58 protein-coding genes and 1 tRNA gene (2 of these 59 cut by a window edge) are annotated in these 54,787 nt (G+C 70.3%); 31 read left to right on the top strand and 28 right to left on the bottom strand.

Going from position 1 to position 54,787, the window contains the following annotated elements:
• Positions 1-329 carry the 5' end (the start) of a WYL domain-containing protein gene (locus tag AB0J87_RS18070; RefSeq protein ID WP_363966450.1) on the bottom strand. The gene continues 616 nt to the left of window position 1, outside the view, so 329 of the gene's 945 nt are visible here — the first part of the coding sequence; the start codon lies at positions 327-329; its stop codon lies beyond the left edge, outside the window.
• 90 nt (positions 330-419) lie between these two features.
• On the opposite strand from AB0J87_RS18070, the gene AB0J87_RS18075 reads away from it, so the two are divergent.
• On the top strand, positions 420-809 hold the full coding sequence (locus AB0J87_RS18075) for a VOC family protein (RefSeq protein ID WP_363966452.1): 390 nt from the start codon (positions 420-422) through the stop codon (positions 807-809).
• 9 nt (positions 810-818) lie between these two features.
• Here AB0J87_RS18075 and AB0J87_RS18080 read toward each other — a convergent pair whose 3' ends face one another.
• Positions 819-1,250 (bottom strand): GNAT family N-acetyltransferase, encoded by a 432-nt coding sequence (locus tag AB0J87_RS18080; RefSeq protein ID WP_363966454.1) that lies wholly within the window; start codon positions 1,248-1,250, stop codon positions 819-821.
• Positions 1,251-1,448: 198 nt separating this feature from the next.
• Here AB0J87_RS18080 and AB0J87_RS18085 point away from each other — a divergent pair, with 198 nt between their 5' ends.
• Complete coding sequence (locus tag AB0J87_RS18085) at positions 1,449-2,549, top strand: SGNH/GDSL hydrolase family protein (protein ID WP_363966456.1); 1,101 nt, start codon at positions 1,449-1,451, stop codon at positions 2,547-2,549.
• A 12-nt stretch (positions 2,550-2,561) separates the two neighbouring features.
• On the opposite strand, the gene AB0J87_RS18090 is transcribed toward AB0J87_RS18085, so the two are convergent.
• Positions 2,562-3,308, bottom strand: coding sequence for a hypothetical protein (locus tag AB0J87_RS18090; protein ID WP_363966458.1), 747 nt, complete (start codon positions 3,306-3,308; stop codon positions 2,562-2,564).
• Complete coding sequence (locus tag AB0J87_RS18095; protein WP_350740591.1) at positions 3,295-3,807, bottom strand: SigE family RNA polymerase sigma factor; 513 nt, start codon at positions 3,805-3,807, stop codon at positions 3,295-3,297. The genes AB0J87_RS18090 and AB0J87_RS18095 overlap by 14 nt, the downstream gene beginning before the upstream one ends.
• A gap of 131 nt (positions 3,808-3,938) precedes the next feature.
• Here AB0J87_RS18095 and AB0J87_RS18100 point away from each other — a divergent pair, with 131 nt between their 5' ends.
• On the top strand, positions 3,939-4,871 hold the full coding sequence (locus AB0J87_RS18100) for a hypothetical protein (RefSeq protein WP_363966460.1): 933 nt from the start codon (positions 3,939-3,941) through the stop codon (positions 4,869-4,871).
• Between the two features lie 55 nt (positions 4,872-4,926).
• Here the strand turns inward: AB0J87_RS18100 and AB0J87_RS18105 are convergent, their stop codons facing one another.
• Positions 4,927-5,109 (bottom strand): hypothetical protein, encoded by a 183-nt coding sequence (locus AB0J87_RS18105; RefSeq protein ID WP_185078139.1) that lies wholly within the window; start codon positions 5,107-5,109, stop codon positions 4,927-4,929.
• Positions 5,110-5,257: 148 nt separating this feature from the next.
• Here AB0J87_RS18105 and AB0J87_RS18110 point away from each other — a divergent pair, with 148 nt between their 5' ends.
• From AB0J87_RS18110 to AB0J87_RS18120, 3 genes are read left to right on the top strand one after another with little or no spacing between them, the layout of a single operon-like run.
• Entirely contained in the window at positions 5,258-5,809 is a 552-nt protein-coding gene (locus AB0J87_RS18110; RefSeq protein WP_363966462.1) for a TlpA disulfide reductase family protein, read from the top strand.
• A 2-nt stretch (positions 5,810-5,811) separates the two neighbouring features.
• A complete protein-coding gene (locus AB0J87_RS18115; protein WP_363966464.1) occupies positions 5,812-7,641 on the top strand; it encodes an ABC transporter ATP-binding protein in 1,830 nt (609 codons plus the stop codon).
• Positions 7,638-8,060 carry a S26 family signal peptidase gene (locus AB0J87_RS18120; RefSeq protein ID WP_363966466.1) on the top strand — a complete coding sequence of 141 codons (423 nt, stop codon included), beginning with the start codon at positions 7,638-7,640 and terminating at the stop codon, positions 8,058-8,060. The genes AB0J87_RS18115 and AB0J87_RS18120 overlap by 4 nt, the downstream gene beginning before the upstream one ends.
• Here the strand turns inward: AB0J87_RS18120 and AB0J87_RS18125 are convergent.
• Positions 8,044-9,783, bottom strand: coding sequence for a BTAD domain-containing putative transcriptional regulator (locus tag AB0J87_RS18125; RefSeq protein WP_363966468.1), 1,740 nt, complete (start codon positions 9,781-9,783; stop codon positions 8,044-8,046). The genes AB0J87_RS18120 and AB0J87_RS18125 overlap by 17 nt on opposite strands.
• 163 nt (positions 9,784-9,946) lie before the next feature.
• Between AB0J87_RS18125 and AB0J87_RS18130 the strand changes: the two genes are divergently transcribed.
• A complete protein-coding gene (locus AB0J87_RS18130) occupies positions 9,947-10,120 on the top strand; it encodes a hypothetical protein (protein ID WP_363966470.1) in 174 nt (57 codons plus the stop codon).
• 139 nt (positions 10,121-10,259) lie between these two features.
• Positions 10,260-11,342 carry a pentapeptide repeat-containing protein gene (locus tag AB0J87_RS18135; RefSeq protein WP_363966472.1) on the top strand — a complete coding sequence of 361 codons (1,083 nt, stop codon included), beginning with the start codon at positions 10,260-10,262 and terminating at the stop codon, positions 11,340-11,342.
• Between the two features lie 196 nt (positions 11,343-11,538).
• On the opposite strand, the gene AB0J87_RS18140 is transcribed toward AB0J87_RS18135, so the two are convergent.
• Complete coding sequence (locus AB0J87_RS18140) at positions 11,539-11,853, bottom strand: hypothetical protein (protein WP_363966473.1); 315 nt, start codon at positions 11,851-11,853, stop codon at positions 11,539-11,541.
• 136 nt (positions 11,854-11,989) lie between these two features.
• On the opposite strand from AB0J87_RS18140, the gene AB0J87_RS18145 reads away from it, so the two are divergent.
• The 4 genes from AB0J87_RS18145 (at position 11,990) to AB0J87_RS18160 (ending at position 15,978) form a co-directional block, all read left to right on the top strand.
• Entirely contained in the window at positions 11,990-13,039 is a 1,050-nt protein-coding gene (locus tag AB0J87_RS18145; RefSeq protein ID WP_363966474.1) for an L-histidine N(alpha)-methyltransferase, read from the top strand.
• 117 nt (positions 13,040-13,156) lie between these two features.
• Entirely contained in the window at positions 13,157-13,297 is a 141-nt protein-coding gene (locus AB0J87_RS18150) for a hypothetical protein (RefSeq protein ID WP_355199200.1), read from the top strand.
• Positions 13,298-13,345: 48 nt separating this feature from the next.
• Positions 13,346-14,530 carry a YcaO-like family protein gene (locus AB0J87_RS18155; protein ID WP_363966476.1) on the top strand — a complete coding sequence of 395 codons (1,185 nt, stop codon included), beginning with the start codon at positions 13,346-13,348 and terminating at the stop codon, positions 14,528-14,530.
• Positions 14,530-15,978 (top strand): TfuA-like protein, encoded by a 1,449-nt coding sequence (locus AB0J87_RS18160; protein WP_363966477.1) that lies wholly within the window; start codon positions 14,530-14,532, stop codon positions 15,976-15,978. The genes AB0J87_RS18155 and AB0J87_RS18160 overlap by 1 nt, the downstream gene beginning before the upstream one ends.
• A 494-nt stretch (positions 15,979-16,472) precedes the next feature.
• Here AB0J87_RS18160 and AB0J87_RS18165 read toward each other — a convergent pair.
• Positions 16,473-16,545 (bottom strand) — tRNA-Ala (locus AB0J87_RS18165).
• Between the two features lie 75 nt (positions 16,546-16,620).
• Here AB0J87_RS18165 and AB0J87_RS18170 point away from each other — a divergent pair.
• A complete protein-coding gene (locus AB0J87_RS18170) occupies positions 16,621-17,511 on the top strand; it encodes an RNA polymerase sigma-70 factor (protein WP_363966479.1) in 891 nt (296 codons plus the stop codon).
• Between the two features lie 11 nt (positions 17,512-17,522).
• Here the strand turns inward: AB0J87_RS18170 and AB0J87_RS18175 are convergent, their stop codons facing one another.
• The 7 genes from AB0J87_RS18175 to AB0J87_RS18205 form a co-directional block, all read right to left on the bottom strand.
• Positions 17,523-18,053 (bottom strand): Clp protease N-terminal domain-containing protein, encoded by a 531-nt coding sequence (locus AB0J87_RS18175; protein WP_363966481.1) that lies wholly within the window; start codon positions 18,051-18,053, stop codon positions 17,523-17,525.
• A gap of 4 nt (positions 18,054-18,057) precedes the next feature.
• Entirely contained in the window at positions 18,058-18,273 is a 216-nt protein-coding gene (locus AB0J87_RS18180) for a helix-turn-helix domain-containing protein (RefSeq protein WP_350740620.1), read from the bottom strand.
• A 113-nt stretch (positions 18,274-18,386) separates the two neighbouring features.
• A complete protein-coding gene (locus AB0J87_RS18185) occupies positions 18,387-19,217 on the bottom strand; it encodes a metal-dependent hydrolase (RefSeq protein ID WP_363966484.1) in 831 nt (276 codons plus the stop codon).
• Positions 19,214-20,443, bottom strand: coding sequence for an MFS transporter (locus AB0J87_RS18190; RefSeq protein WP_363966486.1), 1,230 nt, complete (start codon positions 20,441-20,443; stop codon positions 19,214-19,216). The genes AB0J87_RS18185 and AB0J87_RS18190 overlap by 4 nt, the downstream gene beginning before the upstream one ends.
• Before the next feature lie 138 nt (positions 20,444-20,581).
• Positions 20,582-20,962 carry a hypothetical protein gene (locus AB0J87_RS18195; RefSeq protein WP_355204913.1) on the bottom strand — a complete coding sequence of 127 codons (381 nt, stop codon included), beginning with the start codon at positions 20,960-20,962 and terminating at the stop codon, positions 20,582-20,584.
• Positions 20,959-21,321 (bottom strand): hypothetical protein, encoded by a 363-nt coding sequence (locus AB0J87_RS18200; protein WP_185078151.1) that lies wholly within the window; start codon positions 21,319-21,321, stop codon positions 20,959-20,961. Before AB0J87_RS18200 ends, AB0J87_RS18195 begins: the two co-directional genes overlap by 4 nt.
• Positions 21,322-21,387: 66 nt before the next feature.
• Positions 21,388-22,077 carry a TetR/AcrR family transcriptional regulator C-terminal domain-containing protein gene (locus AB0J87_RS18205; RefSeq protein WP_363966488.1) on the bottom strand — a complete coding sequence of 230 codons (690 nt, stop codon included), beginning with the start codon at positions 22,075-22,077 and terminating at the stop codon, positions 21,388-21,390.
• 43 nt (positions 22,078-22,120) lie between these two features.
• Here AB0J87_RS18205 and AB0J87_RS18210 point away from each other — a divergent pair, with 43 nt between their 5' ends.
• Together AB0J87_RS18210 and AB0J87_RS18215 are read left to right on the top strand one after the other, a co-directional pair.
• Positions 22,121-23,476, top strand: coding sequence for a DHA2 family efflux MFS transporter permease subunit (locus AB0J87_RS18210; RefSeq protein ID WP_363966490.1), 1,356 nt, complete (start codon positions 22,121-22,123; stop codon positions 23,474-23,476).
• Positions 23,446-23,940 (top strand): DUF523 domain-containing protein, encoded by a 495-nt coding sequence (locus AB0J87_RS18215; RefSeq protein ID WP_363966492.1) that lies wholly within the window; start codon positions 23,446-23,448, stop codon positions 23,938-23,940. Before AB0J87_RS18210 ends, AB0J87_RS18215 begins: the two co-directional genes overlap by 31 nt.
• Here the strand turns inward: AB0J87_RS18215 and AB0J87_RS18220 are convergent.
• Together AB0J87_RS18220 and AB0J87_RS18225 are read right to left on the bottom strand one after the other, a co-directional pair.
• Positions 23,885-24,328, bottom strand: a complete 444-nt coding sequence (locus AB0J87_RS18220) for a hypothetical protein (RefSeq protein WP_363966494.1) — start codon at positions 24,326-24,328, stop codon at positions 23,885-23,887. The two genes, AB0J87_RS18215 and AB0J87_RS18220, sit on opposite strands and share 56 nt — an antisense overlap.
• A 94-nt stretch (positions 24,329-24,422) precedes the next feature.
• A complete protein-coding gene (locus tag AB0J87_RS18225; RefSeq protein ID WP_363966496.1) occupies positions 24,423-24,950 on the bottom strand; it encodes a hypothetical protein in 528 nt (175 codons plus the stop codon).
• A gap of 40 nt (positions 24,951-24,990) precedes the next feature.
• Here AB0J87_RS18225 and AB0J87_RS18230 point away from each other — a divergent pair, with 40 nt between their 5' ends.
• From AB0J87_RS18230 to AB0J87_RS18265, 8 genes are all read left to right on the top strand, one after another.
• The gene (locus AB0J87_RS18230) at positions 24,991-25,668 is read left to right on the top strand and encodes a response regulator transcription factor (RefSeq protein WP_363966498.1); all 678 of its coding nucleotides are present in this window, start codon (positions 24,991-24,993) and stop codon (positions 25,666-25,668) included.
• Positions 25,669-25,705: 37 nt separating this feature from the next.
• The gene (locus AB0J87_RS18235; protein WP_363966500.1) at positions 25,706-27,004 is read left to right on the top strand and encodes a HAMP domain-containing sensor histidine kinase; all 1,299 of its coding nucleotides are present in this window, start codon (positions 25,706-25,708) and stop codon (positions 27,002-27,004) included.
• Between the two features lie 41 nt (positions 27,005-27,045).
• Entirely contained in the window at positions 27,046-28,050 is a 1,005-nt protein-coding gene (locus tag AB0J87_RS18240; RefSeq protein WP_363966502.1) for a lytic polysaccharide monooxygenase, read from the top strand.
• 152 nt (positions 28,051-28,202) lie between these two features.
• A complete protein-coding gene (locus tag AB0J87_RS18245; RefSeq protein WP_363966504.1) occupies positions 28,203-29,573 on the top strand; it encodes a Dyp-type peroxidase in 1,371 nt (456 codons plus the stop codon).
• Positions 29,574-29,694: 121 nt separating this feature from the next.
• Positions 29,695-30,378 (top strand): GAP family protein, encoded by a 684-nt coding sequence (locus tag AB0J87_RS18250; RefSeq protein WP_363966506.1) that lies wholly within the window; start codon positions 29,695-29,697, stop codon positions 30,376-30,378.
• Between the two features lie 40 nt (positions 30,379-30,418).
• Positions 30,419-32,215 (top strand): Na+/H+ antiporter NhaA, encoded by a 1,797-nt coding sequence (gene nhaA, locus AB0J87_RS18255; protein WP_363966508.1) that lies wholly within the window; start codon positions 30,419-30,421, stop codon positions 32,213-32,215.
• Positions 32,216-32,292: 77 nt separating this feature from the next.
• On the top strand, positions 32,293-32,694 hold the full coding sequence (locus AB0J87_RS18260; protein WP_363966510.1) for a hypothetical protein: 402 nt from the start codon (positions 32,293-32,295) through the stop codon (positions 32,692-32,694).
• A 338-nt stretch (positions 32,695-33,032) separates the two neighbouring features.
• Entirely contained in the window at positions 33,033-33,170 is a 138-nt protein-coding gene (locus tag AB0J87_RS18265) for a hypothetical protein (protein ID WP_363966512.1), read from the top strand.
• Here AB0J87_RS18265 and AB0J87_RS18270 read toward each other — a convergent pair.
• Entirely contained in the window at positions 33,167-33,619 is a 453-nt protein-coding gene (locus AB0J87_RS18270; protein WP_363966514.1) for a hypothetical protein, read from the bottom strand. The genes AB0J87_RS18265 and AB0J87_RS18270 overlap by 4 nt on opposite strands.
• Positions 33,620-33,665: 46 nt before the next feature.
• On the opposite strand from AB0J87_RS18270, the gene AB0J87_RS18275 reads away from it, so the two are divergent.
• Entirely contained in the window at positions 33,666-34,643 is a 978-nt protein-coding gene (locus AB0J87_RS18275; protein WP_363966516.1) for a YafY family protein, read from the top strand.
• 19 nt (positions 34,644-34,662) lie between these two features.
• Here the strand turns inward: AB0J87_RS18275 and AB0J87_RS18280 are convergent, their stop codons facing one another.
• From AB0J87_RS18280 to AB0J87_RS18310, 7 genes are read right to left on the bottom strand one after another with little or no spacing between them, the layout of a single operon-like run.
• Positions 34,663-35,658: an ABC transporter ATP-binding protein gene (locus AB0J87_RS18280; RefSeq protein ID WP_363966518.1), complete on the bottom strand. Its 996-nt coding sequence runs from the start codon at positions 35,656-35,658 to the stop codon at positions 34,663-34,665.
• Positions 35,655-36,635 carry an ABC transporter ATP-binding protein gene (locus AB0J87_RS18285; RefSeq protein WP_363966520.1) on the bottom strand — a complete coding sequence of 327 codons (981 nt, stop codon included), beginning with the start codon at positions 36,633-36,635 and terminating at the stop codon, positions 35,655-35,657. Before AB0J87_RS18285 ends, AB0J87_RS18280 begins: the two co-directional genes overlap by 4 nt.
• Positions 36,632-37,456 (bottom strand): ABC transporter permease, encoded by an 825-nt coding sequence (locus AB0J87_RS18290; protein ID WP_355204961.1) that lies wholly within the window; start codon positions 37,454-37,456, stop codon positions 36,632-36,634. Before AB0J87_RS18290 ends, AB0J87_RS18285 begins: the two co-directional genes overlap by 4 nt.
• Entirely contained in the window at positions 37,453-38,433 is a 981-nt protein-coding gene (locus AB0J87_RS18295; protein WP_363966522.1) for an ABC transporter permease, read from the bottom strand. The genes AB0J87_RS18290 and AB0J87_RS18295 overlap by 4 nt, the downstream gene beginning before the upstream one ends.
• A complete protein-coding gene (locus tag AB0J87_RS18300) occupies positions 38,430-40,037 on the bottom strand; it encodes an ABC transporter substrate-binding protein (RefSeq protein ID WP_363966524.1) in 1,608 nt (535 codons plus the stop codon). The genes AB0J87_RS18295 and AB0J87_RS18300 overlap by 4 nt, the downstream gene beginning before the upstream one ends.
• Positions 40,034-40,744 carry a PIG-L family deacetylase gene (locus tag AB0J87_RS18305; RefSeq protein ID WP_363966526.1) on the bottom strand — a complete coding sequence of 237 codons (711 nt, stop codon included), beginning with the start codon at positions 40,742-40,744 and terminating at the stop codon, positions 40,034-40,036. Before AB0J87_RS18305 ends, AB0J87_RS18300 begins: the two co-directional genes overlap by 4 nt.
• Positions 40,741-41,673, bottom strand: a complete 933-nt coding sequence (locus tag AB0J87_RS18310) for a GNAT family N-acetyltransferase (protein WP_363966528.1) — start codon at positions 41,671-41,673, stop codon at positions 40,741-40,743. The genes AB0J87_RS18305 and AB0J87_RS18310 overlap by 4 nt, the downstream gene beginning before the upstream one ends.
• A gap of 272 nt (positions 41,674-41,945) precedes the next feature.
• Here AB0J87_RS18310 and AB0J87_RS18315 point away from each other — a divergent pair, with 272 nt between their 5' ends.
• Entirely contained in the window at positions 41,946-43,253 is a 1,308-nt protein-coding gene (locus tag AB0J87_RS18315; protein ID WP_363966530.1) for a PHB depolymerase family esterase, read from the top strand.
• Positions 43,254-43,377: 124 nt separating this feature from the next.
• Positions 43,378-47,148, top strand: coding sequence for a S8 family serine peptidase (locus AB0J87_RS18320; protein ID WP_363966532.1), 3,771 nt, complete (start codon positions 43,378-43,380; stop codon positions 47,146-47,148).
• 64 nt (positions 47,149-47,212) lie between these two features.
• Here the strand turns inward: AB0J87_RS18320 and AB0J87_RS18325 are convergent, their stop codons facing one another.
• On the bottom strand, positions 47,213-48,118 hold the full coding sequence (locus AB0J87_RS18325) for a WYL domain-containing protein (RefSeq protein WP_363966534.1): 906 nt from the start codon (positions 48,116-48,118) through the stop codon (positions 47,213-47,215).
• On the opposite strand from AB0J87_RS18325, the gene AB0J87_RS18330 reads away from it, so the two are divergent.
• Complete coding sequence (locus AB0J87_RS18330) at positions 48,027-48,899, top strand: NAD(P)H-binding protein (RefSeq protein ID WP_363966536.1); 873 nt, start codon at positions 48,027-48,029, stop codon at positions 48,897-48,899. The two genes, AB0J87_RS18325 and AB0J87_RS18330, sit on opposite strands and share 92 nt — an antisense overlap.
• Before the next feature lie 24 nt (positions 48,900-48,923).
• Here AB0J87_RS18330 and AB0J87_RS18335 read toward each other — a convergent pair whose 3' ends face one another.
• Positions 48,924-50,078 carry an epoxide hydrolase family protein gene (locus AB0J87_RS18335; RefSeq protein WP_363966538.1) on the bottom strand — a complete coding sequence of 385 codons (1,155 nt, stop codon included), beginning with the start codon at positions 50,076-50,078 and terminating at the stop codon, positions 48,924-48,926.
• 63 nt (positions 50,079-50,141) lie between these two features.
• On the opposite strand from AB0J87_RS18335, the gene AB0J87_RS18340 reads away from it, so the two are divergent.
• Entirely contained in the window at positions 50,142-51,104 is a 963-nt protein-coding gene (locus tag AB0J87_RS18340) for a YafY family protein (protein WP_363966540.1), read from the top strand.
• 17 nt (positions 51,105-51,121) lie between these two features.
• Positions 51,122-51,787, top strand: a complete 666-nt coding sequence (locus AB0J87_RS18345; RefSeq protein WP_363966542.1) for a 4'-phosphopantetheinyl transferase superfamily protein — start codon at positions 51,122-51,124, stop codon at positions 51,785-51,787.
• A gap of 12 nt (positions 51,788-51,799) precedes the next feature.
• Here the strand turns inward: AB0J87_RS18345 and fxsT are convergent, their stop codons facing one another.
• Positions 51,800-54,355 carry an FxSxx-COOH system tetratricopeptide repeat protein gene (gene fxsT, locus AB0J87_RS18350; RefSeq protein WP_363966544.1) on the bottom strand — a complete coding sequence of 852 codons (2,556 nt, stop codon included), beginning with the start codon at positions 54,353-54,355 and terminating at the stop codon, positions 51,800-51,802.
• 110 nt (positions 54,356-54,465) lie between these two features.
• On the opposite strand from fxsT, the gene AB0J87_RS18355 reads away from it, so the two are divergent.
• Both AB0J87_RS18355 and AB0J87_RS18360 read left to right on the top strand, forming a co-directional pair.
• Positions 54,466-54,633: a hypothetical protein gene (locus AB0J87_RS18355; RefSeq protein WP_185078173.1), complete on the top strand. Its 168-nt coding sequence runs from the start codon at positions 54,466-54,468 to the stop codon at positions 54,631-54,633.
• Positions 54,634-54,755: 122 nt separating this feature from the next.
• A protein-coding gene (locus AB0J87_RS18360) for an SIR2 family protein (protein ID WP_363966546.1) crosses the window boundary here: on the top strand, positions 54,756-54,787 show its 5' portion. The gene runs 880 nt beyond the window's last position; only the first 32 of its 912 coding nucleotides appear in the window; it begins with the start codon at positions 54,756-54,758; its stop codon lies beyond the right edge, outside the window.

A 54,787-nucleotide genomic window follows, 5' to 3' on the forward strand; every position in this document is an offset into this window, starting at 1 on the left:
CTGAACGTCTGGGGCAGGGCCCGCACCAGCTTGCGCAGCGCGGACTTGACCTCGGGTGTGGCGGACGCGGCCGGGCCGGCCAGCAGGAACAGCGCCTCGGCCTCGTTGGCGGTGAGGCCGCTGAGGTCGGTCCTGGCGCCGCCCAGCAGGGACCAGCCGCCCCCGCGCCCGGCCTGCGGATATACCGGCACGCCTGCCGCGGACAGCGCCTCGAGGTCCCGGCGCGCGGTGGCCACGGACACCTCCAGCTCCGCGGCCAGCCCGGCCGCGGTCACCCGGCCGCGCGACTGCATGAGCAGCAGGACGGCCACAAGTCGATCGGCTCGCATGGCTGGAAATTCTCCTCATTAAAGTGCTCATTGGATGAGCACTTTGACCGGAAGAATCATAGACATCACCCGGAAGGAAGGACCACACAGATGCTCCGCGGATTCGCCACGATCAGCTTCTACGCAGCCGACCTCGAAGCGGCCAAGGCCTGGTACACCGAGCTGCTCGGTATCGAGCCCTACTACCAGGTGCCGGGCTACATCGAGTTCCGCGTCGGCGACCACCAGCACGAGCTGGGCATCATCGACGCCCGCTACGCCCCGGCGGGCGCGACCGACGGGCCCGCCGGCTCGATCACGTACTGGCACGTGGACGACCTGGAGGCCGCCCTCGACCGGCTCGCCGCCCTGGGGGCCAAGGAGCACCAGGGGATCAGGAAGCACGGCGAGGGATTCGTCACCGCGTCCGTGATCGACCCGTTCGGCAACATCCTCGGCGTCATGTACAACCAGCACTACCTGGACGTGCTCGCCAAGTGACGGGACCGCTCAGGAGTTGTCGACCTTCAGCCCGAAGGCCGACAGCCCCTGCTCGTGGTGCTCGATCAGGCCCATCCGCCGGTAGAAGGCATGGTTGGCGACCCCTTCGGGGGTGGACTCGTGGTCGGTGGTCAGCACGAAGTAGCGGCAGTGCGCGTACCGCTCCTTCAGCCGCTCCAGCAGCAGCCGGCCGATCCCCTGACCGTGGAATCTCCTGTTGACGAGCAGTTCCTGCACGTAGCAGACCATCTCGTCATCGGACACCGTCCGGGCCAGGCCGAGCAGCCGCCCGTCCGCGTCCCTGGCGACGAGGACGAGATGCGAGTTCACCAGGCTCCTGCACACCTTGGCGATGTCGCGGGTCCAGGGCTGCCAGCCGACCGAGTCGTACAGCTCGAAGATCTCGGCCTCGTCGAACGACGTCTCCTGAGCGATGCTCACCACTTATGGGACTCCCCTGTATAAAGTCGACGCTTCCCAGCCTATTCGGGCCGCCGGATTCGGGAGAGTGTGGTTAGTTTCAGGATCCGTTCATCGGGCTGACGGTGAAAGGCCAGGTCGGCGCACAGGGGGCGGAATCAGATCTTGCGGCGTCCGGGCAAGCGCTCGTTACAATCGCCCAGCCGCGAAGGAGAAGCCGTGCGAACTGTGCGTGTGACCGTAGTCCTGGCCGCGTTGACGGGCGCCCTGGTGCTGCCCGGCGTCGCGAGCGCGACCCCCTTGTCCGGCGCCATCGCCAAGGTGCACACCGCCGGACGCGTCAAGGCCGGCGGGAACTCCCTTCAGTACAGCTGGCCCGGCGTCTACTTCGAGGGCCGCTTCCGCGGCACCGGCGTCGGGATCGTCCTCGACGACGCCGACAACGACTACGAGGTCGAGGTCGACGGCTCGACCGTCGCGACCCTGGTGACCCCGGGCCGGACCACGTACTGGGTCAACGGCCTGGCCCGGGGCGTGCACCGCGTACGGCTGGTCAAGCGCACCGAGAGCCCGTGGGCCACGAGCGCCTTCGGCGGCTTCGTCGCCGCCCCGGGCGGCGCGATCCTCGGCAGGCCCGCCGCGCGCCACCGGCAGATCGAGTTCATCGGCGACTCCTACACCGTCGGCTACGGCAACCGCTCCGACAGCCGCGACTGCACCGCCGACAAGGTCGCCCGCACCACCGACGCGAACCTCAGCTTCGGCGCCCTCACCGCGCGCCGCCTGAACGCCGACTACCAGCTCAACGCCTTCTCCGGCCGCGGCATGGTGCGCAACTACAACGGCAGCGACCCCGGCACCGACTACCGCACCTACTACGACCGGGCCCTGCTGAACGTCGCCGGCGACGTCTGGCAGAACCCGGGCACCTGGCATCCCCAGCTGGTCGTGATCGGCCTGGGCATCAACGACTTCTCCACCGCCATCAACCCGGGCGAACCGTGGACGCCGGACACTCTGGCCGCTGCTTATCGCACCGCTTACCAGGGCTTCCTCGACAAGCTCCGGTCACGGTACGGCCCCCGCACGACCATCGTGGTCAGCGCCACCTACATGTCCAACACCACCGTGTTCGCCGAGATCGCGCGGCAGATCGTCCAGGAGCGCAACAGCGGGGGCGACGACCGGATCCGTTACTGGTACTACAGCGAATCCGGCCTCGACTACCTCGGCTGCCACTGGCACCCGTCCGTCCACGACCACCGGATCATCGCCGACCGCCTCGGCGAGTTCATCGCCACCCTCCCGCTGCGCTGGTAGCTCCTCAAGCCCCTAGTCGACGGCGGTGAGCCCTTCGGCGATCTTGATCAGCTCGCGGTCGACGGCCTTGGCGTCGCGGAATTTCTTCACGTACACCGGGCTGAACATGATCTCGGCCCTCCGCTGCTCGCCCATGTTCAGGAAGAGCGTGGGGGTGCCCTTCATGCCGTCCTCGCCGACCCCTTCGACGATCAGGTACCCGGTCCGGTCGCCGACGGTCACCTCCTCGCCTTCCCCCTCGTCGCGGTGCACCTGCACGCGGTCGTCGATCTCCTGGACGGTCTTGCCCTCGTACACGTAGATCTGGACGCAGTAGAAGCCGGTCTTGTCGCCGTCGTAGTTCCACGAGGTCGTGTAGCTCTCGCCGAAGTCCAGCGACCAGTTGGACCACCGCAGGCCGTCTGGCAGGTAACCCACCCTGACGTGCTTGAACGCCCTTCCGTCGCCCAGGTCCCCGAGGTTCGGAGGCTCGGACCGCACCGGCGGGGTGTCGTCGATGGCGGGCGGACCCAGCGTCTCGGAGGCGGATGGATCCGGCGTCTCGGAGACGACGGACGTCTGCACGGCGCCCGGGGCCGCCGTCAGGTAGAGGGGCACCGCCGCGGCCACGGCCAGCGACGTGGCCGCCGTCGCGATCCGGCCGCGGATCCGCTTCCGCCGCGAGGACCGGACGACCCGCTCCACGAGGTCGGGCGCGGCGTGCAGTCGCGCGGTCTCCTCCGCCATGATCTGGCGGATCTGGTCCTCAAGCATGGGCATTCCCGATCACTCCTTCCACGGCTTCCTCGCCGAGTGCCGTCCGCAGCTTGGCCATCGCCTTCGACGCCTGACTCTTCACCGTGCCGAGCGTGCAGCCGAGCACCTCCGCGGTCTGCGTCTCGCTGAGGTCCTCCCAGTACCGCAGGACGACCACCGCGCGCTGCCGGGGAGGCAGGCCGCGCAGCGCGTCCATGAGCACGTGACGCAGGTCGACGTCGGTCGAGCGGGCCGCTCTCTCCGGCGGCACGCGCATCGGGATGATGTGCAGGATCGCCCGGCGCCGGGCCCGGCTGATGGCGGTGTTGATGATGACGCGGCGCACATAAGGCTCGACGGTGTCGCGCCGCACCCGGTCCCAGTTCTTGTACGTACGCTCCAGCGCCGTCTGCAGCAGGTCCTCCGCCTCCGCCTCGTCTCCGCAGGCGAGATAGGCGACCCGCAACAGGGTCGTGGCCCTTGCGGCCACGAACGCGCCGAAGTCATGCTCCGCGCCGCTCACGGCTGTCTGTCCAGTTTCACGCCTCCTAATACGCCTCGGCCGCTCCAAACAGTTGCCAGGCGCCCGCGGGCAACCTTGCCCGACGCCCGGGCGTATTTGAGGACATCGAACCGGATTTCTGGAGGAAGCACATGAAGCGCGCGACCGCACCGGCCCGGCCGCTGATCGCCCTCGGGGCCGGCCTGGCCGCCGTGGGCACCGCCGCCCTGCTGGGTCTGCCACAGCTCGCGAAGGCACCGGAGGCCCGGCTCACGGCCGCCGCGTCGGCTCCGCCGGAGGGTGCGTACTGGCATACGAGAGTGCTGTCGCAGCGCCCGGAGCCCCGTCAGGTCGGCAGCGGCGCGAACCGCTACTCGGTGGTCCAGCAGTCGCTCACCGAGGAATGGACGGCGCCCGACGGCAGACGCTGGGTCGGATCGCGGGAGCTGGGGGCGTACCCGCAGAGCGCGGCGGACCGCGCGGCGTGGCGCCGCGACGGCTCCCCCACCAAGTGGACCCGCACCGCCAACGGCCAGACCGTGTCGCTGTCCACCACGCCCACCAAGGGCCACGTCACCCCCGTACGGGGTGACAACACGTTCTTCCTGATCGGGCAGCGGCTGACGTACGACGAGGTCCAGCGGCTGCCCGCGAACCCGGACGCGTTGAAGTCCTGGCTCGCGCAGGCCGCGCGGGTCTCACGGGTGCCGGAGAGCGCCGTGGACAGGAACGTCACCTCGACGCTGCCCTCGCTGCTCCACGAGCTCCCGGCGCCGAAGGAGGTCCGCGCCGCGGCCTACCAGGCCCTGCTGACGATGCCCGGCGTCAGCTCGCGCGGAAAGTCCGTGGACGGCGCCGGCAGAACCGGCGAGACCCTCTCGATCGGCTATCAGCCGGCCGGCCAGAAGGAGGAGACGATCAAGGTCACGACCGACCTGGTCGTCGACACCGCCACGATGCTCCTGCTGTCCAACAGCCAGACGACCTTGAAGGACGGCAAGGTGTTCCCGAACAAGACCATGAGCCAGACCGTGCTCCAGGCCGGCTGGACCAACGCCGAGCCGGCCGTGCCCGCCCTGCCGTAAGACGGGACAGAACAGGCGCGAAGGCCCGTCCGGACGGGCCTTCGCGCCTACGCGGTCATCGGCAGCGCGGGTCCAGGCACTGGGCGCACGCGATCACGCCGCTCCCGCTCCGGAACTTGCAGATCTGGAAGTCACAACACCCGATCCACTCCGGGGGCGGAGCGTACGCCGCCGCCTCGGCCCTCGGCACCACCAGGCCGAGCATGAAATCGCTGACCTTGCCGAACAATCTGTTCATTCCCGCCTCCAAGCGGAACGCCGACAGTTCTCGGAGCCGACCGTAGAGAGGCTGCCGATCGGGCCGATACACGAGTGCGTATGCGGGGCCTATCGCCGCGGTTCCTAGGGTTCCGATGCCCGGCCACGGCGAAAGGGAGAGGACCCCCATGTCAGGTCTCGTCGCGATCCTTGCGTTCGTCAGCGTGCTGACGGTGCTCAATCTGCTGCTCACGTTCGGTGTGATCCGGCGGCTCCGCGAGCACACGGAGCTGCTCGCCGGCCGGGCGACCCCGATCACGGGCGAGGCACCCTCTCTACCGGTGGGCAGCCAGGTCGGGGACTTCGCCGCCACCACGACCGACGGGGAGCCGGTCGCGCGGGCGCTGCTCGCGGGCGACACCCTCGTCGCCTTCCTGACCCCCGGCTGCGAACCGTGCGAGGAAAGCCTGCCCCACCTCGTCGAAACCGCGAAGAAGTGGCCCGGCGGCCGGCAGAACACCCTGGTGGTCGTCATCGGCAAACGCGACCGCGCCGCCGAGTACGTCGAGCGGCTGACCCCCGTGGCGAGGGTCGTGGGCGAGGCGCCCGACGGGCCGATCGCCACGGGGTTCGGCGTGACGGCGTACCCGCTCTTCGGGGTGGTGGACTCCTCGGGTCAGGTGCTCCGATCGGAGTCGGCCCCCGCCGCGCTGCTGCCGCACGACGTCGCAACGGCCTGACGGTGCGGCTGCCTCGTCTGGGGGGTGTCGGCCACGCCCTCGGCCTGGCCTGGCGGGCCGGGCCTGCGACGTTCCTGGTGTACGTGGGCCTCACCGTCGTGAGCGGCGCCGTCCCCGTCGCCGTCTCATGGCTGACCAAGCTGATCCTGGACCAGATCGCCACCGGCCACGCCGACGCGACGACGCTGACCGGTCTCGGCGCCGGATTGGCGGCCGCCGGAGCCGTCGTCACCGTCCTGCCGCGTGCCGCCCAATATGTCACCGAGGAGCTGGGCCGCTCCGTGGCGCTGCTGGCCGATGATCGCCTGTACGCGGTGGTCAACTCCTTCGCCGGGCTCGGGCGCTTCGAGGATCCCGCCTTCCTGGACCGGCTGCGCATGGCCAAACAGTCGGGCGGGGTCGCCCCGGGGCGGGTCGTCGCCGCGGTGCTCTCCCTCGTCCAGGCGGCGATCAGCGTCGCCGGCTTTCTGGGCTCGCTCATCGTCATCAGCCCCCTGATGGTCGTGGCCGTGCTCATGGGAGCGGTTCCGATGACGATCGCCGAATTCCTGCTGTCCCGGCGGCGGGCCCAGATGTTCTGGCACATCGGGCCGCTGCAGAGGCGGGAGATCTTCTTCGGGGACCTGCTGGGAAGCGTGGACGCCGCCAAGGAGGTACGGCTCTTCGGCATCGGCGGTCACCTGCGGAGCCTGATGCGCGCCGACAGGCTTTCCGCGAACGCCGCCGAGCGGCGCACCGGCAGACGGGAAATGCTCACGCAGGGCGGCCTCGGCCTGGTCAGCGCGACGGTGTCCGGCGCGGGCCTCGTCTGGGCCGTCCACGCAGCCGGCTCGGGGCAGCTTTCCGTGGGCGACGTCACGATGTTCGCGGCCGCGGTGGCGGGCGTGGGGCTCGCGCTCGGACGCCTGGTCACCGAGGTCGCGGGGGCTCATTTCCAGCTCCTGATGTTCGACCATTATCGGGCCGTCGTGAATGCCGGGCCCGACCTCCCCGAGCCGTCGCGCCGGCGTCCGCTGGCGGGGCTGCGGCAGGGGATCGAGCTCCGCGACGTCTGGTTCCGGTACTCGCCGGAGCATCCCTGGGCGCTGCGGGGCGTCAACCTGTTCATTCCGTACGGCTCCGTACTCGGTCTGGTCGGCGTGAACGGCGCGGGCAAGAGCACGATCGTCAAGCTGTTGTGCCGGTTCTACGACCCCGACCGGGGCGTGATCCTCTGGGACGGCGTGGACATCCGCGAGGTGCCGCCGGAGACGTTGCGGAGCAGGATCAGCGCGGTGTTCCAGGACTTCATGGCCTATGACCTGACGGCCGCGGAGAATGTCGGCCTGGGTGACGTCCGCGCGCTCCAGGACCGGCCCCGCATCGAGGCCGCCGCACGCGACGCGGGCGCCCATTCCCTCCTCGCCGGTCTGCCCGACGGCTACGAGACCCTGCTCTCGCGGCTGTTCTTCAGCGAGGCCGACAAGACCGACGCGAGCACGGGGGTCTATTTGTCCGGCGGGCAGTGGCAGCGCGTCGCGCTCGCCCGTGCGATGCTTCGCGACCAGTGCGACCTGATGATTCTCGACGAACCGAGCTCGGGGCTCGACGCCGATGCCGAACACGAGATCCACCAGCGGCTGCGGCGATATCGGGCGGGCCGCACGAGCGTGCTCGTGTCCCACCGGCTCGGTGCCATGACGGACGCGAGCGCCATAGCCGTGCTGGAGGACGGGCAGGTGACCGAGTACGGAACTCATGAGGAGCTCCTCACGCTGGGAGGCACCTACGCGCGGCTGTTCACCAGGCAGGCGCGGGGATACCGGCCCGACGAGCAGAGCGTGCCGTCGTGAACGGCTGGGTTCTCGCCGTCGTCGGCGGCGCCGTGGCGCTCGGCCTCGCGTACGTCAGGCGCCGGTTCGTCGCCGTGACCATCACCGGCACGAGCATGGCGCCCACCTACAGCGGTGGTGAACGCGTGCTGGTGGTACGCGCCGGAGTCGACCGCCTGCGCCGGGGCGACATCGTCGTGGTGCGGTGGGCGGCGACGGATTCGATCCCGCTGTTGCTGATCAAACGGGTGGCGGGGGTCGCCGGTGACCCCATCCCCGCCGACGTGGCGACCGCCGTCAGCCGGCCCGCGGGCACGCCCATCCCCGCCGGGAAGTTCATCGTGCGGGGCGACAACTCCGACTGGAGCCTGGATTCCCGGACGGTGGGCTTCTTCGACGGCGAGAGCCTGCTCGGGACGACGGTCAAACGCCGGGCATGAGCCTTAAGGCGCCCCGGGACACGGTGGCGATGTCCCGGGCCAGGAGCCGGGGCAGCTCCGTCATCCGGTAGCGGTCACGCGCGTGGAAGTCGAGCAGCTCCATCTCGACCAGCCGATCCAGTGCCCGGCTGATGCTCCTGACAGGCGCATGAAGCCTCCGGGCGGCTTCCCCCGCGCTGATCTCCGCGGCGGGAAGGGAGCCGAGCTGCCGGAACACCTCGATGGCGAGCCGATCCACCGGGTGCTCACTTGCCATGAGGTGCTCGACCTGCGCGTACATGCTGGCCCGCATCGACAGGTCACCGGCCTGGAGCTCGTCGAGCCGGTGCCGGTCGTCGGCCAGCCGCTCCAGCAGCTCGCGGACGGACCAGCCGGGATGCGCGACCAGCCGGGCGGCGACGATGCGCAGGGCGAGCGGCAGCCGGCCGCACAGCCGTACCACCTCGGCGGCGGCGCCGGGATCTTCCCGCAGCCTTTCCGGATCGACATGGTGCGCCAGGAACGCCATCGCCTCCTGCCGTCCCAGCCTGTCCACCCGAAGGTGCAGCGCGCCGTCCAGCGTCGTGAGCATCGGACAGCTCGTGACGAGGAACGTGCACAGCCGGGCGGCCGCGAGGAACGGGCGGACGTGCGCGACCTCGGGTGCGTTGTCCAGCACCACGAGCATGCGGCCTTCCGCCAGGAGCGACCGGTATCGCGCGAGGGCGGTATCGGCATCGCTCACGGGCCGGCGGCGCGGTCGCAGGTCCACGTACAGCTGGCCGTCCGGATAGCGATCCGCGACCAGATGGGCGGCGTGCAGGGCCAACGAGGACTTGCCGGCTCCCGCTGGGCCGTGCACCACCACCACACCGCCGGCGGCGCCGAGCCGCCGGGTGAGAAAGGAGAGTTCCGGCTCGCGCCCGACGATGACCGGCTTCCGCGGCAGCCGGCACGGCGGGGAGGCCGAGGCGACCGCGCGGGGCGGGCGCAGGTCCCGGCGCAGGATCGCCTGGTGGAGGCGCCGCAGGTCCTCGCCGGGCTCGATGCCCAGGGACCCGGTGATCGCGACGCGGGCCTGCTCGTACGCGTCGAGAGCCCCGGCGACGTCGTGGTCGGCGTACAGAGCGCGCATCAGCAGCGCCCACGCCCGCTCCCGCAGCGGCAGCTCCGTGACGAGCGAACGGAGGGGCCAGATGGCGGGTGCCGGCCGGCCGAGCAGCAGGAGTGCTTCGCAGCGGTCCTCCTGGACCGCTCGGCGCTGCTCGTCGATCGCGACCTCACGGGCGGCGATGACCGGCCCGTGGGGGACGTCCTCCAGCAGCCGCCCGCGCCACAAGGCGAGCGCCGTTTCGCATTGCCGCAGGGCTTCCTCGGCGCGTCCCTTTTCGAGAGCCGCGCGACCGGACGAGGCCTTGTCCTCGAACGCCCTCAGGTCGAGTTCGGCTGTATCGACCCGCAGTTGATAGCCGAGCGGCCGGACGACCAGGCGATCTCGCTCCGCCGCCGGAAACGCGGCTCGAAGCCGCGCCGCATAAGTGCGGAGATTGGCGGTGGCGGATTTGGGGGGAGCCGATCCCCACAATTCCTCGGTGATCTCGTGAAGCGGGGCAAGCGAGTTGGCCCGCACCAGCAGAAGGGACGTGAGTGTGCGTTGTTTCGGGGCTCCCGGCCTGAGCAACCGCCCATTCGCCCGTATCGCCAGCCCGCCCAGCACCGTGAATTCCATTGAACCAGGGGTCATCACCTCGAATCCTCGGAAACGAAAAGGCCCGCAACAAGGTCAGCCACCGGACATTGAGCGGACATTTCCCGAAGGGCACGCATACACATTCGTGTATCAGCCCTATCGGCAGCACCCATACGGTCGAATCCGAACACATCCGCGTCGTACCTGGAGGTACACCATGAACAGATTGTTCGGCAAGGTCAGTGACGCGATGCTGGGACTGCTGGTCCCCAGGAAGGAGGCCCACGCCGCGACGTGGATCGGGTGCTGCGACTCCTGCATGTGCATCTACCTGTATCCCAACGGCTCCACGAGCTGCCTTCGGTGCTCCTGCCAGATGTGCGGCGCCTAGCCATGCCCACGGGCCACGGATAGATCGCGTAGCCGGACGCCCGCGGATCCGCGAGGCGGGCGACCTGCCGCCGCGGGCGTCCGGACACGCGTGCGGCAGGCCATCCCCACGTAGGCCCTTGTCGGGCTTTACTTGGTTCATGCAGCGCATGCGCACGCTCGCGGGCTGGTTGATTGAAGGTCTTGAGCGCACCTTCTCCGACGGCCGGGACCCGTCGATCAAGGGGGTCTCCCGCGCGGAGTTCGAGGCACTGCCCGTGAAGGAGCGCATCGAGATCAGGGCGCTCGCCACGCAGAACAGAATGCAGTTACTCTCCACGTCGGGGGTGCTGCTGGGGCTGCTGTTCACGGCGGCGGGGCTGTTCTACACCGCCCGCTCGCTCGACACCACGCAGGAAGGCCAGATCACCGAGCGTTACACGCGCGCCATCGAGCAGATCGGCTCGGACACGCTGGAAGGGAGAGTCGGCGCGATCTACGCCCTGGAGAGGATCTCTCGCGACTCGCCGCGCGATCAGCGGACCGTCGTGGACGTGCTCGCCACTTACGTACGCGAGCGCTCCCCGAAGAAGGTCAAGGAGAAGGAGCCACGCATCCCGGCGGACATCCAGGCGGCGCTCGCGGTGATCGCCAGGAACAAGCCCGCCGGCACCTCGCCGCCGACAGGGCCGCCGTGGGCCGCGCAGCACTGGGTGAACCTGTCGGGCATCCGCGCCACGGCCCTGACGCTGGTCAACGCCGACCTGTCCGGCGCGGACCTCACCGACACCGACTTCGGCCACCGCGAATACATAGAGAAGGCGGACGGCTCCATCAGATGGGTTCGCAGTTTCCTCGACCACGCGAACCTCTCCTACGCGGACATCGGCTCCTCGACCTGGATCCGGGTGTCGCTGTCCGGGGCGAACCTCACGGGGGCGAGCTTCGCCGGGTCCGACCTGACGAACATCGACCTCAGCGGGGCACGGCTTCCCGGCGCGAGCCTCATCGACGCGAAGGTCCGGTACGCGGACCTGGACGGTGCCGACCTCACGGGCGTCGACCTGGGCGGCGTCGACTTCACGGGCACCCACTTCCGTGGGGCCGACCTCACCGGCGCGAAATGGCCCAGCGGCCAGGGGAAGATCGACCTGCGCGGGGCCGACCTCAGCGGAGCCAAGGGCGTCCCGCCAGAAGACGTCCTGAAGAAGATCGCGCTGATGGACGACAAGACCCGGCTCTGACCGGCATCCGGCGTGCGTCCCCAGACGCGGAACCGCCCCCGACCTTGAGCCGTTTCGGCAGGTCGGAGGCGGTCTGATGAGAGTGGGCTGTTCACGAGTACATCTGACCTGTGGACCATTGGCGCCGTTGGAGATCGCTTCCCACGCGGGTGTTGATCGTTTCCCGCGTATTCGGCCAGAAGGGGCGGCTGAGGCGTCAGGGAATGGGAACCGAAGCACGCGGCGGGGATGCGTAACGGAGTTCAGCCGTGTCTGCGGCGTCGTGGCGGCGCAGGATCTGCGAGATCAGCGACAAGCCGCGTGGCAGGTCGTCGCGGATGAGTACATCGGCCGAGGCCGAGACATCCATCAGGCTTCCCGATGCCCCCCGGCGAGCCATCTCGCTGCCAGTGATCTCGGCGCGACCGAGCCCCTCCTGTTTCAAGGCATCGTGCAGCTCGGAGATCAGGAGACGGGCACGCTCCGCCGGACGCCGACGCTGATGCCATGGCCTGCACCGCGAAATGATCAAACCTCCGCTCAGCACGACGATTCGGCGGATAAAGAACAGCTGATTCGGCGTTCCTGATCCGCAGGATCCGTCACCGTCAGCGTTAACGGCGGTGACCCGTCTGGAGCCGGGGCTGTGGAGGAGTAGACGGACGTATGTGGCCGGCGATGTACTGTCCGACGTGATGGGTGTACAGCAGCATGCGGTGTCGCCGCACGAGAACTTCTATCGCGCCTACTCGGCGACACAGGTGGGTGCCATCGTCGATTCGCTCAACGACCGTGCCGAGTTTCCGTACGAACTGACCTACCTCGGCGACGGGAGCGAGATGTGGCGCGAAAGCGAAGTGCCGTCCAACCCCGAACTCGCACCGATGCTGAGCGACTTCGACACGCTCCTGACTTGCCACGCCGAGCAGCTCCTCGCCCTTGCGCCGTCATCATCGCCGGTGCAGATCGTCGATCTGGGGCCGGGAACGACGCGTCCCGTGCGCGGGCTGATCCGCCACCTGCTGGACAGATCCCGCCTGACCGGCTATCGCGCGATCGACATCAGCGCAGAGATCCTAGAGCTGGCCAGGGAGAACCTCCGAGCTGGCTTCCCCGCTCATGTGGAGCGCTTCGAGCTGTGCCGCGGCGACTTCACCGGCCCCGATCTCGCCCGCGTCCTCACCGCCAAACCCATGCTCGGCCACGATGGTGCCGATCCGGTCCGCTTCGTCGTCCTGGCCGGCGGGACGCCGTACAACTTCGCCGAGCCGGCCCAGGTCCTGCGCCACGTATGTCACGCCATGAGCGACCACGACGTGCTGTTGCTGACGCTGCGCATCGACACCGGCGTCGACAGGCCCCCGTTCATGGATCAGGTCAGCGTCGGCGGCCCGTACAAGCCCCAGCAGCTGGTGGGACTGGACCTGCTCGCCATCGACCGCTCCTGGTACGTCACGGAAACAGGGTTCGACCGCGTTCGCAGCGAAGTCTTCGTCCGGGCACGGTTCATCGAGCCGGTCACCGTGACCTTCGACGTCGGAGATGACCAGAGGAGGGTGTCGTTCGAGCCGGGCGACACAGTGCTCGTCTGGCGCTACCTCTACCACGACAGCGCGGCGGTGGCCGACCAGCTCACCCGCTGTGGGCTCCAGGTGCGCCTCTTCGAACACGGTCAGGACAGGCAGGTGGTCCTCGTCGCCGCGACGCCGGCGCAGTGAACGTCGAAGCCCGCGCCCGGATTCCGACGGGAAAGATCTTCTCAGGAAGATCAGGCTTGGCTACGCTCAGCGTGGGATCGCCGGTGCGCTACCGGCCGACGACAGAAAGGTTGGCGGATGAATCTCAACTTGCCCACCGCAACCCAACTCCGTGGCGAGCTGACCAACTTGCTCCAGATGACGAGCAAGGACACCGTCTGGAGCGTCAAGCTGAAGGACAACGACGACCTCGAGCCCGCCGACGTCCACGGCGCGTGACGGTTCAGATTGAGCCGTCTCACCACTGTTGACCACACCGACAGCGGCATGGCGGACAACCTGTCGGGCGGGGACGGAGTGCTCGCACACCCCGTTCCCGCCCTCGACGAGATCCGCAAAGCCTGCGTGTCCGGCACCCACCGCGTCCTGACCCCCACAGACACGCTGCGCCGGATCCAGCCACTCTTCCCGATCGTCGGTATCACCCGGCTCGCCGACGTCACTTGGCTCGACGAGATCGGCATACCGGTCCACCAGGCCGTCCGCCCGAATTCCCGGACGGTGTCGGTGAGCCAGGGCAAAGGCCTCACTCACGACCTCGCCCAGGTCTCGGCTGCCATGGAATCGATCGAATCTTGGCACGCCGAGCGCATAGATCCCGGCGAGACGACCGCGACCGTTGGCGACATGGAACGCGCGTGCGGCTACCGCGTCCACGAACTGCCCCTGGAACCCCGCCACCACCTCCGGCCGGGCCTGGAGCTTGAATGGACCAGGGCAAGCCGCCTGGACGACGGAACGGACACCTTCCTGCCGACCGACCTGCTGCGCCTTGACGGCCGTGTGCGCGACACCTGGGCACCACCCCTGTTCGCCCAGAACAGCAATGGACTCGCCAGCGGTAACACCTTCGCCGAAGCGGCACTCCACGGCATCTACGAGGTCATCGAACGCGACTGTCTGACCCGCGCCAAGAGGAACCCATCACCGACCCTGGACCTGGCCACCGTGGACGGTCCAGCCCAGGAGCTGCTGGGCCTCATGGACGCGGCCGCGGTCGAGGTCCGGGTCGAAGTACTCCCGTCGCCCACCGGGCTCGCCTGCTTCCTGGCCACCATCTGGAGCGAAGAGTTCCCGGTGCTCTTCGCCGGCGCGGGTGCCCACCTTGACCGTGACGTCGCCTTGTGCCGCGCCCTGACCGAAGCCGCGCAGTCGCGCGCCACCCAGATCGCCGGAGCCCGGGACGACCTCACCACGGGGGCCTACCGGCGCGCGGTCTCGAGCGGGTCCGCGCGTCCCGCACCGCTCTCGAAAGCCGACCGGCTCAGCTACGACGAGATCGCCTCCGTCCGCAACGAAACCCTCGCGGACGACCTGCGCACCACGGTCACCCGCGTCCTCGCCCTGACCGGGCGATCTCCGCTGGTCGCGGACCATACCAGGCCCGACCTCGGCATCCCCGTCGTACGAGTGGTCTGCCCCGGGCTTCTCTGCGAACCGGCGTTCATGTGATGACCCGGTACCTCTTCGTCGGCCCCAGCCTGCCGGAGGCCGCCGATCTGCTCACGGCGGACGACATCACCGTCCTCCCACCGGTAGCGGCAGGAGACCTGCTGAAACTCGCGCCCCAGCAGGGAGACGTCGTCGGCATCATCGACGGCTACTTCCGCCAGACCCGCGCCGTCCGGCACAAAGAGATCCTCTCCCTCATCCAGACCGGCGTGACAGTCCTCGGCGCTGCCAGCATGGGCGCTCTGCGCGCAGCCGAACTCGACACCTTCGGCATGCACGGCGTGGGACGCATCTACCGCGACTACCTGGAAGGCCGGCTGACGGCCGACGACGAGGTGGCCCTCCTGCACGGTCCAGCGGAGGAACGCTACCGGCCGCTCTCCGAAGCCCTCGTCAACATACGCGCGACCCTGAGCCTGTGCATACAGGAAGGGATCCTTGACGAGCCCACCGCCGCTCACCTCGTCGCCGTGCTGGCCCGGCGGCCGTACCGCCTGCGCTCCTACCCGGAACTCATCCAGCTCGCCCGCGAGGCGGCCATACCAGCCGCAAAGGTCGAAGCGCTACGGCATCTGTGCGCGACCCGGGCCGTCAACCTCAAACGCGACGACGCACTGCAACTGGTCCACAGATTACGCATGCCCCACGAAAGCCGCGCGAACCGCACCACGCACCCCTCGCCCAGCTTCACCATGGCACCCACCATCTACGTGCACCGCTGGCAGCTGGGAGCACGCAGCGTCGACACCGAGGACGGCCGGACCGCCGAGATGAGCGTCCTGCGGATGTGTCAGCTCTTCGCCCGGGACTACCCAGACTTCTACCGGGACCTGGTCTTCAACCATCTGGTCCAGGAATGTGCCTCCAACTGCCGGACCCAGCACACGGAGGCGACCCTCGACAGAGCGCTGGAGCACGCACGGCATCGCAACGTCATCCCGGATCCCCGATCTGACAACCTCGAAGAGCTGAGCTTCCTCGACCTGTGGCTGACCCCGTCAGAGCGAACCTCACGCCCGCTGAAGGACCAGCTCGGCACCTTCCTGGTGCGCAGCTTCCAGCTGACGCCTGGGGCTCCCGCGGACGGCCTGGCGCTGGACGCGCTGCGCCGACGGCCAATTGTCTCGACAGCGGCGAAGCTCGTCAACGCCGCGAAGTCGGTGAACGAGCACGCACAGCAGACTCAGTCCATCTTCGACATCCATACCTTGTCGGCGGACCGCATTCTGACCCATATCAGCGAACGATGGGGCGCCGAACCCGGAGCCCTGGAACTACACGCACTGGACCGGGGGATAGGCTCCCGGGACGTCCTGGTCGCTGCGGCACGACCGTACTACCTCCTGGCAAGGTACAACCCGGACCTCATGGAGCTGCACATCGACCACTCGAACGTGAGCCCTTCACCGCCTGCGGAGACTCAATCGTCAGCGCCCGGCAAGATGTAGATCCTCGTCCCAGCACACCATCATCCTGCACCCCGGGCGACCTCGGCCACCTCGACAAGTTCCGTCCGGATTTGCCTTGCCTCAGCCCCTCCTGGCGAAGGACGTACTCCACTTCCTCGACCAGTGGCGCCACATCCACGAGCCCCAAGACGAGCCCGTCACAGTCGCCGACACGCCGCAGACTCCAGCCCAGCCCTTCGACGACACACCACCCGCAGGCCAGAGCAGGCCACCACCCGCCCCATAAGCCGCACAACCCGCCACCCTGTCGCAGCGCCCCGCTCACCGTCGGCCTCGCCATGCCCAACGGCCGGATCTCGCTCCCCCACCAGCGGCCTGACACCACCCGGGCCTTCCCAGAGACCCGCTCGGCAGTCCCCGAACCAGGACGAACCCGATTCGGAAACCTCTGGAACAACAAGATCCCGCCCGATCTCAATGATCAGACGGGATCCCGTCAACTTCAGTCCGGCCGTTTCAAGAACGGCCCAGAGTGGAGCTATGGGGATTCGAACCCCAGACCTCCTCCATGCCATGGAGGCGCGCTACCAACTGCGCCATAGCCCCTTGCGATCACCAAGTGTATCGGAGATCGGGAGCCCCTGTGTCACACCGAGAGCCCTGTGATACGTCTATGGTTTCATGCCGACCTTTGAAGACCACCGAAGCCTGCTGACCGGGGTCGCGTACCGGATCCTGGGCAGTGCCGCCGACGCCGAGGACGTCGTGCAGGAGGCGTGGTTGCGCTGGTCGGGGGTGGACGAGGCGACCGTCGACGAGCCCAAGGCGTACCTGGTCAGGGTGACCTCGCGGCTGGCCATCGATCGGCTGCGGTGGGCGAAGTCGCGGCGGGAGTCGTACGTGGGGCCGTGGCTGCCCGAGCCGATCAGCACGGCGCCCGACGTCGCCGAGCACGCCGAGCTGGCCGAGTCGGTCGAGCTGGCGCTGCTCCTGGTGCTGGAGACGCTGTCGCCGCTCGAACGGGCCGTGTTCGTGCTGCGGGAGGCGTTCGACCTGCCCTTCTCCGAGATCGCGGAGATCATCGGGCGGGCCGAGCCGGCGACCAGGCAGCTCGCGCGGCGGGCGCGGGACCACGTGCGGGAGAGGCGGCCGCGGTTCGACGTGGACAGGCAGGAGCGGCGGCGGATCACCGAGCGGTTCATCAGCGCCTCCGCCGAGGGCGACCTCGACGGGCTGATCGAGCTGTTCGCGAGTGAGGTCACGATGGTCAGCGACGGCGGCGGCAAGGCCCGGGCCGCGCTGCGGGTCATCACCGGCGCCGACAACGTCAGCCGCTGGCTGCTGTCGATCAACACCCCCGCCAACATCGCGGCCTTCATGGCCTCGATCGGCATGGCGGGGATCTCCGACCTGTCCATCGGGCTGGCGACCATGAACAACGCCCCCGCGATGGTCATCTCCGCAGGTGGACGGGTGATCACGGTCGCCTCGCTGCTGATCTCGGACGGCAAGATCGACACGATCTACCTCATCGCGAATCCCGAGAAGATCGCGCACCTGGAGCCCGTCTGACGCCGCTGCGATCAGGCCGTGCGCCGGGTGGGGACGCGGGCCTCGCGGATCAGCGCGGCCAGGTCCACCCCGGCGTCCCGGAGGATCGCGGCGGCGCCGTTCGCGTGGTCGGCGAGCAGTCCCCACAGCAGGTCCTCACCCGTGACCGGCCCGGGGCGCCACATGGCGACCTCGATCGCCTTCCTGGAGTGCATGGCCAGCGGGATCTCCCCCAGCGGCCCGTACAGGGTCACCCGCAGCGGGCGCACCCGGGACCGGCGCAGGCTCCACAGCCCGGGCGCGTCCAGGCCCGCCCTGGTGCGCCGGTGCACGGCGTCGAGGTCGATCCCCAACGTGGCCAGCAGTGACCGCGCGTCGCGCACGTCCACCCGCGCCCGCACGTCGGCCTCGGAGGCGGTGAACGCCGCCAGCGAGAACGGCCGGACCTCGGCCACCCCCAGCAGCAGCACATCGGCGTCGAGCGCGGGCCGGCCCGCGTCGAGCGCGAGTATCCCGGCCTTGACCACGGCCCTGCGGGCCCCCTCGGTGAACCTGGCGAACACGCGGCTACCTCCCCGTCCTGCGAGCATGCTTGCGATGAGCCGACTGCCGCCGAACGCCCAGCGCGTCGGCGATCTGCTCCCACGACCAGCCCTGGGCGCGGGCGTTCGACACGTGCGTCGCCTCCAGCTCCTCCAGCAGGCCCCTGAGCGCGGCCACGGCCGCCAGCCCCACTCCGGGATCGCGATCGGCGGCCGCCTCGGCCAGCTCGGTGACTTCCATGGTGTCAGCATGTGCTGACAAGCACCCGCTTGTCAACACATGCTGACACAACGATCGGAGCCACTCGGCCAGGACGACGAGGACGGGCAGCGCGGCAGCCGGCCGCTGACCGGCTAGCTCGGGGCGCCGCAGGTGGTGCGCATGGTCAGGGCGACCTCTTCCAGCGAGAACGCGACCTCGACCCGTCCCAGCTCGGCCGTGCTCCCCACGTGGGTGCCGCCGCACGGGATGGACGCCTCGCCCTCCGGCAGCGAGCAGTGCCACGTGCGGCGGGCGGTCAGCCCCGGCCCCGGAATGTCCAGCCGGACCGGCGCGTCGGCGGCCACCCACGCGGCGAGCTGCTCGTTCGCGTGCTGGGCGACCTTCCCGAAGTCCAGGCCCTCGGCGGAGAACCCCTTCTTGCGCAACGACTTGCCCAGACGGTAGACGTCCACGCTGCCGTACGGCTCGATCCGCGACGAGACGATCGCCGTCTGGTCGAAGTCGGGGTGCCCGAGCGGGTCGGGCGTGGCTTCCTTACGCCAGTGGCCGGCCAGGGCCGCGTTCACGGCGAGCGCGGCCAGGTGGCAGGCGGTGTGACCCGCCGAGAGCGCCGCCCGGAATCCGGCGTCCACCTCGAGCTCGGCCTCCGCCCCGACGGGCAGCGGCGTCTCGGTGACGTGGACGACCAGCCATTCCCAGCCCTCCGTGCCGCGCCGTACCGGGATGGCGTCGCCGACGAAGACCTCGCCGGTGCTCGACTGGGCCCCTGTCACGCAGTCGATGACCGGCAGGCCTCCGATCGTGCCCCGGTCTGCGGGCTGGTCGGGCCAGGTGTGGTCAAGGGGGTGGAACGGCGTCTCGGCGACGACGAGACCGTGCCGGTCCCCCACCGGCACGGCCCCGACGATCTCGGAACGGCCGCTGGTCCGGCCGTCGGGAAAGGTGACGATGGTGGACTTCATCCGGTCATTCTCGCAGGGACCGCCTGCTCGTCCTCCAGGTAGCGGTTGCGGCCCGCGTACAGGCCGGTGAACAACTGCACGACGAGCACCACGAAGATCAGCATGTACGGCAGCGTCCATCCGCCGGTCACGTCGCGCAGCACGCCGACCAGCAGCGGACCGGCGCCGGCGATGAGGTATCCCGCGCTCTGCCCGAACGCCGACAGCGCGGCCGTGGCCTCCGCCGTGCGGGTGCGCAGGGCCAGCATCATCAGCGCCAGCGGGAACGACCCCATGCCCACCGCCACCAGCGTCACCCAGAGCAGCGCCAGGTCGGCCGGCCCGGCCCACAGCCCCAGGAACCCGGCCGCGTAGAACGCGACGAGCCCGACCACGGCGGGACGCTGGTCGCGGAAGCGGGAGGCGACCATGGGGACGGCGATCGAGACCGGGATGTTCAGCGCGGTGAACACGCCGAGGATCACCCCGGCCTCCGACGTGCTGAAACCGCTGTCGGTGAGCATGGTGGCGAGCCAGCCGAACATCATGTACGCGATCATCGACTGGGTGCCGAAGTAGATCGCGATCATCCACGCCAGCTTGCTGCCGAGCAGGCGGCGGAGGCCCGCGTCCCGGCTGCCCGCGTCCCGCTCCGGCTCACTGCGCAGGAGCGCGAGCCACGGAATGGCGGCGACGGCGGCCAGGGCCGCCCACACGCCGAGCGCGATGTGCCAGTCGCCCGACGCGCGCTCGATCGGCACGGTCGCGGCGGCGGCCAGCATGGTGCCGACCGCCAGGGCCGTGGTGTAGACGGTGGTCATGATCCCGGTGCGGGCCGGGAAGTGGCGCTTGATCAGCGTGGGGATGAGCACGTTGCCGACCGCGCCACCGGAGAGCGCCACGGCGCTGCTCAGCAGGAACACGGGGGCGGAGCCGACGAGCGACCTGACCAGCATGCCGACGCCCAGCGTGACGAGGGCGAGCAGGAGCAGGCGGTGCTCGCCGATGCGGCGGGCCAGGGTGGGCGTGATCGCACCCACGCTGGCGAAGGCGAGGACGGGGAGGGTGGTGAGCAGGCCGGTGCCGACGCTCGACATGCCCAGCGCGCCGGTCAGCTGGTCGAGGAGGGGGCCGACGCTGGTGACGGCGGTGCGGAGGTTGAGGGCGGCGAGGACGATCCCCAGGACGAGGAGCCAGGCGAGGGGTCCGGTGGTACGGCCTCGTGCCTCTTGGGTCAGCACGCTCATCGGGGGCGGTCCTCCACTCATCAAGTCATAGGACGAATCGCCATCTTAACAGGACCGAAATATGCATTTATTCCTGGCTGTGTCGGTTGCGGGCAGCAGGACGACCCAACGGACGGCGCACGCACGGCTCGACCGGGGTCAGCGTTTGTGGCGGAGCACCCAGTAGAGGCCCACCACCGGAAGCACGAGCGGGATGAACCCGTACCCCTTCCCGTACGCCGACCACACGGTCGCGTCGGGGAAGGCGGCCGCGTCGAGGAGGCTGAGCGTGCCGATGACCAGCACCCCGACCAGCTCGATCCCCAGCCCCACCAGCGCCAGGAGCCGTGCCCCGCGCCAGAGCGCGACGGTGAGGGCGATGTAGACGGCGGCCGCGAAGGCCGACAGCGAGTACGCCAGCGGCGCCTGGTCGAACTTGGAGACGATCTGCACCGCCGCGCGAGCCCCGGCGGCCAGCGAGAACAGCCCGTAGACCGCGATCAGGGCACGTCCGGGCCCGGTGCTGATGGAGGCGGTCACGCGCCGCCCGCCCAGATCTGCAGCATCCGCCCCGTCATCACCGCGATCGCGAACCCCGCCACGACCAGGATCGCCGATCCCCACCTGCTCCGCTCCGCCAGCGCCAGGAACACGCCTGCGGGCGGGATCACCACCTGGCCTCCGACGTAGCCGAAGAGCGTGACCTTCTCGGCGGGCCCCTGCCCCCCGGCCACCGCCGCGATCACGAAGCCCGCCTGCACCAGCACAGCTACCTCGAGCACGGCGAACCCGACCAGCAGCACCATGCCCATCGGCCGGTTGCGGATGGCGACGATCAGGCTCGCCAGCATGAGCAGCAGCGAGACGACGATGACGATCGTGGAGATGACGGTGTTCATCGGGGCTAAGGCTATCCCCAGGGTGTCCCGGTCCCCATTTCGCGGCGGCCGGAAGCGAGGGCGGCGCTACCGCTGCGGGATGGCGCGTTCGATGCCGTCGAGGACCCAGTTGAGGCCGCGTTCGAAGTTGTCGTCCGCCCCGCGTACCCCCTGCTCGATCATCGGCGCGAGCCGCGGGAACTCGCCGCTCTCGACCAGCTCCTTGATGTACGGCTCCGCCACGGCCGTCCGCTCCGCCTCGTTGATCCCCTCCGACCGGGGCGCCCCGCGCTCCTGCGCCTCCCGCACCACGAACCCGGTCATGTAGTCGTTGAACACCGCCAGGAACCGCCACCGGGTCAGCCGGTCGAGCCCCAGCCCGTCGAAGGCGGCCAGCTTCTGCTCCACGTGCCGCAGCGCGTTGGGCCCCACGGCCACCCGCTGCGAGATCAGCTCCACCCGCCACGGATGCCGCAGCACCAGCTCGCGTTCCCGCCGCGCCATCAGCAGCAGCGCCTCGCGCCAGGAGGACGGCAGCGGCTCCTCGACGAGCACCTCGGCGCTGACCTCGTCGAGCATCAGCGCGAGCAGATCCTCCTTGCGCTCGATGTACGAGTACAGCGTCATCGCCCGCGCCTCCAGCTCAGCGGCCACCCGCCGGATCGAGACCGCGGCCAGCCCTTCGGCGTCGGCGACGGCAATGGCGGCGGCCACGATCGCCTCCCGGGTCAGGGCCGGGCGGCGGGGCGGCGTGGGACGGGACCAGATCGAGCTCACGCCCAGATCCTAGACACTGTACGAAAGCGCTACGGTGTACGACATGCGATACAGCGTACGAAGTTCACTCCGGACAACGGGCCTGGTCGTCCTCCTGGGCGTCGTCATGACGATGCTCGACACCACGATCGTCAACGTCGCGCTCGGCACCCTGGCCCGCGACTTCCACACCACGCTCGCCACCATGCAGTGGGCGGTCACCGGCTACCTGCTGGCCCTGTCGATGACGGTCCCGGTCACCGGCTGGGCCGTGGGCAGGTTCGGCGCCAGGAACGTCTGGCTGGTCTCGCTCGCGCTGTTCGTCGCGGGTTCCGCGCTCACCGCCGCCGCCTGGTCGGTCGGGAGCCTGGTCGCCTTCCGCGCGGTACAGGGGCTGGGCGGGGGCCTGCTCCTGCCGGTCGGCCAGATGATGCTGGCCAGGGCGGCCGGCCAGGAGCGGATGGGCCGCGCGATGGCCATGATCTCGCTCCCGGCGATGCTGGTGCCGGTGCTCGGGCCGCCGCTGGGCGGGGTGATCGTGGAGGGTCTCGGCTGGCGGTGGCTGTTCCTGATCAACGTGCCGTTCTGCGCCGTGGCTCTGCTGGCGGCGTTCCTGCTGCTCCCCCGCGAGCCGGGCGCGAACCCGCAGGGGCTCGACGTGCTGGGTCTCGCGATGCTCTCGCCCGGCCTGGCCGCGCTGGTCTACGGACTGTCCGAGATCGGCGACGGTGCCTCCCCGCTGCACCCCGCGCTGTGGATCGGCGTGGCGCTGGTCGCCGCGTTCGCCGTGCGGGCGCTGCGGACGACGGGCACGCTGCTGGATCTGCGGTTGTTCGGGAACAGGCAGTTCGCCGCCGCGGTGGGCGCGCTCGTGTGCTATTCAGCCGCCATGTTCGGCTTCACGGTGCTCGTGCCCCTCTACAGCCAGCTCGCGCAGGGCGGGAGCGCGCTGGAGGCGGGCCTGCTGCTGGCCCCGATGGGGATCGGCGCGGCGATCACGATGCCGGTCGCGGGCAGGCTGACCGACAGCAAGGGGCCGCGCGGCGTCGGCGCGGCGGGCGTGGTCGTGGCGGTGGCGGGCATCGCGGGATTCGCGGCGTTCGGGGGTCTCATGCCGATGTTCGTCCTGGGGCTCGGGCACGGGCTGGTGTCGACGTCGGTGATGGCGGCCGCGTTCAAGACGCTGGAGCCGGTCGCCATCCCGGCCGCGACCACGCTGAGCACGATCGCGGTGCGGCTCGCCTCCCCGTTCGGGGTGGCGGTGCTGGCCGTGCTGTTGCAGGTGTTCACCAGGACGGGCGTGGAGCGGCCCTTCACGTACGCGTTCGGCGTCGCGATCGCGCTGGCGGCCGTCTCGCTGGTGCCGATCGCGCTCATAGGATCGAAGGCATGGAGAGGATCCTCGTCAGCGCCTGCCTGATGGGCCGCCGGGTCCGCTACGACGGTCGCGCCAAGACCAGCTCGGACGCCCGGCTCGCCGCGTGGCGCGAGGAGGGGCGGCTGGTGCCGCACTGCCCGGAGGTGTCGGGCGGGCTGCCGATCCCGCGTCCCGCCGCCGAGATCGAGGGCGGCGCGAGCGGGGCGGCCGTCCTGTCCGGGGCCGCCCGCGTGCTGGCGAGCGACGGGTCCGACGTGACGGCCGAGTTCCTGGCGGGCGCGCGGTCGGCGCTGGCCGTGGCGCGCTCGTACGGCATCCGGCTGGCGGTGCTGAAGGAGGGCAGCCCGTCGTGCGGCGCGCTGTCGATCTACGACGGTACGTTCAGCGGCCGGCGTGGCCCCGGCCAGGGCGTCACGACGGCGCTGCTGGAGCAGCACGGCATCCGCGTGTTCACCGAGGACCAGGTCGACGAGGCCGCCGACTGTCTGCGGACCCTGGAGCCGTGACCCCGCTGTCCCCGCGCACTCTGGACGCGTAGAAGGAGCCCGCCAGCCCGGTGGCGAGCAGGACCGCGATCACGCTGTGATACCAGCTCAGCAGCGTGCTCGCCGGGCCCGCCCCGAGCGCGAGCGACAGGATCCCCATCAGCACCCCGCCGAGCGCGGCCGCGTGACCGTAGATGAGCCCGTCCCAGGCCCACGCGCGCTTGGCGAGCACGCCGTACGCCCCGGCGAACGTGGCCCCGGCGCACAACGTCTCCACGATCGCGGCCGGCACGATCACGGGCTCGCGTACCGGGCCGAACGCGATCCCGGCGTGCAGCAGCCCGAACGAGAGGAAGATCAGCGCGTACAGCAGCGACAGCCAGCCCAGGGCCCTGCGAAGTGCGTCCATGTGATCCACACTCGCACCCGGGGCGGGGCGGCGAATCGTCCCCAGGGAGGCGGTGCGGATACCACGCCCGCCGTAGCCCGGCGGCCGCCGCTCGTCAGTACTCCCAGGTGTCGGTGCGCTGCTCGTGACTGATGCAGAACACCCCCGTGCCGTGCTCGCCCTTGACCAGGTCCACCCTGATCCAGCCGGTGGCGCGGGCGACCTTGGCGGTGTAGCCGCTGACCGGGGTGGCCGACACCAGGCGGCAGCCCTCCGGGCCGAGCGTGAACGCCACCTCGCCGCCCTTCACCTTCACCACCTTCAGCGGCTTTCTCGGCGCGGGACTCTTCACCGGGCTCTTCACGGGGCTCTCGACCGGGCTCTGCACCGGGCTTTCGACCGGGCTCTTGACCGGCTTTCTCGGCGCACGACTCGGGCCGGGGGTGGCGGTCGGGGTGGCGCTGGGGCTGGTGAGGGTCAGCGGGGCTTCCTCGGCCGCGATCGTCTGGGCGACGAACGGCTCCACGTCCACGTCGTCCACGAACTCGTCCCGCAGCACACCCCGTACGCCGAACCACGAGACCGACACGGCCACCGCGGTCGCCCCGCACCAGATCGCCGCGTATCGAAGGGCTCGACGCATGAGACGAATTATGTACGGTTTCGTCGGTACGGTTGGGCGCATGGCGACGGTTCTCGTAGTGGAAGACGATGAATTCGTCAGATCAGCGATCATCCACGAGCTCGGCCGGCGCGGGCATGCCGTCCGCAGCGCCGGGTGCGCGCTCGACGCGCTCAGGGAGATCTCGCAGCGCCCGCCGGACGCCGTCGTCCTCGACCTCGGCCTGCCCGACCTGGACGGGTCCGAGGCGCTGCGCATGGTCCGCGGCGTCTCCGACGTGCCGGTCATCGTGGCCACGGCCCGCGACGAGGAGGCCGAGATCGTCCGGCTGTTACGGGCAGGCGCGGACGACTACCTGGTCAAACCGTTCTCCGGTGACCATCTCAGCGCCCGGCTGGACGCCGTGCTGCGCAGGGCCAGGTCCGCGCCCGCGCCCCAGCTGTTCCGCGTGGGCGGCCTGGAGGTGGACGTGGGCCGGCGCGAGGCCGCGCTCGACGGCGGTCCGCTCTCGCTGACCAGGCGCGAGTTCGACCTGCTCGCCTACCTCGCCGCCCGGGCCGACCGCGTCGTCACCCGCCAGGAGCTGCTGGCCGAGGTCTGGCGGCAGTCGTACGGCGACGACCAGACGATCGACGTGCATCTGTCGTGGTTGCGGCGCAAGCTCGGCGAGAGCGCCTCCCAGCCGCGCTACCTGCACACCGTCCGGGGCGTCGGCGTGATGTTGTCGGCACCCCGATGAGAGCGCCCGGTGAGAGCGCCCCGATGAGAGCATGCCGATGAGGCGCACCCTGGCGGTGCTGATGGTCGCGGTCACCTCGATGGTCGCGCTGGCCTTCCTCGTGCCGCTGGCGCTGATCGTCAAGGAGACCGCGCAGACCAGGGCGCTGGCGGGCGCCGAGCGGCAGGCGTCCGCGCTGGTCCCGGTGCTGGCGCTGACGACCAGAAGCGACGACCTCGGGCACGCCATGGCCCGCACCGAGGCAGGGCGGCGCGGCCTGCTGGCCGTCCACGTCAAGGGCGGCGCGACGCAGGGCACCTCCCGCGCGCCCGCCGCCGAGGTGGCCAGGGCCGCCCGCGAGACCAGGGCGAGCACCGTCGAACTGGACGGCGGATACGTGCTGCTGCGCCCGGTCGCGCTGGACGAGGACCGGGGCGCGGTGATCGAGGTGTTCGTCCCGGCCGCCGACCTCAACCGGGGCGTCGTCACGTCATGGGCGGTGCTGACCGGGGTGGCCGTGGCGCTGGTGCTCGGCTCGGTGCTGGTCGGCGACCGGCTCGGGGCGCGGGTCGTACGCTCGGCGCGGCGGCTCGGCACCGCCGCGACCGCGCTGGGAGCCGGTGACCTGAGCGAACGCGTCTACCCCGACGGGCCGCCCGAGCTCAAGGCGGCGGCGACCGCGTTCAACGCCATGGCGAACCGCGTCACCCAGCTCGTGGCCGCCGAGCGGGAGCTGGCCGCCGACCTCTCCCATCGGCTCCGCACCCCGCTCACCGCGCTCAAGCTCAGCCTGGACCAACTCGGCCCGCAGGCGGAGCCCGGCAGGCAGGCGCTGGCCAGGCTGGAAGGCGAGGTGGACACGATCATCGCGGCGGCCCGGCGGCCGTCGCGGGCGGCCAGGTCGTGCGACGCGGCCGAGGTGCTGCGCGAGCGGCTGACGTTCTGGTCGGCGCTGGCGGAGGACCAGCGGCGCCCGTGGGAGCTGGTCGGGGCCACGCTTCCGGTACGGGTGCCCGTACCGGCCGGTGAGCTGACGGCGGTGGTGGACGCGCTGCTCGGGAACGTGTTCAGGCACACGGCGGAGGGCACGGCGTTCGGCGTCACCCTGCACGAGGGCCAGGACACCGTCGGCATCCTGATCGCCGACGCGGGGCCCGGCATCGCGGACCCGGACTCGGCGATGGAGCGGGGCAGCAGCGGCAGCGGGTCCACCGGGCTCGGGCTGGACATCGCGCGCAGGCTCGCCGAGTCGACGGGGGGCCGGCTGCGGCTGGACCGGTCGTCGATGGGCGGGGCCCAGGTGCAGGTGTGGCTGCGTACTGAAATAGCAGCTAAGTCAGCCTTAAAGGACACTTAAGCCCGAAGTTTCGCTCTTTCTGGTGCATCAAGGTGATCTACATGCAGATCACCCGCAAGGCGCTCGTCGCCACCACCCTGGCCGCCCCCACGCTGCTCGTGCTCGCCGTCGCCCCCGGCACGGCCTCCGCGCACGGCACCATGAGCAACCCGCCCAGCCGCACCATGGTCTGCTACAGCGAGGGCCCGGAGAACCCGAAGTCGGCCGCCTGCAAGCAGGCCGTGGCCATCGGCGGCACCCAGCCGCTTTACGACTGGAACGAGGTCAACATCGCCGACGCGGCGGGCCGGCACCGCCAGATCATCCCGGACGGGAAGCTGTGCAGCGCGGGGCGGGACAAATACCGCGGGTTCGACCAGGCGCGGGCAGACTGGCCCGCGACGACCCTGGCGAGCGGCGCGTCCCACACGTTCAGGTACCGGGCGACCGCGCCGCACAAGGGATCGTTCGAGCTCTACATCACCAAGGACGGCTACGACCCGGCGAGGCCGCTGAAGTGGTCGGACCTGGAGGCCAAGCCGTTCCAGACCGTCCAGAACCCGGTGGTGACGGACGGCTTCTACACGATGAACGCCAAGCTGCCCGCCCGGCAGGGACGGCACCTGATCTACGCGATCTGGCAGCGCAGCGACAGCCCCGAGGCGTTCTACTCCTGCTCGGACGTGGTCTTCGGGCAGGCCAACCCCGCCCCGGCCCCCACGCCCACCGGCACCCCCACCGCGACCCCCAAGCCCACCCCCACGGCCACGGCCGCCCCCACGGGCGCCCCCACGCAGCCGTCCGGGGACGTGCCGGCCGTCAACGCGGGCGTCGGCGTCGCCCCCGCCGCGGCCAAGGTCGGCCGGCAGGTGAGGGTGACGGCGGTCTGCGGCGGATCGACGGTGCGTGACGTGACCTCGAACGCCTTCGCCACCGTCCGGAACCGCCCCACCGCGCCCACGGCCACCTGGTCGTCGGCCCTGAAGGCGGTCAAGGCGGGCCGGTTCGGGGTGACGGTGCGCTGCGAGAACGGCGGCGTGGCGCGTACCGCTCTCACCGTCGGCTGATCGGGAAAGCAACCCGACCGTTTTCCCGGAAACCTTCTCGCGTTCCCAGGAGTCGTACAGGTGGGGCGCGTTGGAACACGGGGGATGTGGCGTTCCCCGTGCCGCGCGTTAGGGGGCCCGATTTCACATCGAAACGGGGAAGGGACTCGGCAATGCCTGTCGACCTGAACAACGCACAACCTCTGGCCTGGGACTCGGCCACGCTCGACGCGGATACCAAGGCGATGCTCGACAATCTCCAGCCGAACATCCTGCGCGCCCACGTGCGCGAGCACCTGTCCGTGCTGTTCGTCCGGTTCAACGACGCGGCGGAAGGAAAGGCGTTCCTCCGGCACGTCGCGACCACCAAGATGAAGTCGGCCCGCCGGCACCTGCAGGAGGTGCACGACTTCAACGCGAAAGGCAGCCGCGGCACGCCGTACGTCGGCATCGGCATCAGCAAGGCCGGCTACCGCGACCTCGGCCACTCGGTCGAGGACGTGCGCAAGTTCGAGGACCGGGTGTTCCGCGACGGCATGAAGCGCCGCGTCGCCGAGGTCGCCGACCCGCCCGTGGAGACGTGGGAGCGCACGTACCAGCGGGAGATCCACGCCGTCATCCTGATCGGCGACGCTGAGCCCGAGCCGGTGGCGGCGCTGCGCGAGGAGATCCTCGGCGAGCTGCCGGAGAGCGCGCGGCTGCTCGGCGAGGAGACCGGGCAGGGCATGCGCAACCCCGCCGGCGACGGCATCGAGCACTTCGGGTACGTGGACGGCCGCAGCCAGCCGCTGTTCGTGAAGGACGAGGTGGACAAGGAGCCGAAGAAGCACTGGAACCCGGCGTTCCCGCTGAGCAACGTGCTCGTGCCCGACCCCTTCGCGCCGAACCCCGTCCGCCACCACGGCAGCTACCTGGTGTTCCGGAAGCTGGAGCAGAACGTACGGGCGTTCAAGACGATCGAGCAGGAGCTGGCCGACGGCCTGGGCCTGGTCGGCGCCGACCGCGACCGGGCGGGCGCCATGATCGTCGGCCGGTTCAGGGACGGCACGCCCCTGACCAGCAAGCCCAAGGCGGGCGGCGGGCCGGTGACCAACGACTTCACCTTCGACGGCGACGACGGCAGCAAGTGCCCGTTCAGCGGGCACATCAGGAAGACGAACCCGCGCTCGTTCGGGCGTGAGGTGCTCATGGCGCGGCGCGGCCAGACGTACGGGGAACGGACCGACGAGCCGTGGGACGACTCGCCGCCGGAGACCCGGCCGAGCGGCGAGGTCGGGCTGCTGTTCATGGCCTTCAACGGCAGCCTGCTGAGCCAGTTCGAGTTCACGCAGCAGTCGTGGGCCGACAACCCCGACTTCGAGAACCCGGCCACCGGGCACGACCCGGTGATCGGGCAGGGCGATCGGGACATCAAGGTCGCGTTCCCGAAGGTCTGGGGCAAGCCGGAGCTGTCGGCGCCGCAGGCCCAGGTGGCCCAGACGGTCACGATGAAGGGCGGCGAGTACTTCTTCGCGCCGTCGCTGGCGTACCTGCGGAACCTGTGACCGGGAGAGGCCGGGCCCGTCCGCGGCCCGGCCTCCTCCGGCGCGATACGAAGAAGTATGTACGCCCGGTTCACCCCGCCGGAGGAGGAACCGGCGCTCGCGAACCAGCACGATCGAGAGCATGACCATCGGACTGCTGCTCGCCCTCGCCGCCCTGGCCCTCGTCGACAGCACCAGCTTCGGCACCCTCGGCATTCCCGTCTACCTGCTGCTGGCCTCGAAACGGTCGCGCGGGTTGCTGATCTATCTGGCCACCATCACGGTCTTCTACTTCCTGGTGGGGGTCGCGCTCATGCTGGGGCTGTCCACGGTGATGGACCGCTTCGGCGACGTGCTGCGCAGCGGTCCCGCGTACTGGGTGCAGCTCGTGCTGGGCGTGGGGCTGTTCGCGCTGAGCTTCAGGCTCGACCCCAAGCGGCGCGCGAAGCTGGGCAAGCCCGAGCGCCGCTTCGAGCCCCGGGTGGGCGGTCCGCGCGTGATGGTGCTGCTGGGGCTGACCGCCGGGGCGCTGGAGGTGGCGACGATGGTGCCCTACCTCGCCGCGATCGGCATCATGACCACGGCGGGGCTGACCGTCGGGCAGTGGGTGCCTGTGCTGGGCGCGTACGTGCTCGTCATGATCCTGCCGCCGCTGGCGCTCATGGGGCTGCGCGCCATGGCGGGAGCCTGGCTGGAGCCGAAGCTGGAGTGGCTGCGGGCCTGGATGAGCAAGCACGCGGCGTCGGCCCTGAGCTGGGGCGTTGCCATCGTCGGTTTCTTGCTTGCCCGGGATGCGGCGTTTTATCTGTTCTTCCGGACACCGTAGGATCGGATGCCTCCGCTGGATCTTCGGGGGGAGATCTGTGATGTTGCGGGCGTTCCTGCGGACCGAGGCAGGCAGCACGACCGTGCTGCTGGTGGCCACGGTGCTTGCCCTGCTCTGGGCGAATTCGCCATGGGGTGACACCTACGAGGCGTTCTGGCACACCCCCATGGGCATCTCCTTCGGGGACGCCGACTTCTCGCTGGATCTGCGGCACTGGGTCAACGACGGGCTGATGTCCGTCTTCTTCTTCCTCATCGGCCTCGAGGTCTCGTACGAGGTGCGGCTCGGGCAGCTCAGGGACCGGCGGCTCATCGCCGTGCCCGCCGTCGCGGCCCTGGGCGGGATGCTGGTGCCGGCCGGCGTCTACCTCCTGCTCAACTTCGGCGGGCCGGGCGCGGGCGGGTGGGGCGTGCCCATCGCCACCGACACGGCGTTCGTGCTGGGCGTGCTCGCCGTCGTGGGGGCCCGGTGCCCGGATCCGCTGCGGGCGTTCCTGCTGACGCTGGCCATCGTGGACGACGTGCTGGCGATCATGATCATCGCGATCTTCTACACCGCCAGCCTCTCCATCCCCGCGCTCATCACCGCCGTCCTGCTCCTCGCGGCCATCGTGACCCTGCGGTGGCTGAGGATCTGGCGGGCGCCGGCCTACGTCGTGCTGGGGTTCGCGCTCTGGGTGGCCACCCTCGAGAGCGGGATCCACCCGACGCTGGTCGGCATCGCGCTGGGCCTGCTGGTCTTCGTCTACGCGCCCACGGACCAGAAACTGCTGCTGGCCGGCGAGGCCGTGCAGGAGTTCACCAGCGAGCCGAGCGCGCGGGCCGCCAGGGAGGCCACGCGGCGGGTCCAGCGGGCCGTCTCCGTCAACGAGCGGCTGCAACTGCGCCTGCACCCGTGGAGCAGCTACGTGATCGTGCCGATCTTCGCCCTGGCCAACGCCGGGGTGCGGCTCGACGGCGAGACCCTGCGGGCCGCCCTCACCTCGCCCGTCGCCATCGGGGTGGCGCTGGGGCTGGTGGTCGGGAAGTTCGTCGGGATCTCCCTCGGCACGTGGCTCCCGCTGCGGTTCGGCTGGGGGATCCTGCCCGGCAACCTGGTGTGGGGGCAGCTGCTGGGCGGGGCGGCCGTGTCCGGGATCGGGTTCACGGTGGCGCTGTTCATCGTGGACCTGGCCTTCGACGGGTCACCCATCCACGCCCAGGCGAAGATCGGCATCCTGGCCGGGTCTCTGCTGTCCGCCCTGCTGGGGTGGGTGATCTTCCGGTTGGCGTGGGATCGGGGCGGGGTGTGCGCGCCGCCCGAGGCCGAGCCGCCCGAGGAGCTGCCCGACCGGCTCACGGTGCCGGTCGGGCCGGCGGACCACGTGCGCGGGCCCGAGGACGCCAAGATCACGATCGTCGAGTACGGGGACTTCGAGTGCCCGTACTGCGGGCGGCTGCACCCGGTCCTGGAGGAGATCCTCCAGAAAAATCCTGATGTACGGATGGCTTTCCGGCATTACCCGATCCGCACGCTGCACCCCCGGGCCGCGTCGGCCGCGATCGTCTCCGAGGCCGCGGCCGACCACGGAAGGTTCTGGGAGATGCACGACATCCTCTACGACAACCAGCGCTTCCTCACCGACGCCGACCTTGAGCACTATGCCGCCGAGCTGGGCATCGACCCCTGGTCCGACGTGCCGGGCCACGCCGCGCGGATCGCCCTGCACGAGGAGTCCGGCCGCGACGGCGGCGTGCGCGGCACCCCCACGCTCTTCCTGAACGGCGTGCGCTACCAGGGCCGCCTGGACGAGGGGTCGATCAGCAGAGCATTGGACGATCTGCGCGAATCCCCGTAGCGTCGTCGCGTCCGGCTTGGCCTCGAACGGAGTTCCCTGTGATATCAACGATCGCCGGTATCCTCACCTTTGCCGTGATGGGCATCCTGTTGCTCCTCGGCGTCGTCATGACCGCGATGGCCCGGCGCGAGCACGGCTCGGCCGCGATGATCGGCATGGCGGGCTGCATCCTGCTTCTGCTGGGACTGCTGTTCAACATCTTCCGTTCTTACGTGCTGTTCCCGCAGATGAGCTCATCGATGGGCATCGAGACCACCCTGACCGTCACCAACCTGGTCTCCCTGCTCTTCGACGCGGGCGGCACCGCCCTGCTGATCTGGGCCGTGGTGGCCCGGCGCAAGCCGAGCCAGCCCGCCCAGCCGCCCCAGGGCCCCGGCTGGCCACAGCAACCCCCCTATCAGCAGCAGCCGTACCAGCAGCAGCCCGGCTGGCAGAACCCGCCGCAGCCGCCCTACGGCCAGGGTCAGGGCCAGAGCTGACGAACCCGCGGGACGGGTCCCCCGGCGAAGTGTGACAATGGGAGGGCACGCCCCCACTCTCCGCAGCGGCTCCTGAGGAGATCATGACTCGAGAGCAACCTGACCCGCAGGGCCAGGACCCCCACCAGACGATCAGGCACCGCCCACCCTTCCCGACCCAGCCCACCCGGCAGGGACCTCCCGGACAGGTCCCGCCGCCGCGGCACGGACACCCGCCCCCACAGGGCCCTCCGACCGTGCGCGTGCCGCCACCCCCGGCTCCGCCGACCGTGCGCGTGCCCCGGCCCGGGCGTCCGCAGGATCCACCCTCCACACAGCGGCTTCCCTACACGCCGGACATGCTGCCCGACGTGTCCCACTACGAGACCAAACCGCCTCGATCGGCCTGGTGGTGGGCGATCGTGGCCGGGTCGCTGGTGCTGCTGATCGCGGCCGTCGCGGTGGCGGCGGTCCTGTGGGCCCGCTCCGGCGCCTAGGCCCGGCTGAAGTCCATCGTCCAGTTCGTCTCCCAGGTCAGGCCGTCGTCCGCCGAGTACGCCTGCTCCCAGCGGGCCGCGGCCGGGCCGAGCACCGTCCAGATGAACCGGCACCGCACCTGCCTGCCCTCATACGTCTCCTCCCCGTAGAACTCGCCCCGGTCCCCCTCGAACTCGCCCACCATGGGCGAGCTGTCGAGCGTGCCCCTCGTGCTGCCGGCCCAGTAGATGGCCCACTGCCGTGTCTCGGGGTTGTACACGCGCACCGTCAGCCCGCTGGACCCCTTGGTCGGGAACGTGATCTCGTCGAAGCTGGCCGCCCCGTCGAAGTGCCGGCTGGCGACCGAACGGCCGGGGAACTCGTCCCATTCGTCGCTGCCGGCGAGCGCCTTCACGAGCCGGCGGTTGTCGACGTTCCAGTGGCCGGCGAGAAAGTCGAAATCGTTCATGCGGGCGACGCTAGGCCGTGGTCACTGACAGGTAGTGTCAGTGAATGTGCGTGCCTCCCGCCTGGTCTCGATCCTCCTGCTCCTGCAGACGCGCGGCCGGATGACCGCGCAGGATCTGGCCGAGCGGCTGGAGGTCTCGGTACGCACCATCTACCGCGACGTCGAGTCCCTCCACTCCGCCGGCATCCCTCTGTACGGCGACGCGGGCCCGAAGGGCGGCTACCAGCTGCTCGACGGCTACCGCACCCGGCTCACCGGGCTGACGGCCGACGAGGCCGAGTCGCTGTTCCTGGCCGGCTTGCCGGGTCCGGCGGCGGAGCTGGGGCTGGGCGCGGTGGTCACGGCCGCGCAGCTCAAGCTCATGGCGGCGCTGCCCGTGGAGCTGCGCGACCGCGCCGGGCGCATCCAGGAGCGCTTCCATCTCGACGCGCCCACCTGGTACCGCGACCAGGATCCGGTGACCTACCTGCCCGCCGTGGCCGACGCCGTCTGGAACGAGCGCCGCATCCAGGTCAGATACCGCCGGTGGAAGGCGCCCCAGGAGGTGGAGCGGCGGCTGGATCCGTACGGGCTGGTCGTCAAGGCCGGGCGGTGGTATCTCGTCGCGCGGGCGGGCGAGGACGTGCGCACCTACCGCGTCTCGCAGATCCTCGACCTGCACCCGCTCCCCGAGGGCTTCACCAGGCCGGACGGCTTCGACCTGGCGGCCTACTGGCAGGGGTACCTGGCCGAGTTCGAGGCCCGGCTGCGGCGGGGCGAGGCGGTGCTCCGGCTGTCGCCGCGCGGCGTCGCACGCGTGCCCGACCTCATGACCCCCGGCGTGGTGGCGGCGGCCAGGGAGAGCGCGCAGCCGCCCGACGAGGAGGGCTGGACGCGGGTCACGGTGCCGATCGAGTCGATCGAGCACGCGCTCGCCGAGTTCCTGCGGCTGGGCACGGACGCCGAGGTGCTCGCCCCCGCCGAGCTGCGCGACCGCATGGCCACCACCGCCGCCGAACTCGCCGCCCGCTACCGCCCCGCCTGAGCCGCCTGAGCCGCCACGCCTATCTCCCCGCCTGAGCCGCCGATTCCACCTGCCAGCAGTGCGTCCAGTGGCCGTCCCCCAGCGCGGTACGCGCGGGCGCCTCCTCCGAGCACACCGGCAGCGCCACCGGGCAGCGCGGATGGAACCGGCACCCGCCCGGCGGATCGATCAGGCTCGGCGGCTCGCCGTGCCGCGTGACCTCCGGCGCCGTCACCCGGTCGGGATCCGGCGCCGACTCCAGCAGCAGCCGCGTGTACGGGTGCCGCGCCGACTGCGTGAGCTCCTCGCTCGGCCCGCTCTCGATCAGCCGCCCCGCGTACATGACCGTGATGTCCTCGGCGAAGTAGCGGGCGCCGGCGATGTCGTGCGTGATGTACAGGAGCGCCAGCCCGCTCTCCCTCGCCAGCCCCTCCAGCAGCCGCAGCACCCCGAGCCTGATCGACACGTCCAGCATCGAGACGGGCTCGTCGGCGATCAGCGCGACCGGCCGCACCGCCAGCGCCCGCGCGATGGCCACCCGCTGCCGCTGCCCGCCGGACAGCTCGTGCGGCAGCTTGTCCATGAACTGCTCGACCGGCGTGAGGCTGACGCGTTCGAGCAGCTCGGCGACCTGTGCGCGTTCCTCCGCGTCCGAGCGGACATGTCCGTGGATGCGCAGCGGCCTGGCCAGGTGGTAACGCACCCGGTGGAAGGGGTTCAGGGAGGCGAACGGGTCCTGGAAGATGAGCTGCACCTGCCGCCGGAAGTCCCTGAACGCCGCCCCGCGGTGGGCGCGTACCGGCTCGCCGCGCAGCAGCACCTCGCCCGACGTGGCCGGATAGACCTGCGCCAGCAGCCGCGCCACCGTGCTCTTGCCGCAGCCGCTCTCCCCCACCAGCGCCGACACCGTCCCGGCCCGCAGCGCGATCGACACGTCCTCGACGGCCCGCACCGGCGGCCGCCTGCCGAAGCGGCCTCGGGGACCGCGAGCCGCGGTGAAGTGCTTGGTGAGGTTCCGTCCCTCCAGGACGATCATGACGCGTCCTCCAGACCGCGGCCGCCGTTCAGCAGGCACGCGACGTCGCCTTCGAGCTCGGGCAGGACCGAGGAGCACGCCGCCACCGCCACCCCGCACCGCGGGTGGAACGCGCATCCCGGTGGCGGCGACCTCAGGTCGGGCGGGCTACCGGGGATGCCCAGCAGCTGTTCGCGCGGCCCGTGCAGGCGCGGGAACGAGCGGAGCAGCCCCAGCGTGTACGGGTGCCGCGGCGACTTGTGGATGGCCTTGGCGGACCCGGTCTCCACGACCCGGCCCGCGTACATGATGGCAATCCGGTCGGAGATCTCCATGAGCAGCGACAGATCGTGCGTGATGAACACGACCGCGAAGCCGTACTCCTGCCTGAGCTCCCTGATCTCGTGGAGGATGTCGCGCTGGACCACCACGTCGAGCGCGGTCGTCGGCTCGTCCATGATGATGATCTCGGGGTTGAGCGCGAGCGCGATGGCGATGGCGGCGCGCTGCCGCATGCCGCCGGACAGCTCGTGCGGGTAGGAGCGCCGCCTGTCGGCGCTGATGCCGACGCGCCGCAGCAGCTCGACCGCCCGCTCCGTACGGTCGCCGCGCGACATCCCCGGAACGTGGACGCGCAGGACGTCGTCGATCTGGGCGCCGACGGTGCTGACCGGATTGAGGGCGTTCATGGCGCTCTGGAAGACGACGGCCAGCTCCTTCCAGCGGAAGGCCCTGAGCTCGCTCTTCCCGAGCCCGAGCACGTCCACGGACGAGCCGTCCTGGCGACGGTAGACGACCGAGCCCGAGGTGATCGCGGCGGGCGGCCGCAGCAGCCGGGCGACGGCGTTGGCCAGCGTGGACTTGCCGCTGCCGCTCTCCCCCGCGAGGCCCAGCACCTCGCCGCGGCGCAGGTCGAGGGAGACGTCGGCGACGGCGTGCACGGTGCCGCTGCCGGACAGGTAGTCGACGCTCAGGTCGCGGATCTCCAGGACGTTCATGTGCGGGCCTTCACCTTGACCGTTCGCAACCGGGGGTTGGCGATCTCGTCGATGCCGAAGTTCACCAGCGCGAGCCCGGTGCCGATGAGCGCGATGCACAGGCCGGGCGGGATGAACCACCACCAGGCCCCGATGAGCAGCGCCTGGCCGTTCTGCGCGAAATAGAGCATGCTGCCCCAGCTCACGGTGGACAGGTCGGCCAGGCCGAGGAACGACAGCCCGGCCTCGGCCAGGATCGCCGCGACCACGGTGGCCAGGAAGCTGGTGGCGATGACGGGCAGCAGCACGGGCAGGATCTCGAAGAAGATGATCCGCAATCCCCCCTCACCGCTCGCGCGCGCGGCCTGGACGAAGTCGCGCCGCCGTACGGACAGGGTCTGCGCCCGCAGCACCCGCGCGCCCCAGGCCCAGCCGGTGACCGCGATCACCACGGCCACGGAGGCGACCCCGCGCTGCGGCAGGTAGCCGGCCAGCACGATGATCAGCGGCAGGGCGGGCAGCACCAGGAAGATGTTGGTGAGCACTGACAGCACCTCGTCCACCGCGCCGCCGAAATAGCCGCCGACCAGGCCGACCGCGACCGCGATCACGTTGGCGATGACCGCCGACAGCAGGCCGACGCCCATCGAGACGCGGGCGCCGTAAACGATCTGGGTGAGGATGTCCTGCCCGGTCTGCGTGGTGCCGAGCCAGTGCGCGGCCGACGGGCCCTGAAGCCCGTCGTCGCCGGTCGCGGCCGGGTCGGCGCCGATGAGCAGCGGCCCGAGCACGGCCATCAGCGTGAAGAAGACGAGGATGCCGATGCCGATCTTGATCTTCATTCGGACTCCTGCCTGGTACGCGGGTCGAGCACCACGTACGCCAGGTCGGCCAGGAAGTTGGCGACGAGCACGGCCAGCGAGATGACGAGGAAGATGCCCTGCATGAGCGGGAAGTCCTCGTTCTCCACCCCTTTGAGGAGCATCGACCCGATCCCGGGATAGGAGAAGACGATCTCGGTCAGCACCGAGCCGCCCACCACGAAGCCGAGCGACAGGGCGAAGCTGGTGATGTTCGGCAGGATCGCGTTGCGGGCGGCGTACGCCCACATGACCCTCCTGGAGGTCAGCCCCTTGGCCTCGGCCATCACCACGTAGTCCTCGCCGAGCGTGGTCACCATGACGTTGCGCATGCCGAGGATCCGGTCGGCCATCGACGCGACCACGATCGTCACCGCGGGCAGCGCCGCGTGGTAGACCACGCTGCCGGCGAACTCGCCGGTGAAGCCGGGCATCACGTCCAGCCCGTACGCCCTCGACACGGGGAACCACTGCAGCGTCACCCCGAAGACGAACACCAGCGCCAGCGCCACCCAGAAGTACGGCACCGCGTGCATGAACGTGGCCGCCGGCAGCACCCCGTCGAGCCAGGTGCCCCGCTTCCACGCCATCAGCACGCCCAGCGAGGTGCCCATCAGGTAGCTGATCAGGGTGGCGACCCCGACGAGCCCGACCGTCCACGGCAGACTGTCGGCGATGACCGTGGACACTTCGGCGGGAAAGAAGGTGATCGAGCGGCCCAGCTCCCCTTGTGCGAGATTGCCCAGGTAGTCCAGATACTGCTGCCACAGGTTCGCGTCGCTGATGCCGAACGCCCGCCGCATCGCGTCGATGGCGGCCGGGTCGACGTTGCCTTTCATCCGGGCCACCAGCAGCTCCACCGGGTCCCCCGGCATGAGCCGGGGGATCAGGAAGTTGAGCGTGACGGCGGCCCAGGCGGTCAGCAGGTACAAGCCGAGCCGCCGGGCCAGGAACCTCACTTGACGGCCGGCTTCAGGTGCAGCAGCACGACCGCGGCGTCGGGCGAGGTGTACGGCGACGGCATCGCGTACGGATCCTGCTCCGACGGCCAGCCGACGTACTTGGTGGTCCGGAACTGCGCCCACCCCGGGCTGTAGAACAGCGGCAGCTGGGGCAGCTTCTCCACCATGATCCGGCCCAGCCCCTGCGTGGCCTTCTGCTGCTCGGCCAGGTCGTCGGTGGCGGCGTACTCCTCGATCAGCCGGTCGGTCTCGGCGTCCTTCCACCGCTCGTAGTTGCCGCTCGCGGCCTCGCCGACGGGCTTGGCCAGGCCGCCGAAGAGCATGAAGCGCATCTGGAAGTACGGGGTCGGACCGGCCTCGGCGCCCCTGATCGACAGCTCGTAGTCGCCCTTGCCGACCTTCGACACCCAGTCCTGGAAGGCCACGCCCCTGGTCTCGACCGTGATGCCGACCTTGGCCAGGTCCTCCCTGATGAGCTGGGCGGCGTTCACCCAGTCGGTGAACGGCGACGGCACCAGCAGCGTGAACTTCAGGTCGGCCGGGTTCACGCCCTTGAGCAGTTCCTTGGCCTTGGCCACGTCCACCTGGAACGCGGCGTCCTTGTACTGCGGCGGCACGTACGCCTCGCCGCCCGGCATCGGCACGCCGGTCGGGTGCGCGACCTTGGTGTACCCGCGCTCGGCCACCCTGACGATCTTGTCCCGGTCGATGGCGAGGCTCATCGCCTGCCGTACCTCCGGCTTGGCCAGGACCGGGTTGGTCAGGTTCGGCAGCAGCGAGACCAGGCCCTCCGGCGGGAAGAAGAACTTGTTCTGCTCCGGCTTGCCCTGCACGAAGATCTTCTGGATGTCCGGCACGAACGCGCCCGCCCAGTCCACCTCACCCTGCTGGAGCGCCGTCTGCAGGGCATTGGCCGTGTACGCGGGGAAGCGCAGCACCGGCACCTCCGGCTTGCCCGGCTGCCAGTAGGACGGGTTCTTCTCCATCTCGTAGAGCTGCGCCGAGAACTTCGACAGCTTGTACGGCCCGGTGCCGACCGGCTTGGCGTTGGTGAACGTCGCCGGGTCCTGCTGCTTGTCCCACAGGTGCTTGGGCACGATGGGCGAGCCGCCGGCGATGTTGTAGAGCTTGGCGTACGAGGTGGTCTTGAAGTCGACGCGCACCTTGTCCGGAGCCAGCGCCCGCGCGTCCTTGATCTCCAGCGCGGACGTGTTGAGCTGCGCGTGGTCCTTCAGCATCTGGAAGGTGAAGGCCACGTCGTCGGCGGTGAAGGGCTGCCCGTCGGTCCACTTCACCCCCGGGCGGAGGGTGAACGTGAGCGACTTGCCCTTGTCCGACCATTCGTACTTCAGCGCCAGCCACGGGACGATCTCTCCCGGCTTGAGCTTGTTGAAGTACATGAGGGTCTCGTAGATCATCCCGCTCGTGCCGAAGTTCACGCCTTCGAGGTGGTACGGGTTGAAGTCCTCCTGGAACGTCCCCGCGTCCACGGCGTGGATCACCAGCGGGGGCGCGCTCGTGCTGTTCTTGCCGGTGGGGCCGCCGCTGCTCGAACAGCCTGCGAGGGCCAGGGCGAGGAGTACTGCCAGACAGCGTTTCATTGGGGGGTGGCCTTTCCGAAATACTTCGTCCGGAGGTCGCGCGAGCCCTTCGGTGCGGCGAAGGCCTGAGCGCGGCCGAATCCGGCTGGTGCGCCGCGCACGATCGTCAGTGCGCGGTAGTACTCGACGTACGGGAAGCCGTAGGTCTCGCCTCTGGCGTAGGCGTACCCGGTGATCGCCTGTGACCAGAGCTCGTACGCCTCCTCCGTCAGCTCGACGAACACGTCGGGGACGAATCCCTCGGCGTCCTCCCAGTTGTCGGCGTAGTAGAGCTCGCTCGCCCAGTAGGCCGGGTGCTCGCGTTCGAGCGTCTTGAGCCCGCCGTAGAAGCGGGCGTCCTCGACGATCCGGTGGGTACGAGCGTGATCTTTGTGGATGGACGCGCTCCAATGGGTCAGGATGACGTCCGGGCGCAGCTCCCTGATCAGGTCGCCGACGCGCAGCTTGACCTCTTCGTCCTCGGGCAGCAGGCCGTCCTCGTAGTCGAGGAAGCGCACGCCCGCGCCGATCCGCTCGGCGAAGGTCTCGGCTTCCTCGCGCTTCTGCCTGGCGTAGTCGGGGACGGGCATGCGGGGGTGGCCGCGTTCGCCGAGGGTGAGGTGGAGGAGTGTGGCCCGGTCGCCGCGCAGGACGTGCTGGGCGAGCACGGCGCCCGCCGTCAGATCCAGGTCACCCGCGTGAGCGCCGATGGCCAGAACGTGGGTCATGACTTCCTCATCACGTGGAAGCGCCGGGTGATCTGGTAGCCCGCCTTGGCGTAGAGGCGGCCGGCCGGGCTCGCCTCGCCGGTCCAGAGGAACCACGACGAGTGGAGGCCTTCGGCGCGCATCATGGTCATGGTGAGATGGAGGAGGATCTTGCCGAGGCCGGTGCCGCGCTGCTCGGGGTCGACGCCGAACGGGCCGAAGCGCTCGGGGATGCCGCGGTAGGCCGCGTACAGAGCGAATCCCATTATTTGATCTTTTTTCGCGATGACCATGCGCCGGGGGTCGCGGTGCAGGCGGATCGCCTCGCCCCAGTCGGGGTTGAAGGCGTCGGCCGCGAAGCGGATCAGCTCGGGCAGCTCGCCGTCGGTGGGGCTACGGAAGGCGTACCCCTCGCTCTCGCGCTCGGCGCGCAGCTCGCGTACCTCGTCGGGGGTCACGTAGCCGACGAGCGTCCGGTCCATGGCGACCGGCGAGTACAGGGTCCGGAAGCCGAGCCCGTTCAGGAGCCGGTAGCCGTCGGGGTAGAGCTCGGAGTCGGCCCCGGGGAGCACATAGTTCGGCGTATAAGACGAAAAATCGACCTTCGTCCGGCCGGCCCGCTCCAAGAACGCCAGCGCCTCGCCCACCAGCCGCCTCCCGAGCCCGCCGCCACGATGCTCGGGGACGACGAAGAAGAACGGGATCCACCCGGTGTCCGGCTCCAGGTCGGTGCCCGGGGCCAAGGGGGTCAGGCGGCGCACGCCGTACGCGCAGCCCACCACCCGGCCGTCGGAGACGGCCACGCGCAGGCCCTCGGGGTCGAAGTTGGGGTCGAGCAACACGCAGTCGCGGAACCAGGCGGAGGTGGCGGGATCGGCCGGCATGCTGCGGTTCCAGGCGTCCACCAGGGAGACCTCGTCACCGGACGCGAAGGCGCGGACTGTGACCATCGGGGTCCTTTCACCTTTGGCTCTCCGGTCCCAGCTTTCCCATGGTCAACGGGCAAGGTCAAGATGATTCGGGAATTTATTTTCTTCCTAGGCGCATGTTTAGAAAATTTCTTTTGCGCCATGCCCGCCCGAAACTTTCACGCCCCGCCAACCCGCCCTCATCCTTAGCCGCAGGTCACCTGGCTAACCTGACGGGTCACCACCAGCAACGATTGCGTCGGTGAAAGTTTCTCTTCACACTCGCAATGTTTCAGGCGAACGAGAGGAACCCGATGAACGTGAGAGCTCGGATCGTGGGTGCCTTGATCGCCGCCGTGACGCTCATCGTCGCGGGGCTGATCACCGCGCCACCGGCCTCGTCGGCACAGCTGACGGAGGTGACCGGCTTCGGCACTAACCCGACAAACCTGCGCATGCACCTGTACGTCCCGGACGGCGTCGGGACCCGACCACCTCTCCTGGTCGCCGTGCACTACTGCACGGGATCGGGTCCGGCCTTCTACTCCGGCACGGAGTTCGCCTCGCTGGCCGACCGGTACAAGTTCATCGTGATCTACCCGTCCGCGACCAGGAGCGGCTCCTGCTTCGACGTCTCCTCGCCGCAGGCGCTGCGGCACGACGGCGGCAGCGACCCGGTGGGCATCATCTCGATGGTCAGGTACGTGCAACAGCGCTACAGCACCGACCCCGACCGCACCTTCGTGACCGGGGCCTCGTCGGGCGCCATGATGACGAACGTGCTGCTGGGCGACTACCCCGACGTCTTCAAGGCCGGAGCCGCGTTCGCCGGGGTGCCGTTCGCCTGCTTCGCCACCACGGACGGGTCGATGTGGAACAGCGCCTGCGCCAACGGCCAGGTCTCCAAGACGCCGCAGCAGTGGGGCGACCTCGTACGCGGCGCGTACCCCGGCTACAGCGGCCCCCGCCCGCGCATGCAGGTGTGGCACGGCACCGCGGACACCACGCTGCAGTACCCGAACTTCCAGGAGGAGATCAAGCAGTGGACCAACGTCCACGGCCTGAGCCAGACGCCCAGCAGCACCGACCAACCGCGGTCCGGCTGGAACAGGACCAGGTACGGCGGCACCGGCACGACGCCCCCCGTCGAGGCGATCAGCCTTCAGGGCGTCGGCCACAACGTCCCGATGAGCGGGATGGCCGCCGCCGCGATCGCGTTCTTCGGCCTTGACCAGGGCGGCGGCGGGCCCACGCCGACCCCGACCCCGACCCCGACCCCGACCCCGACTCCGACCCCGACGCCCGGGACCGGGGCGTGCCGGGTCACGTACGCGATGAACTCCTGGAACACCGGCTTCACGGCCGAGGTCACGATCACCAACACAGGCACCAGCCAGCTCACCTCCTGGGCGCTGACCTTCACGCTTCCCGCGGGCCAGAGCGTCACCTCCGCGTGGAACGCCACGATCTCGCCCGCGAGCGGCCAGGTCACGGCCAGGAACGTCAGCTACAACGGCACGGTCGCCCCGGGTGCGTCCGCCTCGTTCGGCTTCCAGGCCACCCACACGGGGAACACGTCCAAGCCGCCGGCCTTCACCCTCAACGGCGCCACCTGCACCTGACCGCTCGATCCACCGGGCTCGGAACCCCCCTGAGCCCGGTGTGATCATCTGATGGATACTGGCCCTTCTCGGAGAATTTGGGAGCGCTCCCGAAAGTGCTCTCGCTCAACCGAAAGGGCACAACTTGTCCAAATTTCACACGCGGTTATCGGCGGTGTTATCGGGCTCGGCGCTCGTGCTCGCCGCCGGGCTCGCGCCGCTCCACCAGGCGGCAGCCGCGGTCACCGAGCCCGCTGAGACCCAGCCGGCCCGGGTCACCCTCACCCTCATCACCGGCGACGTCGTCGAGTACGCGCCGTCGCAGAGCGGCGTCCCCTCCATCGCCATCAGGCCGGCGCCCAGGCCCGACGGCGCGGACGTCACGTTCGCCACCCTGCCCGGCAAGGACGGCGGATATCTGGTCCTGCCCTCCGACGCGGCCCCCATGGTCGCCGCCGGGACGCTGGACGAGGAGCTGTTCGACGTCGAGACGCTGGCGCGGGACCGGCGCGTCGAGGCGATCCCGCTGCTCGTCACCTACCCGGGCGACCCCGCCCCCGCCGCGCTCGCCAGATCGGCCCGGTCCCTGGCGGCCGGCGAGAACGTACGGGTGCTAGACAGCGTCAACGGCGCCGCGCTCACGGTACGCGCCGACCGGGCCGACGACTTCTGGGCCGGGCTCAACACCGGCGCCAGACTGACCGGCGGCGCGATCTCCAAGATCTGGCTGGACCGCAAGACGCGGGCCTCGCTCGACAAGAGCGTGCCCCTCATCGGCGCGCCGGCCGGGTGGGAGCGCGGGTTCGACGGCAGGGGGGTCAAGGTCGCCGTCCTCGACACCGGGATCGACGCCGCCCACCCGGACTTCGCCGGACGCATTCTCGCCAGCGAGAACTTCTCCGACTCCGCCGGCATCGCCGACAAGGTCGGACACGGCACGCACGTCGCCTCGACGATCGCGGGCGCCGGCCCGACGTACAAGGGCGTGGCGCCGGCCGCGTCCCTGCTGGTCGGCAAGATCCTCGCGGACAACGGCCTGGGCGACTGGTCGTGGGCCATCTCCGGCATGGAGTGGGCCGCCGCGCAGGGCGCCGACGTGGTCAACATGAGCCTGGGCTCCTGCTGCGGCAACGGCACCGACCCGATGAGCCAGGCGCTGAACGAGCTCACGAAGAAGTACGGCACGCTCTTCGTGACGGCCGCCGGGAACGAGGAGGACCCGCTCACCGTGAGCGTCCCGGCCGCGGCCGACGAGGCGCTGGCCGTGGGCGCGGTGGACAAGGAGACCGGCACGACCCTGGCCGACTTCTCCAGCAAGGGGCCGCGGCTGGACGACGCCGCCGTCAAGCCGAACATCGTCGCCCCCGGCGTGGACATCGTCGCCGCGCGCTCGGCCGACTCCTCGCTGCCCGGCATCCCGGGCGACGACAGGTACACGACCTTCAGCGGCACCTCCATGGCCACGCCGCACGTCGCCGGGGCCGCCGCGATCCTGGCCCAGCAGCATCCCGGCTGGCGGGCCGCCGAGCTGCGCGACGCGCTGACCTCGACGGCCTTGCGCAACGACGGGCACAACTGGTTCGAGCAGGGCAGCGGCCGGGTGGACGTGGCCCGCGCCGTCACCCAGAGCGTGTTCGCCACCTCCGTGGTGGACTTCCGGCTCCTCGGCAAGCCCGCCACCAGGCAGGTCACGTACCGCAACCTCGGCTCCGAGCCGGTCACGCTGGCCGTCTCGCTCGTCACCCGCGGCTGGAGCGGCAGGCCCGCGCCGGAGAAGGCGGTCAGGCTGGGCGCGCAGAGCGTCACCGTGCCCGCGAACGGCACCGCCGCCGTCTCGCTCACCGCCGATCCGTCGGCCGGCCCGATCGGCGCGTACGGGGGCTGGGTCACGGCGAGCGGCGGCGACGTGCGGCTGGTGACGCCGTTCAGCTACTACACGGGTCCCGCCACGCACCGGCTGGGGGTGTCGCTGGTCAACTCGTACGGGACCAAGGAGTTCTTCCCGGGTTACCAGGCCGAGCCCCTGGTGTACGCGATCCCGTTGAAGCGGGCGAACAGCCCGGAGGACCCGTTCAACCCGTACGGGTACTACTACCTGCGTACCGACTATTCGGGCAACGGTGAGTTCTCCCTGCCCGCCGGGGACTACGAGGTGATCGGCGTCGCCAACGAGACCCGGATCAGCAACCGTACGAGCTGGGTGATCGAGAACGTCCACCTCGACGGGGACCGGACCGTCACCCTGGACGCGCGCAGGACGGCGCCGATCCGGCCGAGGACGCCGAAGGCGCTGGACGGGGGCGGGAACGCGTACTACGTGCGCACGTTCACCGACCGCAACCAGCCGGTCTCGCTGTACGGCGGGGTTCAGGGCGGCGGGCAGCAGCTGTTCGTCACGCCGGTGTCCTCGGTGAAGGCGGGCAAGGTGCGGCTGTCGCACCAGTGGAACCTGGAGCCCCCCGTACTCACCTCGGCCACGGCGGGCGGGCTGGTCCTGCATCCCGCGTACGACGTGGAGGCCCAGCGCAGGCTGACCTCCGCCACGTCCTACCCCGTCGTTTCGGTCGGAAGGGGGCGGCCGGAGGACTTCTCGGGGGTGGAGGTCTCCGGCAAGATCGTGCTCGTCGGGATCCCCGTCGAGAGCGGCTACGTCAACGCGAGCGTCCAGATGGACGACGCCGGCCGCGAGGCCTCCCTGCGCGGCGCGGCGGGCGTCATCGGCTTCCTCGACGTGGACGGCGGGCGGGCCCGCGTGCCGCAGGGCTGGTCCCTGCGGCTGGGGCTGGACGCCGCCGAGGGGCGTTCGCTGCGGTCCGCCCTGGCCAAGGGGCCGGTGTCGCTGCGGCTCGAACCGTACGCGGGGCCGGGCGCGATCTACCACCTCCGCTTCGACTCGCGCGGCCGGGTGCCCGCGCGACCCGTCACGGTCGACATGGGGCGGCTGGTTCGGATCGACGCCGCCTACCACGCCGACAAACCGGACACCAGCGGCTGGGAGTACGGCGAGTCGACGGCCGGCGAGGAGCCGGGGCGGATGGCGTACGGCGGGTCGCTGCGGATGCCGCTCACCCGGACCGAGTACTTCGGGCCCGTGTCCGACGACGTGGTGTGGTCCCGCACGATCACGAACGACGGGCTGGTCCTGCACTCCGACGACCGGTTCGCCGGTGACGACCGGCGGGTCTCCGAGCAGTGGTTCAAGGCGCCGCTGGTGCCTGGCGCCGCGGACGTGCCGTCGGGGTACCCGGTCAAGGTGCCGTGCGCGCTGTGCCGGGACTCCGACCGGTTCGTACCTTTCGAGCAGTGGCGCGACTCCGACCCCCGTCACTACAGCGACCTGAGCCCGGTCACCTCGGCGCCCCGGCTGTTCGCGGCCGATCAGGAGCTGGCCCCGCAGGGCTGGCGCCCCCGATTCTTCACCGCGGCCCCCGGGTCCTACCGAGTGGAGGCCGTGGACACCTCGGGACGCACCCTGTCCGGCAAGGTCACGACCACCGCGCGCTTCGCCTCCTCCCCGCCGCCGTCCTCGGGGGCTCCCCGGGGGTACGCGTGCTCGTTCGGGGCGGGGTGCGCGTTCCAGCCGGCCGTCCAGGTCACCTACGACCTGCCCCTCGACCTGCTGAACCGGGCCCCGGCCGGGGAGCCGTTCGCGTTCGACCTGCGCGCCGGCGCGCACTCGGCCGTACGCCGGGCGCCCGCCGTCAACCAGGTCACGGTCGAGTTCTCGGTCGACGACGGGGCCACCTGGCGGGCCGCGACGCGGGTCAGGAAGCATGGCGACGGGCGGTTCCGCGTGGAGCTGGCGCATCCCGCCCTGGCGCGGACCAGCGGGTTCGTGTCGCTGCGGGTCACGGCGTCGGACACGGCGGGCGGCTCGACCACCCAGACCGTCAACCGGGCCTACGCCCTGAGATGACACCACGGGACGGCCAAGGACCACCCTCCTTGGCCGTCCCCGATCCCCCGGACATGGCCTCGGGCTATTCGGTTCGCGTCCCAGTAGGAGTGGCGCGCCCGAAGTCGCTGGTGAGCCAGCGCTCGATCGAGAGGTCGGGAAACGGGTGCGGCTCGTAGTCACCGGGCACGGGCGTGAGGTCGCGGACGCGGTCGATACAGAACAGTCGCCAATCGGCTCGGCACACGTCGAAACCCACCAGATACCAGCGCCCATTCCGCAAGATGTGCCGGTAGGGCTCGATCAGGCGCTCCGATCGGTCGCCGTTGCGGTCCGTGTATCGGAACCGCACCCGGGTGTTGCCGGCGACGGCGTCGGCCAGGACGCCGATCGTGGCCGAGGTGATGACGGCCGCAGGCTGCTGCAGGACCTCGGTGACCAGGGCTGTGGCGGCGGCCCGTCGACGCAGCCTTCGTGGGAGCACCTGGTCGAGTTTGAGCAGTGCCGCCGAGGTGGCCGGGTCGTCGGGGACCCAGGCCTCGAGCACGCGGAGACCGGCGATGATCACGCTGATCTCGTCCTCGGTGAAGAGCAGCGGTGGGATCTTGACACCGGGATGGAGCCGATAAGCACTCCCGGGGCCGGGACGGGCTCGCACGTCGTAACCGAGCTCTCGCAGACGTTGAGCGTCACGACGCACCGTGCGGACGCTCACGCGGAGGCGTTGCGCCAGGTCCGCGGCGGGCCAGTCGCCGCCGCTCCGAAGCAGAGACAACAGATGGAGGGTGCGCGCCGTCGGTGTCTCGTCCATGGGAACCATCCTGCCGGGAGACGAGGACGGGAACAGGCCGCCTCTGCTCGTAGCGTTCCAACCTGCCCAATGCAGAAGGAGGCCGCTCATGCGGATTGCTGTGACCGCCCCCAATGGCAACGTCGGCCGGCACCTGACGCGCGCCCTCGTGCGCGCCGGTGTCCGCCCCCGGCTACTCATGCGTCAACCCGACCGTCTGCCCGCGGACCTGCGCGACTTCGTCGAGGTGGTGCGGGCCGACTCCTGGGACACGGAACTGGTCGTCGCCGCGACCCGGGAGGTGGAGGCGATCTATTGGATCGACCCCACCGCGGCGGGTGCCGACCCGTTGGCCGACTACGCTCGCGCCACCGAAGCCGTCACAGCGGCCGTCACCCGTAACAGCATCGGCCGGGTCGTCTTCCAGAGCAGCGTCGGGGCGGAGAAGCGCCACGGGGCCGGTGAGATCGACGGGCTGGCAGGCACCGAAATGGCCCTGAACGAGACCGGCGCCGACGTGACCCACCTGCGCTGCGGCTACTTCTTCACCAACCTGCTGCTCCAGATGGACGCCCTCCGCGCCGGCACCCTGCAGGTCGCCCTGCCTCTCGACGCACCGATGAGCTGGGTCGCTCCGCGCGACATCGCCGAGGTCGCCGCGACGGTGCTCCTCAACCCGGCGTGGTCCGGTCGCCACGTCCAAGCGGTCCACGGCCCCGCCGACCTGACGTGGAACGACGTGGCGTCCATCCTCAGCACCGAGCTGGGACGCCCCATCACCGTCGAGCGGATCAGCGACCAGGCGATGTACGACCAGTACCTCGAAGCCGGTATGCCACCCGGCCTTGCCGAAGCGGTACTGGGCATGTCGACCGGCCTGCGAGACGGCTTCGTCCCCGAGCAGGACCGCACCGCCGCGACCACCACCCCGACCACGCTGTCGTCGTGGGTCCACGACGAACTCACGAAGTCGCCGGCCTGATCCCTTGGAGTACTCTCCGAAGGGTCACCGGAGGTCTCGGAAGAACGTCCTTACGTCTCCGACCAGGAGCTGAGGGACCTCCATCGCCGCGAAGTGGCCGCCGCGCTCGAACTCCGACCAGTGGACGACGTTGTTGTCACGCTCGGCGATGGAGCGGACTCCGAAGTCGCCGGGGAACACCGCCACCCCGGCGGGCACCTCGGAGCGTGTCGCCGGCCGCCCCCAAGCGGCCCTGCCCTCCTTGTAGAGGCGGGCGGACGAGGTGGCCGTACCGGTCAGCCAGTAGACGCTGACGTTGGTGAGCAGCAGGTCGCGATCGACGGCGTCCTCGGGGAGCTCGGCGGCCGGATCGGTCCACTCCTTGAACTTCTCGACGATCCAGGCGAGCTGCCCGACCGGCGAGTCGGCGAGCCCGAATCCCAGTGTCTGCGGACGGGTCGACTGGATGATCGCGTACCCGGCGGCCTCCTCCATCTGCCGCTGCAGGCGGCCGAGCCGCTCCTGCTCGGCTTCGCTCAGGGCGGCCAGCTCCGCCGGATCCCCGGTGGGGAATCCGAGGCTGCCGTTGACGTGAACGCCCACGACATGCTCGGAGTCGATGCGGGCCAGCTCCGGAGAGACCACGGAGCCCGTGTCGCCGCCTTGGGCGCCGTACCGCTGATAGCCGAGCCGGCTCATCAGCTCCGCCCAGGCACGGGCGATCCGGGACATGTCCCATCCTGTCTCGCGCGTCGGCCCGGAGAAGCCGAACCCGGGGATGGACGGGGCGATGACGTGGAACGCGTCGGCCGGGTCGCCGCCATGCGCACGGGGGTCGGTGAGCGGCCCGATCACGTCCATGAACTCCACGATCGAACCCGGCCACCCGTGGGTGATGATCAGCGGCAGCGCGTCCGGTTCGGGCGAGCGGACGTGCAGGAAGTGAATGTTCTGTCCGTCGATCGTGGTGGTGAACTGCGGGAAGTCGTTGAGCCTCTTCTCGTGCTCGCGCCAGTCGTAGGAGGTCCGCCAGTACTCGGCCAGCCCCTTCAGGTAGCCGACGGGGACGCCGTAGGTCCAGCCGACGCCGGGCAGCTCGTCGGGCCAGCGGGTACGCGCCAGCCGGTCCCGCAAGGAGTCCAGGTCGGCCTGCGGGATATCGATGCGGAACGGCCGGATTTCGGTGCTCTCGGTGTGCATGGGCCAGACGTTAATTCGCCTTGCGGACGATTACTGTCCTCAAGGGGCGTCAGACTGAGAACTGTGTTGGAGACCTCAGCGCGCCTGCTCCGGCTCCTGTCGCTGCTTCAGCTGCGACGCGACTGGTCCGGCGCCGACCTCGCCGAGCGCCTGGACGTCGACGTACGAACCGTCCGGCGCGACATCGACAAGCTGCGCAGCCTCGGCTATCCGGTGGGATCCACGTCGGGCACGGCGGGCGGCTACCGCCTCGGCGCCGGTGCGGCCCTCCCGCCGCTGCTGCTCGACGACGAGGAGGCCGTGGCGGTCGCCGTCGGACTCCGTGGCGCCGCGGTCGGCACCGTCGCGGGGATCGAGGAGACGTCGGTACGCGCGCTGCTCAAGCTCGAACAGGTGCTGCCGTCCAGGCTGCGCCGCCGGGTCGAGGCGCTGCAATCGGTCACCGTGTCCCTGCCCGGCACCGGGCCGACGGTGGACCCGGAGACGCTGACCGCGATCGCCGCCGCCTGCCGCGATCATGATCGCCTGCGCTTCGCCTACCGCAGCCGCGACGAGACGGCGAGCACCCGCGTCGTCGAGCCCCATCGGCTCGTGCACACCCCCCGCCGCTGGTATCTCGTGGCCTGGGACACCGGCCGCGAGGACTGGCGGACCTTCCGGGTCGACCGCATCGAGAGCCGGCCGTCCTCCGGACCGCGGTTCACCCCGCGCCCGGCGCCGGCCGAGGACGTCGCGGGTTACGTCTCCGAGTCCGTCGCGTCGGCTCCGTACCGCCATCAGGCCCGGATCCTGCTCCACGCCTCCGCCGAGCGGGCGGCCGCCGGCATGTCCCCCACGGCGGGCCGGGTAGAGGCGATCGACCAGCACACCTGCCTGCTGCACACGGGATCCGACTCGCTCGACGAGATCGCCCTCTATGTCGGACTCACCGGGTTCGACTTCGAAGTCCTCGACCCGCCCGAACTCCTCGACCGCATCCGCGCCCTCACCGACCGCTTCGCCCGGGCGACCCGGCCGAGACGGTGAACGATAATGCGTTCACCATGCTCGATGAGATCCTGCCCTCGTGGGTCGCCACCGCCGAGCTCTTCGGCGACCCGCCGGACATCACGCTCTTCCCTGAGGAGGAAGCCCTCGTTTCGGACTCGGCGGACAAGAGGCGGCGCGAGTTCCGTACGTCCCGTCACTGCGCCCACCTGGCACTGCGGCGGCTCGGCGTGGCCCCCCGCCCCGTCCTCCGCGGCGACCGCGGCGCTCCCGCCTGGCCGCCCGGGGTCGTGGGCAGCATCACGCACTGCGCGGGCTACCGTGCGGCGGCGGTGGCGCGCGGCGCCCTGTCGATCGGCATCGACGCCGAACCCCACCTCCCGATGCCCCGCGGCGTCCTGGAACGAACCGCGACCCCCGCGGAAGCCGCCGCCCTGGACCTCCTGGACATCCCGGACCCGGGCCGACTGCTGTTCAGCGCCAAGGAAGCGATCTACAAGGCGTGGCACCCGCTGACGGGCCAGTGGCTCGGCTTCCTGGACGCCACGGTCACCTTCACCACCTCCCCATCCCCCTCACTGGACCCGCCGGCCGGGTTCGGGACCTTCACCGCCGAGATCGCGGTCCACGACCCGGGCTGGCCGACCCGCTTCGAGGGTCGCTGGCTGGTGAGCGGCGGCCTGATCGTGACGGCGATCGCGGTCCCCGCCCCCTCCGCCTAGCCCGGGCCCTGGCTAGAGGACGGGTGGGTCGAAGTCGAAGTCGAGGCGGTTGCCCTGGCGGGACACCAGCACGTCGGGATGGTTGGGGCCGAGCACCCGGTCGTAGCGATCCAGCACGTCCTCGCGCAGCGCCGCCGCCTCCTCCGTGGCCCCCGTGGCGAGCAGGTCGACGACGAGGTTGGCCCCGGCGGCCAGCGTCACCGGGTGGTCGTCGCCGAACAGGGCCCGCAGGTCCAGCAGGGTCTGCTCCCCGAGCACCCGCGCCTCCTCGTGCAGCCCCACCTCGGCCAGGTCGCTGGCGAGGTTGATGGCGCAGGTCAGGGAGAAGTAGTGCTTGCGCGTGAGCCGCCGGTCGAACCCGGCCAGCGCCGCCTCGTCGATCTCCCGGGCCTGCTCCTTGCTGCCGCTCACCCGCAGCAGCAGGGCGAAGTTGCTGTCGCAGCCGTACTTGAACGGGTGCTCGTCGCCGTACATGCTGGCGAACCTGGAGACGATGTCCCGCAGCAGCCGCAGCGAGTCGTCCACCTGGTCGGCCGCCCGCTGGGCGTTGGCCAGGCAGAGGGCGGCGGCCAGGGTGTCGGGGTGGTCGATGCTGGTGCCGCGTTTCTGCACCTCGAAGGTGCGGTCGGCGAGTTCGAGCGCCTCCTCGATGAGGCCCGCCCGGCGTTTGGCGATCGACAGGTCCTTGGCGCAGCGCAGCGTCCAGGGGTGCTCCTGGCCCAGCTCCTGGAGACCGAAGTCGTAGGCGTCCTGGCCGAGGTCGCAGGCCTCGCGGTAGCGGCCCTGGAGGCGTACGACGCGGGCGAGGTTGTTCATCGAGGAGAGCACGTTGGCGCGGCTCGCGCCCGACCCGGCCTGCCGCTGCAGCTTGAGCACGCGCGCGTGCAGGGACTGCGCCTCCTGGTAGTCGCCGAGCAGCAGGTGGTCGAGGGCGAGGTTGTTCATGGCGCGCAGGGTGCGGCGGTGCGAGCGGCCGAAGACCGCCTCGTGCCGGCTCAGCGATTCCTGGTCGTGCTCCCGCGCCTCCGCGAACTCGCCGCGGTTGCGCAGGTCGGCGCCGTGGCTGTTGGTGAGCAGCAGGGTCTCCTCGTCGCCCTCGCCGAGCACGCGCCGCATCCGTTCCATGAGGGCCTTGTTCAGCTCGAACGACTCGTCGATGCTGCCCAGCTCGCGGATGATGATCGCGTAGTGGCGCTGGGCGGTGAGCACGTGGCGGTCGTCCTCGCCGCCGTCCTCCCGCCAGGCCTCCAGGAACTCCTGCACCAGCTCGCGGGCCGACGCGAAGTCGCCCGAGGTGTAGACGTAGCGGATGATGTTGAGCGCGAACTTGCGGACGTTGGGGTCGCGGCTGCCTTTGACGTCGGCCGTGGTGATGTGGCCGAGGAGGTTGGCGTAGCGGGGCCAGGCCGTGGTGTCGTCCGGCTCGTAGTCGGCCACCGAGGCCGACAGCAGGAGGTGGACCTCGCGGCGGAAGGCGTCGGCCTCGTCGCCATCGAGCTCGTCGCGCAGCAGCGCCTGGACCAGCCGGTGCACCTGGACCGTACGGCTCTCCGAGTCGATCCGCACCAGGGCGTACCTGCCCAGCTCCCGGATGACCTGGCTGAGCTGGATCGGGTCGGCCAGCAGGCCGGCGATCTTGGATCCGGCCGCGTACTCCTCGGGCAGCTCGTCCAGCAGGTCGCGCGGGATCGGCTCGGGCCCGAAGAACGCGAAGCAGCGCAGCAGCTCGACCGCGTCGGGCAGCCTGGCCTTGAGCTGCGACACCGAGGTGGCCCAGGCCGCCGTCATCGACAGCGGGTAGTCGGACGGCTTGTTGGCGCCCAGGAGCCGGGTCGTCTGCCTCTTCAGCAGCCGCAGATATTCATCGGTCGACATCCCCGACTCGGCCTGCAGCGCGCCCGCCTGCTCCAGGGCCAGCGGCAGGTCGCCGAGGGCCTCGGCCAGCCGGTCGGCCTGCTCGTGGTCGATCGCCCGCCCCACCCGCTTGACCAGGAACGCGACGCTCTCTTCACGCTCGAACACGTCCACGGGAAGGGTGTCGACCACGCCCTGCCAGCTGTGGTTGCGGGAGGTGATCAGCACGTGGCCGGGGCCGCGCGGGACGATGTCGTTGATGTCCAGGGTCTCGGCGTTGTCGAAGATCAACAGCCAGTTCCGGTACGGGTCGCCGCGCCGCAGCGCGTCCAGCGCCGCCTCGGCCGCGTCCTCGACGCTGTGGGGACCGACCTTGAGATGCAACTCCCGGGCCAACCCGGCCAGCGACGACTTCACCAGCATCGTCTGCGCCGACGGCACCCACCACACCAGGTCATAGGCGTGCCTGAAGCGGTGGGCGTACTCGATCGCGAGCTGCGACTTGCCCACGCCGCCGAGTCCTTGCAGAGCGTGCGGCGCGGGTTGAGACTGGTCCTGTGCCTGGGGGAGGACGGCAGTGACCTTGGACTGGAGCCCCGTACGCAGCTTCTCGATGAGGTCGTCCCGACCCGTGAAGTTCTTGTTCCGCTGGGGGACTTTGCCCCATACGGACGGCGCATGGCCGGAATCGTGTTGCGAGTGCGAATTTGTCACGATATCGCCTCGAGTCGGCCGGTCGTCACGTCAGCTGAGACAAGCATAGACAGCATATTGAAGCCAGAGATAGATAGGATCCGCTAGATCCATCAGGTCCAGGGAGAGCGATGAACAAGGAAGCAGTGCAGGGGTACGGCGGTGGGCTCATTGATGTCAGCGGGCGCACCCTGGAGGAGCTCAAAGACATCGACGACTCCCGGTTGAAGGACGCCATAGACCGCCTTCTCGACGAGACCGGCGTGACGCCCGTGGCCAAATTCCAGTCTTCCATCTGAGTCAGCCCGCGGGTCGGCCGCCACGCCTGACCTGCGGGCCGGCACTTCCCCCACATTTAGGCCAGCCCAAAAACATTCACATATTTCCATCCGTCCCGGGTCATATACTCCTCAGCACAAGAATGGTCCTGCCGGTGGGGTGGCGCGTGAACGA

It is taken from the genome of Nonomuraea sp. NPDC049625, from assembly GCF_040675285.1.
Lineage (GTDB): Bacteria > Actinomycetota > Actinomycetes > Streptosporangiales > Streptosporangiaceae > Nonomuraea > Nonomuraea angiospora_A.

What these genes read in the sequence shown, in the direction of transcription:
- nhaA (WP_363966508.1), top strand. Translation starts at nt 30,419, where the DNA reads ATGTTGCGGGCGTTCCTGCGGACCGAGGCAGGCAGCACGACCGTGCTG.
- AB0J87_RS18325 (WP_363966534.1), bottom strand. Translation starts at nt 48,118, where the DNA reads ATGAGTAGCCGGGGGCGGACACCGGCGCGCACGAGGGCGCGCGTCAGG.
- AB0J87_RS18075 (WP_363966452.1), top strand. Translation starts at nt 420, where the DNA reads ATGCTCCGCGGATTCGCCACGATCAGCTTCTACGCAGCCGACCTCGAA.
- AB0J87_RS18245 (WP_363966504.1), top strand. Translation starts at nt 28,203, where the DNA reads ATGCCTGTCGACCTGAACAACGCACAACCTCTGGCCTGGGACTCGGCC.
- AB0J87_RS18355 (WP_185078173.1), top strand. Translation starts at nt 54,466, where the DNA reads ATGAACAAGGAAGCAGTGCAGGGGTACGGCGGTGGGCTCATTGATGTC.
- AB0J87_RS18160 (WP_363966477.1), top strand. Translation starts at nt 14,530, where the DNA reads ATGACCCGGTACCTCTTCGTCGGCCCCAGCCTGCCGGAGGCCGCCGAT.
- AB0J87_RS18260 (WP_363966510.1), top strand. Translation starts at nt 32,293, where the DNA reads ATGGGCATCCTGTTGCTCCTCGGCGTCGTCATGACCGCGATGGCCCGG.
- AB0J87_RS18100 (WP_363966460.1), top strand. Translation starts at nt 3,939, where the DNA reads ATGAAGCGCGCGACCGCACCGGCCCGGCCGCTGATCGCCCTCGGGGCC.
- AB0J87_RS18220 (WP_363966494.1), bottom strand. Translation starts at nt 24,328, where the DNA reads ATGGACGCACTTCGCAGGGCCCTGGGCTGGCTGTCGCTGCTGTACGCG.
- AB0J87_RS18210 (WP_363966490.1), top strand. Translation starts at nt 22,121, where the DNA reads ATGCGATACAGCGTACGAAGTTCACTCCGGACAACGGGCCTGGTCGTC.
- AB0J87_RS18315 (WP_363966530.1), top strand. Translation starts at nt 41,946, where the DNA reads ATGAACGTGAGAGCTCGGATCGTGGGTGCCTTGATCGCCGCCGTGACG.
- AB0J87_RS18130 (WP_363966470.1), top strand. Translation starts at nt 9,947, where the DNA reads ATGAACAGATTGTTCGGCAAGGTCAGTGACGCGATGCTGGGACTGCTG.
- AB0J87_RS18090 (WP_363966458.1), bottom strand. Translation starts at nt 3,308, where the DNA reads ATGCCCATGCTTGAGGACCAGATCCGCCAGATCATGGCGGAGGAGACC.
- AB0J87_RS18215 (WP_363966492.1), top strand. Translation starts at nt 23,446, where the DNA reads ATGGAGAGGATCCTCGTCAGCGCCTGCCTGATGGGCCGCCGGGTCCGC.
- AB0J87_RS18170 (WP_363966479.1), top strand. Translation starts at nt 16,621, where the DNA reads ATGCCGACCTTTGAAGACCACCGAAGCCTGCTGACCGGGGTCGCGTAC.
- AB0J87_RS18345 (WP_363966542.1), top strand. Translation starts at nt 51,122, where the DNA reads ATGCTCGATGAGATCCTGCCCTCGTGGGTCGCCACCGCCGAGCTCTTC.
- AB0J87_RS18235 (WP_363966500.1), top strand. Translation starts at nt 25,706, where the DNA reads ATGAGGCGCACCCTGGCGGTGCTGATGGTCGCGGTCACCTCGATGGTC.
- AB0J87_RS18105 (WP_185078139.1), bottom strand. Translation starts at nt 5,109, where the DNA reads ATGAACAGATTGTTCGGCAAGGTCAGCGATTTCATGCTCGGCCTGGTG.
- AB0J87_RS18310 (WP_363966528.1), bottom strand. Translation starts at nt 41,673, where the DNA reads ATGGTCACAGTCCGCGCCTTCGCGTCCGGTGACGAGGTCTCCCTGGTG.
- AB0J87_RS18305 (WP_363966526.1), bottom strand. Translation starts at nt 40,744, where the DNA reads ATGACCCACGTTCTGGCCATCGGCGCTCACGCGGGTGACCTGGATCTG.
- AB0J87_RS18230 (WP_363966498.1), top strand. Translation starts at nt 24,991, where the DNA reads ATGGCGACGGTTCTCGTAGTGGAAGACGATGAATTCGTCAGATCAGCG.
- AB0J87_RS18185 (WP_363966484.1), bottom strand. Translation starts at nt 19,217, where the DNA reads ATGAAGTCCACCATCGTCACCTTTCCCGACGGCCGGACCAGCGGCCGT.
- AB0J87_RS18135 (WP_363966472.1), top strand. Translation starts at nt 10,260, where the DNA reads ATGCAGCGCATGCGCACGCTCGCGGGCTGGTTGATTGAAGGTCTTGAG.
- AB0J87_RS18290 (WP_355204961.1), bottom strand. Translation starts at nt 37,456, where the DNA reads ATGAAGATCAAGATCGGCATCGGCATCCTCGTCTTCTTCACGCTGATG.
- AB0J87_RS18270 (WP_363966514.1), bottom strand. Translation starts at nt 33,619, where the DNA reads ATGAACGATTTCGACTTTCTCGCCGGCCACTGGAACGTCGACAACCGC.
- AB0J87_RS18280 (WP_363966518.1), bottom strand. Translation starts at nt 35,658, where the DNA reads ATGATCGTCCTGGAGGGACGGAACCTCACCAAGCACTTCACCGCGGCT.
- AB0J87_RS18200 (WP_185078151.1), bottom strand. Translation starts at nt 21,321, where the DNA reads ATGAACACCGTCATCTCCACGATCGTCATCGTCGTCTCGCTGCTGCTC.
- AB0J87_RS18250 (WP_363966506.1), top strand. Translation starts at nt 29,695, where the DNA reads ATGACCATCGGACTGCTGCTCGCCCTCGCCGCCCTGGCCCTCGTCGAC.
- AB0J87_RS18265 (WP_363966512.1), top strand. Translation starts at nt 33,033, where the DNA reads ATGCTGCCCGACGTGTCCCACTACGAGACCAAACCGCCTCGATCGGCC.
- AB0J87_RS18285 (WP_363966520.1), bottom strand. Translation starts at nt 36,635, where the DNA reads ATGAACGTCCTGGAGATCCGCGACCTGAGCGTCGACTACCTGTCCGGC.
- AB0J87_RS18125 (WP_363966468.1), bottom strand. Translation starts at nt 9,783, where the DNA reads ATGACCCCTGGTTCAATGGAATTCACGGTGCTGGGCGGGCTGGCGATA.
- AB0J87_RS18110 (WP_363966462.1), top strand. Translation starts at nt 5,258, where the DNA reads ATGTCAGGTCTCGTCGCGATCCTTGCGTTCGTCAGCGTGCTGACGGTG.
- AB0J87_RS18155 (WP_363966476.1), top strand. Translation starts at nt 13,346, where the DNA reads ATGGCGGACAACCTGTCGGGCGGGGACGGAGTGCTCGCACACCCCGTT.
- AB0J87_RS18240 (WP_363966502.1), top strand. Translation starts at nt 27,046, where the DNA reads ATGCAGATCACCCGCAAGGCGCTCGTCGCCACCACCCTGGCCGCCCCC.
- AB0J87_RS18225 (WP_363966496.1), bottom strand. Translation starts at nt 24,950, where the DNA reads ATGCGTCGAGCCCTTCGATACGCGGCGATCTGGTGCGGGGCGACCGCG.
- AB0J87_RS18150 (WP_355199200.1), top strand. Translation starts at nt 13,157, where the DNA reads ATGAATCTCAACTTGCCCACCGCAACCCAACTCCGTGGCGAGCTGACC.
- AB0J87_RS18335 (WP_363966538.1), bottom strand. Translation starts at nt 50,078, where the DNA reads ATGCACACCGAGAGCACCGAAATCCGGCCGTTCCGCATCGATATCCCG.
- AB0J87_RS18190 (WP_363966486.1), bottom strand. Translation starts at nt 20,443, where the DNA reads ATGAGCGTGCTGACCCAAGAGGCACGAGGCCGTACCACCGGACCCCTC.
- AB0J87_RS18180 (WP_350740620.1), bottom strand. Translation starts at nt 18,273, where the DNA reads ATGGAAGTCACCGAGCTGGCCGAGGCGGCCGCCGATCGCGATCCCGGA.
- AB0J87_RS18300 (WP_363966524.1), bottom strand. Translation starts at nt 40,037, where the DNA reads ATGAAACGCTGTCTGGCAGTACTCCTCGCCCTGGCCCTCGCAGGCTGT.
- AB0J87_RS18330 (WP_363966536.1), top strand. Translation starts at nt 48,027, where the DNA reads ATGCGGATTGCTGTGACCGCCCCCAATGGCAACGTCGGCCGGCACCTG.